Annotated in this window: 52 protein-coding genes (1 of these 52 running past the window's edge); 26 read left to right on the top strand and 26 right to left on the bottom strand. The window is 57.1% G+C overall.

From position 1 onward, the window contains the following. On the bottom strand, positions 1–26 hold the 5' end (the start) of the coding sequence (locus I6F20_RS33325; protein WP_225130054.1) for a hypothetical protein. 172 nt of this gene lie to the left of the window's left edge; only the first 26 of its 198 coding nucleotides appear in the window; its start codon is at positions 24–26; its stop codon lies off the left edge, out of view. Positions 27–442: 416 nt separating this feature from the next. Continuing rightward, entirely contained in the window at positions 443–565 is a 123-nt protein-coding gene (locus tag I6F20_RS33320; RefSeq protein WP_346277073.1) for a hypothetical protein, read from the bottom strand. 279 nt (positions 566–844) lie between these two features. On the opposite strand from I6F20_RS33320, the gene I6F20_RS33315 reads away from it, so the two are divergent. Beyond that, positions 845–1150: a hypothetical protein gene (locus I6F20_RS33315; protein WP_225130052.1), complete on the top strand. Its 306-nt coding sequence runs from the start codon at positions 845–847 to the stop codon at positions 1148–1150. A gap of 83 nt (positions 1151–1233) precedes the next feature. Here I6F20_RS33315 and I6F20_RS33310 read toward each other — a convergent pair whose 3' ends face one another. From I6F20_RS33310 to I6F20_RS33300, 3 genes are all read right to left on the bottom strand, one after another. Next, entirely contained in the window at positions 1234–1656 is a 423-nt protein-coding gene (locus tag I6F20_RS33310) for a hypothetical protein (protein WP_225130050.1), read from the bottom strand. Between the two features lie 14 nt (positions 1657–1670). Then, a complete protein-coding gene (locus I6F20_RS33305) occupies positions 1671–1892 on the bottom strand; it encodes a hypothetical protein (protein ID WP_225130048.1) in 222 nt (73 codons plus the stop codon). Positions 1893–1954: 62 nt separating this feature from the next. Continuing rightward, positions 1955–2200, bottom strand: a complete 246-nt coding sequence (locus tag I6F20_RS33300; RefSeq protein ID WP_225130046.1) for a hypothetical protein — start codon at positions 2198–2200, stop codon at positions 1955–1957. Positions 2201–2686: 486 nt separating this feature from the next. On the opposite strand from I6F20_RS33300, the gene I6F20_RS33295 reads away from it, so the two are divergent. Together I6F20_RS33295 and I6F20_RS33290 are read left to right on the top strand one after the other, a co-directional pair. Beyond that, complete coding sequence (locus I6F20_RS33295) at positions 2687–3163, top strand: DUF3833 family protein (RefSeq protein ID WP_225130044.1); 477 nt, start codon at positions 2687–2689, stop codon at positions 3161–3163. A 97-nt stretch (positions 3164–3260) separates the two neighbouring features. Next, on the top strand, positions 3261–3563 hold the full coding sequence (locus I6F20_RS33290; protein ID WP_225130043.1) for a hypothetical protein: 303 nt from the start codon (positions 3261–3263) through the stop codon (positions 3561–3563). Positions 3564–5140: 1577 nt separating this feature from the next. Here I6F20_RS33290 and I6F20_RS33285 read toward each other — a convergent pair. From I6F20_RS33285 to I6F20_RS33260, 6 genes are all read right to left on the bottom strand, one after another. Beyond that, positions 5141–5932, bottom strand: coding sequence for a hypothetical protein (locus tag I6F20_RS33285; protein WP_225130041.1), 792 nt, complete (start codon positions 5930–5932; stop codon positions 5141–5143). Positions 5933–5937: 5 nt separating this feature from the next. After that, positions 5938–7026, bottom strand: a complete 1089-nt coding sequence (locus I6F20_RS33280) for an ABC transporter substrate-binding protein (RefSeq protein WP_225130039.1) — start codon at positions 7024–7026, stop codon at positions 5938–5940. Between the two features lie 709 nt (positions 7027–7735). Then, positions 7736–8734, bottom strand: coding sequence for a hypothetical protein (locus I6F20_RS33275; RefSeq protein ID WP_225130037.1), 999 nt, complete (start codon positions 8732–8734; stop codon positions 7736–7738). Positions 8735–8971: 237 nt separating this feature from the next. After that, complete coding sequence (locus I6F20_RS33270; protein ID WP_225130035.1) at positions 8972–9208, bottom strand: hypothetical protein; 237 nt, start codon at positions 9206–9208, stop codon at positions 8972–8974. Between the two features lie 79 nt (positions 9209–9287). Then, positions 9288–10295, bottom strand: a complete 1008-nt coding sequence (locus I6F20_RS33265) for a M12 family metallopeptidase (protein WP_225130033.1) — start codon at positions 10293–10295, stop codon at positions 9288–9290. Continuing rightward, positions 10285–12246, bottom strand: coding sequence for a gluzincin family metallopeptidase (locus I6F20_RS33260; RefSeq protein ID WP_225130031.1), 1962 nt, complete (start codon positions 12244–12246; stop codon positions 10285–10287). Before I6F20_RS33260 ends, I6F20_RS33265 begins: the two co-directional genes overlap by 11 nt. A 750-nt stretch (positions 12247–12996) precedes the next feature. On the opposite strand from I6F20_RS33260, the gene I6F20_RS33255 reads away from it, so the two are divergent. From I6F20_RS33255 to I6F20_RS33235, 5 genes are all read left to right on the top strand, one after another. Further along, positions 12997–13287 carry a hypothetical protein gene (locus I6F20_RS33255; protein WP_225130029.1) on the top strand — a complete coding sequence of 97 codons (291 nt, stop codon included), beginning with the start codon at positions 12997–12999 and terminating at the stop codon, positions 13285–13287. A 3-nt stretch (positions 13288–13290) separates the two neighbouring features. Next, positions 13291–13797: a helicase HerA domain-containing protein gene (locus I6F20_RS38530; protein ID WP_225130124.1), complete on the top strand. Its 507-nt coding sequence runs from the start codon at positions 13291–13293 to the stop codon at positions 13795–13797. Between the two features lie 548 nt (positions 13798–14345). Continuing rightward, entirely contained in the window at positions 14346–16412 is a 2067-nt protein-coding gene (locus I6F20_RS33245) for a tellurite resistance TerB family protein (RefSeq protein ID WP_225130027.1), read from the top strand. Continuing rightward, positions 16409–17731: an ATP-binding protein gene (locus I6F20_RS33240; protein ID WP_225130025.1), complete on the top strand. Its 1323-nt coding sequence runs from the start codon at positions 16409–16411 to the stop codon at positions 17729–17731. The genes I6F20_RS33245 and I6F20_RS33240 overlap by 4 nt, the downstream gene beginning before the upstream one ends. Further along, positions 17700–19940, top strand: coding sequence for a DEAD/DEAH box helicase (locus I6F20_RS33235; RefSeq protein ID WP_225130023.1), 2241 nt, complete (start codon positions 17700–17702; stop codon positions 19938–19940). The genes I6F20_RS33240 and I6F20_RS33235 overlap by 32 nt, the downstream gene beginning before the upstream one ends. Positions 19941–20419: 479 nt before the next feature. On the opposite strand, the gene I6F20_RS33230 is transcribed toward I6F20_RS33235, so the two are convergent. Continuing rightward, entirely contained in the window at positions 20420–20665 is a 246-nt protein-coding gene (locus I6F20_RS33230) for a hypothetical protein (RefSeq protein WP_225130133.1), read from the bottom strand. Between I6F20_RS33230 and I6F20_RS38525 the strand changes: the two genes are divergently transcribed. Continuing rightward, complete coding sequence (locus tag I6F20_RS38525) at positions 20621–20752, top strand: LuxR C-terminal-related transcriptional regulator (protein WP_463671683.1); 132 nt, start codon at positions 20621–20623, stop codon at positions 20750–20752. The two genes, I6F20_RS33230 and I6F20_RS38525, sit on opposite strands and share 45 nt — an antisense overlap. 279 nt (positions 20753–21031) lie before the next feature. Here the strand turns inward: I6F20_RS38525 and I6F20_RS33220 are convergent, their stop codons facing one another. Genes I6F20_RS33220 through I6F20_RS33210 form a run of 3 tightly spaced genes read right to left on the bottom strand, consistent with a single transcriptional unit; the run spans position 21032 to position 25126 of the window. Further along, positions 21032–22408, bottom strand: a complete 1377-nt coding sequence (locus I6F20_RS33220; protein WP_225130021.1) for a hypothetical protein — start codon at positions 22406–22408, stop codon at positions 21032–21034. After that, positions 22405–23790, bottom strand: coding sequence for a caspase family protein (locus tag I6F20_RS33215; RefSeq protein WP_225130019.1), 1386 nt, complete (start codon positions 23788–23790; stop codon positions 22405–22407). The genes I6F20_RS33220 and I6F20_RS33215 overlap by 4 nt, the downstream gene beginning before the upstream one ends. A 13-nt stretch (positions 23791–23803) precedes the next feature. Next, positions 23804–25126 (bottom strand): hypothetical protein, encoded by a 1323-nt coding sequence (locus tag I6F20_RS33210; protein ID WP_225130017.1) that lies wholly within the window; start codon positions 25124–25126, stop codon positions 23804–23806. Positions 25127–25565: 439 nt separating this feature from the next. Between I6F20_RS33210 and I6F20_RS33205 the strand changes: the two genes are divergently transcribed. The 7 genes from I6F20_RS33205 (at position 25566) to I6F20_RS33175 (ending at position 32991) form a co-directional block, all read left to right on the top strand. Continuing rightward, positions 25566–27467 carry a phospholipase D-like domain-containing protein gene (locus I6F20_RS33205; RefSeq protein ID WP_225130015.1) on the top strand — a complete coding sequence of 634 codons (1902 nt, stop codon included), beginning with the start codon at positions 25566–25568 and terminating at the stop codon, positions 27465–27467. Positions 27468–27538: 71 nt separating this feature from the next. Beyond that, positions 27539–27727 carry a hypothetical protein gene (locus tag I6F20_RS33200; protein WP_225130013.1) on the top strand — a complete coding sequence of 63 codons (189 nt, stop codon included), beginning with the start codon at positions 27539–27541 and terminating at the stop codon, positions 27725–27727. A 43-nt stretch (positions 27728–27770) separates the two neighbouring features. Then, on the top strand, positions 27771–28763 hold the full coding sequence (locus I6F20_RS33195) for a DUF3616 domain-containing protein (protein ID WP_225130011.1): 993 nt from the start codon (positions 27771–27773) through the stop codon (positions 28761–28763). An 18-nt stretch (positions 28764–28781) separates the two neighbouring features. Continuing rightward, positions 28782–29594, top strand: a complete 813-nt coding sequence (locus I6F20_RS33190; protein ID WP_225130010.1) for a S1/P1 nuclease — start codon at positions 28782–28784, stop codon at positions 29592–29594. 804 nt (positions 29595–30398) lie between these two features. Beyond that, entirely contained in the window at positions 30399–31682 is a 1284-nt protein-coding gene (locus tag I6F20_RS33185; protein ID WP_225130008.1) for a carbon-nitrogen hydrolase family protein, read from the top strand. An 81-nt stretch (positions 31683–31763) separates the two neighbouring features. Continuing rightward, entirely contained in the window at positions 31764–32477 is a 714-nt protein-coding gene (locus I6F20_RS33180; RefSeq protein WP_225130006.1) for a hypothetical protein, read from the top strand. A 31-nt stretch (positions 32478–32508) separates the two neighbouring features. Next, positions 32509–32991 (top strand): hypothetical protein, encoded by a 483-nt coding sequence (locus tag I6F20_RS33175; RefSeq protein ID WP_225130004.1) that lies wholly within the window; start codon positions 32509–32511, stop codon positions 32989–32991. A gap of 340 nt (positions 32992–33331) precedes the next feature. Here I6F20_RS33175 and I6F20_RS33170 read toward each other — a convergent pair whose 3' ends face one another. Next, positions 33332–34177, bottom strand: a complete 846-nt coding sequence (locus I6F20_RS33170; protein ID WP_225130002.1) for a DUF3616 domain-containing protein — start codon at positions 34175–34177, stop codon at positions 33332–33334. 337 nt (positions 34178–34514) lie between these two features. On the opposite strand from I6F20_RS33170, the gene I6F20_RS38520 reads away from it, so the two are divergent. From I6F20_RS38520 to I6F20_RS33155, 3 genes are all read left to right on the top strand, one after another. Continuing rightward, a complete protein-coding gene (locus I6F20_RS38520; protein ID WP_225130000.1) occupies positions 34515–34781 on the top strand; it encodes a DUF4160 domain-containing protein in 267 nt (88 codons plus the stop codon). Next, positions 34778–35305, top strand: a complete 528-nt coding sequence (locus I6F20_RS33160) for a hypothetical protein (RefSeq protein WP_225129998.1) — start codon at positions 34778–34780, stop codon at positions 35303–35305. The genes I6F20_RS38520 and I6F20_RS33160 overlap by 4 nt, the downstream gene beginning before the upstream one ends. 668 nt (positions 35306–35973) lie before the next feature. Continuing rightward, a complete protein-coding gene (locus I6F20_RS33155; RefSeq protein WP_225129996.1) occupies positions 35974–36381 on the top strand; it encodes a hypothetical protein in 408 nt (135 codons plus the stop codon). Between the two features lie 890 nt (positions 36382–37271). On the opposite strand, the gene I6F20_RS33150 is transcribed toward I6F20_RS33155, so the two are convergent. From I6F20_RS33150 to I6F20_RS33120, 7 genes are all read right to left on the bottom strand, one after another. Beyond that, positions 37272–37616, bottom strand: coding sequence for a hypothetical protein (locus I6F20_RS33150; RefSeq protein ID WP_225129995.1), 345 nt, complete (start codon positions 37614–37616; stop codon positions 37272–37274). Then, a complete protein-coding gene (locus I6F20_RS33145) occupies positions 37600–38079 on the bottom strand; it encodes a DUF5681 domain-containing protein (protein ID WP_225129993.1) in 480 nt (159 codons plus the stop codon). Before I6F20_RS33145 ends, I6F20_RS33150 begins: the two co-directional genes overlap by 17 nt. Positions 38080–38220: 141 nt before the next feature. Then, positions 38221–38520, bottom strand: a complete 300-nt coding sequence (locus I6F20_RS33140) for a hypothetical protein (protein WP_225129992.1) — start codon at positions 38518–38520, stop codon at positions 38221–38223. Between the two features lie 19 nt (positions 38521–38539). Then, complete coding sequence (locus I6F20_RS33135; RefSeq protein WP_225129990.1) at positions 38540–38767, bottom strand: hypothetical protein; 228 nt, start codon at positions 38765–38767, stop codon at positions 38540–38542. A 304-nt stretch (positions 38768–39071) separates the two neighbouring features. Beyond that, positions 39072–39323: a hypothetical protein gene (locus tag I6F20_RS33130; RefSeq protein ID WP_225129988.1), complete on the bottom strand. Its 252-nt coding sequence runs from the start codon at positions 39321–39323 to the stop codon at positions 39072–39074. Positions 39324–39543: 220 nt separating this feature from the next. Next, entirely contained in the window at positions 39544–40095 is a 552-nt protein-coding gene (locus I6F20_RS33125) for a hypothetical protein (protein WP_225129986.1), read from the bottom strand. Positions 40096–40338: 243 nt separating this feature from the next. Continuing rightward, positions 40339–40710, bottom strand: coding sequence for a hypothetical protein (locus tag I6F20_RS33120; RefSeq protein ID WP_225129984.1), 372 nt, complete (start codon positions 40708–40710; stop codon positions 40339–40341). A gap of 306 nt (positions 40711–41016) precedes the next feature. Between I6F20_RS33120 and I6F20_RS33115 the strand changes: the two genes are divergently transcribed. From I6F20_RS33115 to I6F20_RS33095, 4 genes are all read left to right on the top strand, one after another. Further along, entirely contained in the window at positions 41017–44238 is a 3222-nt protein-coding gene (locus I6F20_RS33115; protein WP_225129982.1) for a hypothetical protein, read from the top strand. Positions 44239–44329: 91 nt separating this feature from the next. Further along, on the top strand, positions 44330–45700 hold the full coding sequence (locus tag I6F20_RS33110) for a hypothetical protein (protein ID WP_225129980.1): 1371 nt from the start codon (positions 44330–44332) through the stop codon (positions 45698–45700). Positions 45701–45768: 68 nt separating this feature from the next. Continuing rightward, complete coding sequence (locus I6F20_RS33105; protein WP_225129978.1) at positions 45769–48015, top strand: di-heme-cytochrome C peroxidase; 2247 nt, start codon at positions 45769–45771, stop codon at positions 48013–48015. A 2937-nt stretch (positions 48016–50952) separates the two neighbouring features. Then, positions 50953–51840 (top strand): TauD/TfdA dioxygenase family protein, encoded by an 888-nt coding sequence (locus tag I6F20_RS33095; RefSeq protein WP_225129976.1) that lies wholly within the window; start codon positions 50953–50955, stop codon positions 51838–51840. Positions 51841–52760: 920 nt separating this feature from the next. Here the strand turns inward: I6F20_RS33095 and I6F20_RS33090 are convergent. Next, positions 52761–53042, bottom strand: a complete 282-nt coding sequence (locus I6F20_RS33090; RefSeq protein WP_225129974.1) for a helix-turn-helix domain-containing protein — start codon at positions 53040–53042, stop codon at positions 52761–52763. Between the two features lie 645 nt (positions 53043–53687). Here I6F20_RS33090 and I6F20_RS33085 point away from each other — a divergent pair. From I6F20_RS33085 to I6F20_RS33075, 3 genes are all read left to right on the top strand, one after another. Then, complete coding sequence (locus I6F20_RS33085) at positions 53688–53921, top strand: DNA -binding domain-containing protein (protein WP_345944132.1); 234 nt, start codon at positions 53688–53690, stop codon at positions 53919–53921. Between the two features lie 162 nt (positions 53922–54083). Continuing rightward, positions 54084–54278, top strand: coding sequence for a transcriptional regulator domain-containing protein (locus I6F20_RS33080; RefSeq protein WP_225129970.1), 195 nt, complete (start codon positions 54084–54086; stop codon positions 54276–54278). Further along, positions 54196–54864 (top strand): DUF2285 domain-containing protein, encoded by a 669-nt coding sequence (locus tag I6F20_RS33075; protein ID WP_225129968.1) that lies wholly within the window; start codon positions 54196–54198, stop codon positions 54862–54864. Before I6F20_RS33080 ends, I6F20_RS33075 begins: the two co-directional genes overlap by 83 nt. Positions 54865–55125: 261 nt before the next feature. Here I6F20_RS33075 and I6F20_RS33070 read toward each other — a convergent pair whose 3' ends face one another. Further along, positions 55126–56061, bottom strand: a complete 936-nt coding sequence (locus I6F20_RS33070; RefSeq protein ID WP_225129966.1) for a LysR family transcriptional regulator — start codon at positions 56059–56061, stop codon at positions 55126–55128. Between the two features lie 135 nt (positions 56062–56196). After that, positions 56197–56478 (bottom strand): helix-turn-helix domain-containing protein, encoded by a 282-nt coding sequence (locus I6F20_RS33065; RefSeq protein WP_225129964.1) that lies wholly within the window; start codon positions 56476–56478, stop codon positions 56197–56199. Positions 56479–57671 lie beyond the last annotated feature (1193 nt).

Here is a 57671-nt window from a genome sequence, read left to right as displayed (position 1 = left end):
AACCGGCGGAAGGTAGCGGCGCTCATCGCGCCGCCTCGTTCTTGGCATGGGCCTTGGCGGTGCGCACCACCAGGCGCCCGTTAAGCGGCAGGGCCGCCGTGAGCGAGATGTTGTAGCCGTCGCCGTCCTCGTGCGCCCAGGCGGCGCCGACCTTGGTCGTGAATCACCTTCGCCTTCGACCACGTAGACTGTGTGGGTCGGACGGCTTTGACTTCTGAAATGGCTCAAAAAATCAGGATGCTGCTGTCCTGAAAAGGCGGAGCTCGCGCGCATGCGCGAACGCGTCGCAGCCTTTTCGGCCGTGAGTTCGGATCTCCTAAAAAGAGATCGAGCGACGAACGAAGGAAGTCGCGTCTTGAGCAGCTGTCGATAGGGGCCTAGTAGGTGACCAGGTCGCTGATAACCACGGCGAGAGGTCCTTCGTCCCCCTTAAAACTAGCAATCATCGCATCCAGAAAGTATCCGGCTCAAGATCTTCGAGGTCGATGGGATGACCGGCATGATCGGCCAGAAGGAGGAAGAACGAAAGCTGCGTGCGACCATTGCCTTCGCGGAACGCGTGAATGACGTTGAGTTCGGAGAGGAAGTGGGCCAGCGGCCCCGCCCCGGCGGTGCACTTGAAGGGAGGAGGGTGAAGAGCCGGGGCCGCGTTCCGCTAAAGCGCGGACGGGCAGTGTGCCCAAGCTGCGCGCGGCTCGCATTAAAGCAGGTAAATGGAGGTTCGCTGCGCTGCAGAGCTCGAAGCTCACTCCGAGCGGCATTTAATTTTCTTGGTATTCGACACCCGGAGAAATGTATTATCCGTATTTGATTCGCTGATGATTATTTTCACAAGAGCATGTTCATGGCCCAGCGAGCAGTATCCCGTGAGGATGTCCAAAGCTTATTCGCCTTCTATGCATTTGTTGCCCGACACCACAACAAGCATGACGGCGCATCTCGGTGGCTGAAATTATTCACGTCGAGCCAAAACCTTTCCGATGAACGTCTGAACCAGTGGTCAGAGCGTGTTGATGCAGTCGGTCCGGAAATGGTCGGTCGCGTGCTCGATCCGCGCGCTCGCGCGGTCGTGGACGGTGATGCAAATTATGACCATGCGAGCGCGTTTCTCCACGCGCGACTCAAGGCATTGGATGAACCCCAGCACTAAACTCCGCCGGCCAGCTTCAGCAGCGAACCAACTTAGCAGGACGCCTGCGCCGCCACTCGCAAGCGCAATGATGCGACCGCCAGTCAGCCGAGCAGTCGGGCTTGCCTAAAATGAAAACGACTTGGAGTGAACCCCTTCGCCACGGCGCGCACGTGGGCTTCGCATGTCTCCAACGCAATCTTCTGGGCGAGCATCACGTCTCCTATCGGCAGAGAGCCCACCGGCATGAAACACAATCCCTCTTGCGGATGATCGCGCTCGTCCACCACGCAAACATTACCGGAAGTTCCGGCGTAGACCCTGTATTGGCTCCCACTCTCGTTTCCGATCACCTCGAAGTAACCTTTGCGGGCTAGCTGCTCGCGTTGCGCCTGCGAAAGCCACTCCCGCAAGCGCCGGAGCGAGCGGCCTTCCGGCGTGCTCTCGGCGCCGTGCTTGATGAAAAGGGCTCGTGTCGCTCTCATGCGAGAACGGCTGCCCATGGCCAACGATCGGAAGGCCAACATGGCTGGGGCTCCCACTAACCTCCAACGAGCCTCGGAAAAAAGATGGTCTCTTCCGCATTCCGGTCGAATGATTTGATTTGTGATAGCTGGTCCGTTCCGGTACGGACCGCAGCGGTGAAGCCAACCTTCGTCAGCTCATTGAAGCGCTGTTCGGCCCTGACCAATTCCTGTGCGTCGTGAAGATTGAAGAGATGACGGCTGTCGCCGGTGCGGTCCATGACGATCTGGATTGCCATAATTGCTCTCCTCGAGTTGCGGGTTTTATGGGCTGAACGCACGGATATTCAGAAGACGAACTTCAATCAGAACTTACCCGTGTTCTGCTGATGGTAGACGGCGGTACGCCCGGATCGGGAGGTGGCGCTTGCTTGCGATCGGCGGCATCGCCGAGGCTCAAAGTGAACTCGTGAACCGGCGCTGCTCGCCCCTTAGGTTGATACCGCTCCACCAGTTTCAGGAGGCGCCTTTTAACAAATGGGTCAGCCTGCTCTGCGAGTTCACGCAGTAACTTAGCGCGCTGTTCATTGAATTCGTGATCCAACATGTCTATCCCCTACACAACGCGCATGCGGTCATGCTCTGTAAGAAGACACTCAAAGCGGCTCATCACGTGAGCCAAACAATTTCGCGATCAAAAGGTCTGGATGCAGAAGATAGCGCCTGAGCGGATCAGTTGGCTACAAATTCGATCTCAGATTTGAAATAAACTGAAATCTAGTTGCCGAATGCCACTAACCAAAAGCTTCCAGGGCATCCTTTCTGTGACCGAGATGCAACGGGGCTCCACCTTCGGCTCGGAACTTTGCACGCCGGGCTGTTCACCCGCAGAGCTTAAATTATCACAGATGCCGCCGGAGCTGGGGTCAGCCGCCCTGGTTTTTAGCCCCGGTGGCCTCGGAATGTCCGAGCGGCCCTTTCCTTATTCGCGGGCCGCAATAACTTGAAGTACGGCGCTGCAAGGCGCGGCTAATCGGAACCCAATGGGTAACAAGGGACTTAGTACGGAGATTCCCTTGATTGGGTGCTACCGATGGCGATCGAGGATTTCAGAGAAACAAGGCCGATCTTTCTCCCGGAGCAATTCTTTGTGGGGCGGATCGAAGGCTGGGCGGTGCTGGAAAGCCTCGTTGGCGGATTGCTAAAGCGCGCGACGATTGCGGCGCACGGCGAATTCGAGACAGATACCCAAATCGTGATCTTCACCGAGACGTACACATTCGATGATGGCCATTGCGACACGATGCACTGGACCATACGAAAAGGTAACGAAGGCAAATACACCGGATTGGAAAACCGGCTGGAAGGTGAGGCTCTTGGAGAGCAAGCCGGCTGCGCCTTTCATTGGAAGTACACTCGCGACACGCCGCAACCAGGCGGTAAATCGATCAAATTGAATTTCGATGATTGGTTCTACGCAATAGATGATCGCGCCTGCATCGTGCGTGGGAGCGCCGGACGTGCGGGCATCCCGTTTGCGACGGCACACATTACCTATCGGAAGCTGTGATCCCAATGCCCGCGGATGTCGAGCGCTCTGGCGCAGCATTAAGATGAGATTGTAGGCGCAGGAACCGATCCTTCGACAAGGCGCGCCAAGCTCTTGCATGCCAAAGCCACCTGCAACCACCTCATCCGTTCGGCCGGACAGGTCGCTGCGATCGCCTTCTTCATTGCCAGCACGGCTTCAGCTTGATGGTCATGTTCTCGGTCTGGATGACGCGCACTCCTACTCCGCCGCCGAGCACGAAGGGTTCCGCAACGCTGTTCTCTCACTTTACGATTACATCTTCAGCGCGCTGTTGTCCGCCGAGATGACGAGCCGCCAAAATACGCTCTTTCACTTCACGATTGAGCTGTTGCTGACTATTCCATCTGCAACACTCGATACCCTGATTACTGGACAATGAGGTGTCGGTAGAGCGATCTGGCGCGAGCTTCCTAGAAAGCGGAAGTGCCGAGTTCTTTCATCGCACTGAACGGCTCTACGAGCTCGCGACAGCTATGTCCGCCGAAGCGCTCTCCGTCTACGACTGGCTTTGGGGATACGGCTAGTCCTGACAATCGTTCTCGCCTGAGCGGCTCGTAGGCGACGGCGGAGAGTCTGCAGTTCTCGAAATAGTGCGACCAGTCCCTCGACCCGCTCGCCCAGAATAGTCGAATAGTGAACCCGACCTCGATTACTCATTACTGGAAACCATAATTGTTAAAGGCAACAGGCGGTCGACAACGGAAAAAATATGCAATCCAAGGTAGGAAAATACAACCCATAAACTGCGGCGGTTAAAAAGGGCCACGCAAAAGCCCCGATACCAATGTCACAGCGCACTCCTTTCGCTTGTCTTTCGGGTCAGTTTCGTTCTGAAAGTTCGCCCAGTTCGGCAAAGCTAAGCCTGGTATCGCGGCATTCACGTGCGCCCGGTCTCTCGAGCTGGTAGTCCCATTCTGCCCTTTACTCGCGCAACGGCTGCCTAGCCCGGCGCGCTCCTTCTCGCGAAGGCAGCCCCTTCGCGCTCTACGACTTCTCTTTAGTCGTGCCGAGCGCACCGGCAGTTAAGAGTTAGTTTAGCTTCCGGCACGATCATTGGCGACCGCAGGGAGCCAAGCATGCAATTGCACCATGCGAATACCTTGGAAAGGATCACGATCGCCCCAGATCACGGCAGTGGCGAGCTCACGTGGCCCATCACTCGCGATCAATCGGATTTCTCGACCCCCAATCGAGCTCTTGGCGCTATTGGCGCCGGGCCGGCCTCCAAAACTGACTATTTGTCTCGTCGCGGCGGCCGCATTGGGGGCGGGCTTTGCGTTGGGTTGGGCTGGCGCTTGGTACGGTCCTGCAGCTATCTCGGCTCTCGACCCGACTGCTCAGGTAGAAACGGCTTCGCGCCGCATGCCAGACACAAGGGCAGGCGGTAAAGCCGAAGGCGTCCGAAAGATTGCATCGGGTTCGCGAACAGCGCCTGCTTTGGGGCAGCCCTCCACATTCATCGCGAGCGTTGCTCCGAAGCCTGGGACCAAAGCGCCAAATGCGGCGCAATCGGCGGATGCTCTCGAAGTGGACATGTCTGTGACGGGCTCGATCCAGCCTGCGGGGCCGCTCCTGTCGGTTCCCGAGACAAGACCAACGACCCTGGCAGGTTGGGCAGTGCTGGACGTTCGCGGCGGAACAGCGGTGCTCGAAGGGCCCGATGGGATTCGAATGGCAGCACGAGGTGATGTGGTCCCCGGCGTCGGGCGAATCGAATCTATCGTGCGCTGGGGCAACCGCTGGATAGTTGCAACGGCTCGTGGATTGATCTCGACGCCCTAGGCGTGAACGCTGGCGACGCAATCAATTTTCATCGTCAATGCTCAGTTGAGCACGTTTGAGTTTCATATAACGATGAAACCGTACAAATATACGTAAGAACACAGGCCGCTTGGTCGTCTTGAGAGACCTTGACGGCTCGTGCGAAAATGCTGCCAGCCGGCTGCCGAAGTCAGGCTATTTATCCGCCGTGCAGAGCTGGTACTTGTCTTGTTGTTCATGCTTTTCCACGTTCATTCGCGCCATGTATTTGTCTTTGACCTCCTCCGAAGGACAAAGACACGGCGGCTTGCTGCCGTAGTGGATCTTCCAACACTCGCTTGCGGTCGCATCAATGAGCTCCCAAGCAATGACATTTTCTGTCTGCACGAGAACGCCAGGGCCAGGAATTGCTGTCGTCTTTTTTCCGTCTACCTTGCACGCAGGAGATAGAAAGACCTGAGCGGGATCAAGTTCGGTCGGGTAAACGCGGATAAATCCCTCGACGGTCGCATAATCCTTTACGATCGCTCGTACCATCGCCTTCGTATAGACCAGCGTGTTGTTCTCACGAGCATCGATAGGACGCACAGCCACACAGGTGAAGCTCTTCTTTAGTACGTATAAAAGCGGGTGGTCTTGAGTTGTTTTGGTAAGCGACACGAAAGGTATCTTGTTCACCGCCGTGATTACCCAATCATCATCGTAGGCAACCGACACGAAAATTCCGAGAACCAGCGCGACTACATATGCCAGCACTATCTCCGCCGTTGCGACTGCTTGCGCTGGTTTCCGCTTCTTTGCGCGCCATTGCCGCATCGCGAGCGAGGCAATCCCAAAGGATGCGATGCTGATCGCAATCGAAATAAAGGCGTATGCAAGTTCACCGAACCGCAGATCGACCAAATAACTTGCGAGGCCCAGACCAATGAAGCCTGGCAGGAACGCGGCTACAAACTTGATAGCCTTCTTGGGATCATCGGAAATCATTGCCACTATTTGTTACAGCAGTCGTTGTTGCAAGAGCCGTCCTTGCACTTGCACGCGGAGCCATTACAGCCATCGTGAACGCCGCCACAGTCGGGACACAGCTGGAATGAGCCATTGTCGTTCATGACGTACACGGCGAGCTTAGGCTGACGACATTCGCCGCCGGCCATAAAGTTGAGTTGTCCAAGGACGGTATCGAACGAGTCGGCACGCATGCTCGCAGCAACTCGGTCAGGAGCAGGATCATTCCGCGCGGCGCGTGACAGGATTTGAAAGGCTGCGTAGCCATAGTAGGCATCCGCTCCCTTCATGTCCCTCAAGGAGTTGGGCAAGCTACGTGGCTCTCGAAGGCTGGGATCGTGCGGCGCGATAACCGCCACTTTGATCTGGTTTCCGAGGCGGCCGATCTCCAGGAGGCTGATGCCACCGATGAGAAGGCTGTTTGATGGGAGTTCGTCCAAACGAATGTTACGAGTATCCCCGCCAAACATGAACACAATCGCCGGCGAGCCAGCTGTGCCATTCCAATTTTGCAACGGCAGCTGGCTGACTTGGGCTTCACGGCTGAGCGCTTCGGCGAAAAACTGGCTTTCAAAAATGTAGCTCGTACGACGATCTTGATTGTCTTTCGCATACCGAACGGCGAGCTTTGCAAGCTGCTCGGCGCTATCGCCGATGTGGAATGAGTACTTTAGTCGCTGGTCCGAAAATGGCCCCTTAGATAGCCCGACCAAGACGGTTGGCGTCTGTTGCTGTTCGCTCACCCCGGACACGGCCAGCATTACAGATGCGCCGCCTTTTGCAATCAGGAAGTTGACGCGATCGACTTCAATAAGCTGGCGGGCCTTGTTGGCCGCGATGTCCGGCTTATTCTGATGATCATGGAAAATGACCTCCACCGGTCGGTTGGCTATTTGCCTCAGATCATTCTGAGCGGCGGATACTCCCGCCCGAAACTGCTGGCCTTCATTTGCCCCGAAACCGGTGAAGGTCGCCACTACACCGATACGAATTACTGGGTCTTGCGCCTCTGCCGGAAGGTGCATGACGAGTAAAGTTAAGACTACTGCAAAGATCGTTTTCCAGCGACCCATGTGAGCCTCCTATGGATACAGTATGGCAAGTACTGTCCAGATAGTTCTGGACGAGCAATAAAACGCGCGAAATGATTCAATTCCAAACTCTACCTTTGGTAGCTTTGAGGAACAAGAGGGCACCAGCTGGGACGTGCAAATTTGTGGTCGGCCGACTCGAACCGCTCGGTAATCCCCGTTTCCCTGCGGAGCACTTGCCACGATCTTGATCTTATCGGTGAAGTCAGTGAACAGAGATAACTCTGTGCCAATGGCATCACGGCATCTCTTGGCCGATAGCCCCCAATCGTAGAGCCATTTTTGAAAGAAGCGAATAAGCTCGTCTACGTGCGCTTGATCAAGCGATACTTCGGTAGTTCACGTGAATTTTGGATCTTGCAAGCCTGTTCTGCCCAGCCATTTATGGTGCCACAATAGGTAAAGGCATCATGATCAGGACAACTCCGCTCATACTCTCCTTCGCGAACCGAGAAACTAGTTGGTTGAGAAGAGGTTGGTGGTGTTCCGGAGCCGGCGAAACAACAAATGGGGCGATGATGCAGATTGAGGGGATAAGCTTTCCGAACATAACGTCTGGCTCCTTTCTTAGAGACGCCGCGATCGCTGTCAGGTAGCACCAACCGTAGAATATCAGGTTGCTGTCCACAAATCAGCGACGTGCCCGGATCTAAACGTAGAAACGACCGAGCAGGCGTGGGCGGAGCAGGAGTCAGGCCGGAAAAGCATCCGCCGCGTATTTCCCCGCCGTCATCGCAGGTGGCAACTTGGGGTTCGTACTGTGCCAAGTCGGTGGCCATTGGTTCGGCCTGTGTCCCCACATGTTGAGCTGTCCCAGGGCGTCGAAAAGCCCAAGGTATTGATAATAGCTGACGCCCTCGACATCCGTCGAAATCGGGCAGCCGAGCGTTACGACCCGGAGTTCGTGTGATCGGTCCGGTGGAAGGGATCTGATTGCATTGCCGATCTGCAGGGCGCCCTTGCTGTGTCCAACCAGAAGCTTGAATGCCGCGTCACGATGAAGGAGGAGTGCGTGAAGAACGTCTGAGGAGCCGGAGCCGTGGCGAAAGACTGGCGCGCCGTGCAGGGACTTTGCATCCGGCGTAGACGCGGGCAGTTGGCGGCCTATGCTCGCTGTCCTGGGCGCGGCATTGGCAAGAGCGTTCTGGATCAAGCTCTTTGCATGCAGATAGTCGTAAAGGCCGAAGCCGAACCAGCCCCCTAGCGCCTGCAGAATGACGTCGGCCATGCCGTATCCCGGGACGATGGCAAGCACAGGTTTTCCGAGTGCTATCGAGATGTCCCACGCCAGCGCGGCGCTGCCAAGGGCCGAACTACCGACCCCCGTGATTGTTACGATCTCGACAGCCCGCGTTTCCGGGTGAGGCGAAGTCAAGAAGACCTCCACATTGGTGTATCTGTGCACATATGGTGCGGTATTAGCGTCGATGAGCAGAAGCGAGCCTTCAGGGTCACTGAGTGCATCGAGCTGGACGATCCGGGAGGGAGGTTTCTCCTCCCGAGCTCGCACGGACGCGTCTTTTTCGGCCAGCTGCGCGGCCAACGTCGCTACATCGTAAAAGACGATATCCAGCGCCGTGTTGAATAGGCGGCAGGCGCGGACGGCGGGTTCAATTAACTGTGGCGGCGGCTCAAACAGATTGAGAAAGGATCGCTCAGATTGGGTCGGCAGATTGTCTCCGATTGGCATGTGAAATTCTCCTCGAGGCTCAATTGAGCATGCCACACTTCTGTGATGGCGTTGGAAGCATGCAATGCGCGCGGGTCGACGGGACGGGGCGAGTGTGGGGAGTAGAGAGGGACAATGACGCCCCCGGTTCATTTTTAAGTTCTTCAAGCCGCCGATTGCCCGGCCGTTTTTTAGTCGTGCTAACGGTCGACGAGACGTTCCGCTCAGACTTTCTAGGGGGCGGTCTTCGGTGCGCCGTCAGACGACGACAACAATCGCGATCTCGTGCCGTTGCGGGATAGCTTGCCATGGATCTCCCCTTATCACCTCGATGCGGGCCTGCCCCGATCGAAGCGCACGAAACAAGATGTTGGTTGGCGGTCCGAGTGGGCTTAGCACCCGGCCATCGTCCGAGAGTACGCCGGTCGAGAAGACACCTAACAGCTCGATCGCCGTCTCGCCTTCCAGAAGACGACCGCCGCTTGCTCCAAACATCAGTACGTCTCCCACCCGCACGTGCAGCACGGGTGGAAGGTCCTGGGAGGCCTGAATCTCGACGAGGCGCGGCAAAGCGTTACGGTACCAGTTCCTCGTCCACCTCCACATCTTCCGATGGCGACCATTCGTCGGCGAGGCCCATTTGAGCTTGGATCGACGGTGCACCCTCTGACGAAACCTTCGGGTAGATCTGTCCCGCGAAGGCATAGTCGGTGGCGTTGATGTCCGAACCTCCCCGGATCGGCTGACCGTCTTTGGTAATCGATCCCGGAAGTTGATAGCACATGATCGAATCTTGGTCAGGTGGGGTGGCCATTATCGAGTCCTGGCTGAGCGGTGTCAGCACCTGTTGGTCCACCATCTCACGAGACCATCCCTGTGTGCGCAGGAAGAACTCATAGGCCTTTTGTGGGTCTATGAGGTCAACCAGCTCCTCACGCATGTGTTCATGCGGGAAGCCGAGCGTGTGCCCAGCTTCATGACGCACGACGCGATGGAATTCGCTGTCCGCTGTGTTCATGGTGAAACCCTGGAGGTTCAACGTCGGCCGATTACTGGGAATGTGCAGGATGTCGGTCCCGAGATAAGACCAGTATCCTGCTTGATTTCGCGAGATGCGCACCTTACCCACACCACGGGTCTCCACGAATGAGATCCCTGCGGTTTGGTTCCAGGCATTCATGTGCTGAATGATCCGGCGGCGCAGATCACTTGGCCCGCCATCCAGGAAGCTGACCGTGAGCCGGCGCTGTTGCGGGCCCCAATACTTACCAACCAAAACTGCAATCGCTGCTGGCGAGAGTACCAGGCCGCGTGCCACGGAGCCAATGGCACCGAAGTTAACTCGGTTCATGGGATTGATGGTCGTTGCAGTCTTTGCCGCTTTTTCGGCTAGACGGCCGGGCAGTTGCTTAATTGAACAATGCGCGTTTTTTCCACCCGCGTGGTTATGGGGGCGCCGCGCAGCTTCGCCGCCATTCGGCTTATCGTCCTCGTCCACATACCGTCCGGTATCCGACGCTGCCTGAGCCACCTCTGCGATTCTCATTAATGCTTGGCGGAGTTTCTGTTCGCTATCGCTCATGTCGTTCTCCTCTTGCTGGTTGCTGGACACCGACTGTTCCACCAAAGAGATGGCATATACCGGATCGCGACAGTTGGTGGCGGCTGCCGCGCTTCGTCCATCTCTTCGAACCGCCTTTACCGTCAAGATGGTCTGCTTGCGCTCGTATTCGGCGTTGATCCGTCACGGACTTTCGGATTGCATAGCGAACTCGGCCGTCCGGGCCGAGGATGACGGTTGAGCCGCCGATGACTTCAGTGAACGTTCCCGATATCTGCTTGCACCAACGCCGCTGGGTGATCTCGGCGACCGTATCGAAGGTGACCTGCCGGTCCGGGCCGATGCGGCGAAGGGAGCGAATAGAACCAACAACTGCAGGATCGACGTGATCTCCGTTCAGTTGCACGTCGCCCGGTAAAGCGCAGCCGAACGCGCGTGCGTACCCCGGCCGCATGACGTAGGATCCGAGTGCTTCGGCCTGCCGGCGCAGTTCGGTCTCGTCGGCTGCTCGTCCCGGGTCGCCCGCGAAACGTAACCTCTTGAAGTGCAGGTCTTCGATCGGCTCCATTTGCTTGTCAGGTGGTCGCCATAGCAGAGTGTCCTCCGCGAGATCGGGCACGTCATCCGGGTAGATGCGCCGACGGGCGAAGGAATCGATGATGGCCTCGCGATAGCCGAAGGGGTCGTCCTGAACGAGATCGAAATCCGCAGTGATAACTGCTCGCAGATACTCGCCAAAACACAGGTCGAACGGCGGGCAGTAGTCGATGGCACGTATGCAAACCGAAAGGAACTGTGATGCCAGTGTGCTTGCTTGGTCGGCGAGAATTTCGCAAAGCTCAGAACCTGGAGCCTCACCGGGAGTTAGACGTGCCAGGCGAATGAATCGCTTTGTCTTCCGGCGAAGTATCGTCGCGAATGCTTCGAAAATGGCCGTTACTAGAAGCGAGCCACGCTCGTGCGGTTCGTCGCCAGCTTGATCATATCGTCGGACGCTGCGCTCCTCGTCTTGTCCAAGCCCCGCTGCATCGATGGCCGATCGCAACGGCCCGCCCGAACCCGTGGTATGTCCGAATTGGTTAGCGAGTGACAGAAGCAGCGCATCGGTCTCGAGTTTGCCGCCTGACCTCTCAATTGCGGCACGAACGACATCCGAATACGAGAAGTGCATGAGCATCGCCACGAGGTCGGCAAAACCCTCGTGAAAGGCCGCGACATCCGGGTGGGTCGGCAGCCGAAAGCGCGGCCGAAGACCGTCCAGCAACGCATGGGTCATCTCATGCACGATGATGTCGTGTGAGAGACTCGTGAACACCCGACCTCCGGGTCGATTTCGTCCCTGAACGCTACCATCGGCAGTGTAGTAGCCGAACTTGAGTTCCCCTGCTGATGAATCGTAATAGGCATTGCGGCCGCAGAAGGCCTGTGGACGAATTCTGAGCTTTGCATAAGCTTGACCAGGACGAGAGTGAAAGCCCCAGCACGGATCGCGTCCGAGCGCGCGTCTGAAGACATCGTACGTGGCCGCGCAGACCGCGTAGACCATCTGCTGCCGGAACATAGGGTCGGACGGCGAGGGGGGCCGTCCATTTTCTATCAGGATGCGAGGATCATCCAACTCGACCGGCTTGTTGAGCCGCCCCGTCGTCTCGTCCCAATCGACCACCTCCAGGATGCTGCCCGCGGGCCCCGAGCGCAATCGCTCGAATGGGACATTTAACACGGCCACAGCGCCATCCTGCCGACTCGCCGCTGGATCAAGCGTGTAGATCCTGAGCGGCCGATGGATCGGGTCCTGATGCGTTCGTTGATACGGTTGCAAAGAGGCGGTAGCTAGAAAGACCGGGTCCACTACAAAATAGTTGGCCGATGCAGTCGGCTCACGCTGTACCTTGCCGATCTTCGGGAAAGGTACACTCGATGCCCTTTCAGGCTTCACGTAAGGAAGGGGCGGGTGCGCCTGAATATCCATAAAACGACTCCCCAGCACAATTCAGCCAGCAGAGCGCGATCCTTTTGGCGTAGATTTCACCCGGGTCACCGAAACACTTTTTGTACGATGGCGACCCAAGTTTATCGACATCCCACGTCAAAAGCGGCACGCAGATATTGCAACGTCCTTGGCCGCCGGCGTGTGAGCTGGTTCACTCTACAAGCTTGAAAAAGCCACCCGGCATTTAGCGGTCTAACTTAGTTCAATTCTTGCCAAGAATGGCGGGTCCGCCAATGTGCCCGCGAAGAGTATTGCTAAAGGTAAAGTAACTCGCGCAGTCGACGCTTGCCGCGGCCACGGTTGTCGCGTTGCCTGCTGGGGTCTCGAAGGTCATGTATGCTGCCCGACGACAGATTCCGTAGTTTAGTCCAAATCTCAACCGTCAGGTAGTTTTTGTCTCTGGGACAACTTGTCGCGCAACCGCCGGCGCACTCATGAGACTCTCGCGGCTTCGAATCTAGAAGGTTCGATGCTGATGGCATCTTGTCTCGCGGCAGGGCCGTTTGGCACCGGGCATTGGCTTTCGGGAATTCGCATCGCGCGGACGGGCGGTTCGAACATTAGCCGACCCCTTCAAGCACACCGCGATCTTCTTGGATCTTATTAGACATTTCATCGTTCGGTGATGATGCGGCAGTCGATGGACTCGCGCACCACGCGACCTGCGCATAATCGGCCCTGGAGCTCTAAAACTATGTCCCGCATCTCTCGTATATCGGAAACCCGTTTGTGCCGTTGGTTGCCAGTTTTCCCGAGGATCGTTTTGAACGCACCGAAGCGATCCACGGTGCCGTTCGCGTCACGCATGATCTGAATATCAGCCTCAATCTCTTCAGATCTCTGACTTTCGCCGAAAATCCATTAATGTCTTGCACGACGATGAAATGCAACAATACGCATCACACCAAGTCACCTTCCTTGTCTCAAATTCGTGCACCACTTGGTGAAGGTAGCCGTCAGAATATTCAATTTCTTCAAGTATTCGTTTCCTTCGCGTTTCATCGAAGAGATCGCGCTTAGCAGATCTATGCTCCCAGCGGGTCAGCTCCAGTAGCCATCGGTAGCCATTCCGCTTCAGAGAGCTTGGAAGCCACGCTAGATCTGGATAAACTTGTTACGCGACATGCTGCAATCGTTGGATCGACCGGCGCAGGAAAATCGAACACCGTCGCAGCAATTTTGAAGGCCCTCAAAACACGATCCTTTCGCATAGCGAATACGGCGCCGCACGGTCAGACGAGTAGTCGGTGCGACGGTCTACGCTACGCTCTCGCCAGATCTGCCGTCAACGAGCCCCATTGTTCACGGTCGCGTTTATTGGGTCAGATAGGAAGCTTTGTACGAATTCCTCTCGGTTTTCTCAACGCATACGGGATCGTTTCGATGGTCGGCACGGTGGCAGTGCCAGGAGAGGATCCGCTCATGACGGCGCGATCAGCCGAGTATACCTTGGAGATTAAGCTCATAGGTGAGGCCTACCGCAATTCACCGTTTCAACGGGGACTAAGCGTTTATGCGATATCGCCTTAGGTGCCCGACAGGGCTTTTGCGATCCCATAGTGTGCTGCTCGCGCCTAGGGAAATCCCTAGGGTGTAGGGGCGCTGATGCGGCTACGCCGATTTCTTATGACGGCACGGAACCAGCTCTGTGGTCGAATAAGGGTGGCACAGAGCCTCGTTGAACGGCACTTTCCCTTCTTGTGACCGACTATCGCCACGCTGTTGCCGCGAGTGGTGCATCGTGCAAGAGTCGCGCGAAGGAAGGCTACAGGGCGCGGGCTAGAGACTACAATTCCATGGGGCGACGACGGGGTAAATCATCTGACGCCGGAACCATCTTTCTGATCCTGATCGGCGGATTGGTGGCAGCCGCTATGGCTATCTACCGGTTCGTTGTGGAACACGCAGCCGCAATAGGAGCGTTTGTCTTGGCGGCCGGGGTCGTTTGGCTCCTCTATCTCGCTCTGAGGGGCAGGTCGCAGAGCGTTTCTCCTTCCGACGGGCATTCCGAGCTTCCGAGTTCTGGTCAAAGCCCGCCACCAGCGATAAGCAAGCTTCGTTCGAGTGAGTCGCCGGCAGTGTGGTTGGCGGCGGGCGAAAGGGCAGTCTTCGGCAAGGCAGAAATTTCTGGGGGCATGTTCTACTACGGCGCCTTGATAGCTGGGCCGAACGGTGAGACCAGGCAGTATGCCATAAATCCCGCTCTGCCGGCGTACTCGCGGCAGCCCGATGTCGATGGTCAGTCGATGCCTTATTGGCCATCGTACGAGCAAATCTCGCCGGCCGCCCGACGTTCTTTTTTGGACTGGATGCGTACTGGACGGCGAGATCCCAGCTACGGCATTGGATATGTGTTTCTCTTCTTCTATGGCCTTGAGCACCGCGTGTTCATAGATCAAGGGTCAGATGTTCCCGCGGTTATTCAAGAAGTCGAAAGATTGCTTTCGATCTACGGTGCGAACAATTCCTTCCAGAACTACGCCACGAAATTCCTCAACGTTGTTCGGATATCGCGCGGCATCCGCTTGGCGTTGCCACCCCTTTCTGCCGAACGCAGCGTCGGTTCGGAGATGGAGCTCGCCACGCGTCTGTATCTGGCCGAGCGGCTCGCAGCGTCCCCGAGCGTTTCGGCTGACGACGCGCTCTATTGGGTTATGGCGATGCCGGACACCTATCTTAGAACCCCGGCCGTGAGGTGCTTCGAAGAATTTGTCGCATTGTGGAAGCTGCGTTTCGGCACACGCTTTCCCAAGGGTTTTGCCGTGAATTCCAAGGGCAACGTCTGGCTGCGGTATCGTGCTGCGAGCGGTGCGTTCGAAATCGACGTTCCAGGACAACATCAGCGCCAGCCTGATGCGAGCCTCCTCGTGCGAGACTTAGAGATTTTGAGGACTTTGCTAGACGATTGCACAAACGAGCTCGACAGCTTCAGCCGTCTGGTCGGTCGGAAACCGGCAGCAAGGCATTCGATGGCCGCGGCGGCGCTTCTTCCTATCGATCTTCAACGGGCGGCCAAAGTCGGTCCCGTGGAAGACTTCAGGCGCCAGATCGATTCCCTGGTAGGAAGCCAAGGCCGCGGCAGTACGACCGCACAGGTGCTCCTAGAGATGGCTGGGATCGAAATACCGGAAGGAGGCAAAATACCAAGTGCCGCTCTGGATACGCTGAGCGGCGCCTTGGATGTCGTTGGGATCGCAATAGAGCCCGATCGCCGATACGGGAGCGGCGCGCCTCGGGCGGACGACCAAGTGTTCGTGTTCCGGGCGGCTGACGGCGGCCCGGTGGATCCAGCCAGGGCGCCGTTTCGAGCGATGCGAGCGCAGATCGAAGTCGCTGTCCTGGCCGCTGCGGCCGACGGGGATGCATCGTACGAGGAATTACAGCGCACCATCGCAAGGATTAGGGCGGAAGGCGATCTATCGGGGGTAGAACAAGCCCGACTGATCGCGTTCGCCGTCATCACATTCAACAATCCGCCCAAGCGCGACAGGGTCATGCGCAAACTTGCAGAAACCAGTCAAAGCGAGCGGCAAGCAATAGCCGAGGCTGCGGTCGCGGTGATCGGCGCAAATCAGAATATCGATGCCGGAGAGGTCAAGTTCCTTGAGCGACTGCACAAGTCGCTAGGTCTGCCGACGGAGCGTGTGTATGCCGGTCTGCACCGCGCTGCCGCCGAGAAGGATGAGCCGGTAGCATTGACGGAGGAGGCTCGGGCGGCAGGCATCCCCATTCCAAAGCAGGCGCCCCCGGCTCCTCCCTCGGCGGGCATCAGAATCGATGCGGTCCGCTTGGAGAAGACCCGAAAGGATACGGAAGCTGTGTCCGCCTTGCTCGCCAACATCTTTACCGACGAAGGCCCGCCTCCTGTCCAAGCCTCTCCACTCCCAGCCGATCAATCCTTGGAAGGATTGGACGGTCCTCACGGCGAATTGGTCGAGTTACTTGAGCTTCGTGGATCAATGTCGCGTACGGAATTTGAGCGACATGCCAAGGAGGTCCGCCTGTTGCCGGACGGCGCAATTGAGCGCATCAATGACTGGTCGTTCGACCACTTCGACGAGCCGCTGATCGAAGAGGGAGACGAAATCGTGATAGCGGCGCACTTGAGAGAACGCATCGCCGAGATGAAGGCCAAGGCCGCATGAGCAAGCAAGTCAAGACGATCCGTCCACGCGAACGCGATACTATTATCCAGGCTCTTTCCGCCGGCGTTGTCCCACGCATCGGATTGCCTCACATCCAGGTCGGGCGGGCCAAGGAGATCGCCGCGATGCTTCGGGACATCGATCGCATTGCCGACGCGGGCGCCGCGATCAGGTTCGTTATCGGCGAATACGGGGCAGGGAAGACCTTCTTTGCCAGTGTAGTCAGGCTAATCGCGCTCGAGCGAAAATGCGTGACTATGCATGCCGACCTCTCGCCCAATCGGCGTATTCAGGCAAGTGGGGGGCAGGCCCGGGCACTCTATTCCGAGGCCGTCAACAATATGGCAACGCGCAACAAGCCTGAAGGGGGAGCTCTCCAAAGTGTCGTCGAGCGCCTGGTGACTGACGCCGCAAAGGAGGCGGCGGAGAAGAGCGTATCTGTCGAGAAGGTGATCGACGAAAAGCTCGGAGCGATTGCGCAATTAGCCGGTGGGTACGATTTTGCGACCGTGCTGAAGGCATTCTGGCGGGGCAGCGAGGAATCGAACGAGCTTCTCAAGCAAAACGCTATCCGATGGCTTCGTGGTGAGTATTCGACCCGTACCGATGCGAAGAGAGATCTCGGTGTGCGGACCATCATCGATGACGAGAACCTCTACGACAGCTTTAAATCGCTCGCATGCCTGGTAAGAGTCGCGGGCTACGCGGGACTGATCGTTATGATCGACGAGATGGCCAACATCTACAAGCTCCAGAGCGCTCAAGCGCGAAAGCAGAACTACGAGCAAGTACTCAACATTGTAAACGATGCGCTTCAGGGAAATACGTCAGGCATCGGTTTCGTCATGTGTGGTACGCCAGAGTTTCTTCTGGACACGCGCAGGGGCATGTTCAGTTACGAAGCTCTTCAGTCGCGGCTAGCCGAGAATTCCTTCGCTGCGGGCGGTCTCGTTGACATGTCGGGCCCCGTGATCAGGCTGCAGAGCCTGACGCCTGAGGATCTGCTTGTGCTCCTCGGAAACATCAGGATGGTCTTTGCGGGCGGGGATCCTACGAAGTATCTGGTTCCCGACGATGCGCTTACCGCCTTCATGGAGCACTGTGACCGAAAGATCGGGGCCGCATACTTCCGTACGCCGCGCTCGACGATAAGATCGTTCGTTCAAATGCTGTCGGTACTGGAGCAGAACCCGGACAGCCGGTGGCAGGATCTTCTTGAACGAGTGCCGATCGCTCCAGACGCACCCGACGACGTAGCGGAAGCGACGCCTAACAACGGGGACGACGATGAGCTCACCAGCCTCCGCCTCAAATCTTGAGGGGGCCTACGACAAGCTGCATCCGACGATCCGCCGGTGGATCTGGGATCAGGGATGGGACGAGCTCAGGGAAATACAGGCCCGTACCATCATCTCAGTCCTGGACGGCGACCGCGACATCTTGATCGCCGCCTCCACGGCAGCAGGGAAGACTGAAGCCGCGTTTCTGCCAGTTCTCACGAGCGTTGCCGATCGGGCGCTCGCTGGGTTCTCGGTCCTCTATATCAGCCCGTTGAAGGCATTAATCAACGATCAGTTCAAGCGGCTGGATGAACTCTGCGAAAACATGGCCATTCCGGTCGTGAAGTGGCATGGAGATGCCCCACAGACCGCGAAGAAACGGGCAATGGCCGACCCGCGAGGGATCTCGCTGATCACTCCCGAATCCATCGAGGCGATGTTCGTCCGCCGTCCGGGCGACGCGAAGCGGTTATTGTGCTCGGCGGACTTCATCGTCGTGGACGAGCTGCATTCCTTTCTTCAGGGGCCTCGCGGTCTCCATGTCGCTAGTCTGTTGCGGCGCATCGATGCCGTGTCGTCGCGGCCGGCGCGACGTATCGGGCTTTCCGCGACGATAGGCGACCTCGGTCAGGCCGCCGCTTGGCTTCGACCCACGATGCCTCAGCTTGTCGAAATCCTGGAAGCCAAGTCGGATTCACCCGAACTCAGACTTCAGGTTCGCGGCTATGTTGAGCCTCCGCAGCTGGACGACCCAGATCACGCTGAAGGCGCGAGCGGCATTCCCGAAGAGGCGGTAGTCCGGCGCGTAGCTCTGGACGATATTGCGGACCATCTCTATTCGACACTCAGAGGAACCAACAATCTTGTTTTCGGCGGTTCGCGTCGGACAGTGGAATCGACCGCGGATCGGCTCAGGAGGCGCTCTGAAAAGGCGAAAGTGCCCAACGAATTTTACCCCCATCACGGGAGTCTTTCAAAAACCATCCGCGAGGAGCTGGAGAACCGCCTCAAAGACGGAAAGTTACCGACGACCGGTATCTGTACGTCTACCCTCGAACTGGGGGTCGACATCGGATCGGTGAAGTCGGTTGCCCAAATAGGTGCGCCGAGATCACTCTCCTCTCTACGTCAACGCCTTGGGCGAACGGGACGCAGGAGGGGTACTCCGTCGGTCCTAAGAATCTACATTCGTGAACCAAACACCGATCAGGATACGGGTGTCATCGACCGACTACGCTCGAACACAATACGATCGGTGGCCGTCATCCGACTCCTGCTCGAGAAATTCGTCGAGCCGGCGGGGCAGGTACCCGAGGTTGCCTCCACGCTAGTCCACCAGATACTTTCGGTGATCGCCGAGCGCGGCGGAATACGGGCCCGCCCACTGTACGAGTTGCTGTGCGGTTCTGGTCCCTTCGCGATGATTTCTGCTGCAGAGTTCGCGCTTCTGTTGAAGCACTTGGGATCTGACGAGATCCGGTTTATAGAGCAATCACCCGACGGCACGATCATGCTGGCCAACGAAGGAGAGGCAGTCGTTCAATCGCGCAACTTCTTTGCCGTATTCGAGTCAGCGGAGGAGTGGCGGCTTACTGTGTCCGGGAGGACACTGGGGACATTGCCGATATCGTTCCCGGTCCATAAGGATAGCCTTGTCGTTTTTGCCGGGCAACGATGGATTGTGCAAGATCTCGACGAAAAGACCAACACACTTTTCGTGGCGCCTCACCCCGGCGGCGTCGTGCCACGGTTCGAGCGAGCGGATGGCGAGCGATTACACGATCGCTTAGCCGCAGAAATGAAGGCTGTCTATCTCGCGTCGGACGAACCCACTTATCTGGACCAAAGAGCGCGCGATTTGCTGGCGGAGGGCCGGGAGGCTTTCAGCGGTTTAGGTCTTGACACCACGAACGTGCTTCAGGAGGAGAAGGACGTTCACGTCTTTCTGTGGCGTGGATCGCAGGTGACGGCGGTTTTTGGAGCTGCCGCCGCTATGGTGGGTCTTCCCGGCCACGTGCATGATCTGGGATTGACCCTATCCGAAACGACCGTCGCGATGGCAAGATCTAAACTCGCAAGTCTGGCGGACTTCACTGCTGCAGACGTAGTTCGGGTTTCTTCGGCGGTCCAGAATATCACGGCTGGGAAGTTCAAAGATCAGGTCCCTGTCGAACTTGCAAGAACGCTGTGGGGCCGACAGAATACCTGCGAAATTGGTGCGATACCGGGCATAGCTCGGAGTATCTGATCCACAACGAGGCGTAGCGGAGGGGAAAAATGTATAAGCTCGCTGATTTAGCGCGCTCCCGCGATCGGCTCCGGTCCTGATCTGGGGAGCGATCTTCGAATTTCGTTAGCTAGCTCAATCTCCCGCTCAGCTTGACTCCCTCGGCCTCGGTCCCCGGCGCAAGCCATTCGGGCCGGCGGCTTCGCAATCGGCCGCCGACCAGCGCGGCGTGGTCGTTAGGGTTGGAGCTCGCCTTGAACCGGCCGAGACGCCGAGGCCTGCTTTTGGCTCACGGCAGCAGAAATTCATTGCGCCCGAAGGCGAACTCAATCTAAGCTTGCGCGCATATTTGACGCTTACATGGATTCCGAAGTTCTTTTGACCTATCGGCGGCATCGCCGAAAGAACGTGTGTCTTGCCGAATGTCCTCCAATCGATCTCACATATTGACCTCCGACGCTATCGAGTACCAAGGTCAGCGCTGCGTTGCGTCCCACCAATCAAACTTCGAAAAACATCGTATACATGCCGATGCGTTTGCCGCGCAGCTTGATGGAGAGTTGCTGCCCTGCGGCGACGGTGCAGATCCAGTCCCGACGCAGTCGTTCACTTGTGAAGTGCCCGGCGCCGACAATCCGCTCCTGACGCCGCAGGAAGTCGCCTGCCTCGAATGGTGCAAAGAGGGGAAAACGAACTGGGAGATCGGTGGGATTCTCCGGATTTCCGAGAAAACCGTCGAGTTTCATCTCGGCAACGTAAAGAGAAAGCTTGGGGCGACGAACAGGATCAGCGCGGTCGTTATCGGCCTCCGGTATGGGCTCATCTCGCTCTAAAAACTTCCGTCCCCCAACGGCAGTTGGGCTGCTCTGTGGGTCCGCGAGAGGTAGTGTCGGCAAACTGAGACACTGCCCGCGAGGGGGATGGGGGAGGCAGACTGCACTCGCCTATTCCAGCTCCGAATAGACCGGTGCGTGTTGCCGTTCATGGCTGCATTGCTATCGCGGCTGAAGGTGGCGCTGGCGCCTCTCTCCACATTGTCTGGTTGGGCTTTGGTTTGTCACCGAACGTGGTTCTCGCGGCATTGCGCGAGCTTATCAGGCCAAACCACATTTCTAGACAAACTCCGCCATAACGTCCGCGCCAAGCCGCAAGCAGGTCAACATGGATTCGAAATTGGCCGCCGAGGCCGCACTATGAGCTTTCCGCACATGATCGCCGAACCTTTTATCATCAGGGAAGAGGTCACGGCATAAGTTGGAGCTGTCGCGAAGCAGCCTGACCCCTTCAGTGTAGATCGGAATACCGCACTTGATTGCAGTTACGAGCTCGTCTGGCACACTATCTTGCTTACCGGTAGCTATCCATTGCGCACATTGCAGGACATGCACGTCGGGCAGGTCAGGATTCATTTCCCTCAGCCGCGGGATAAGTTCATCAGCGTAGGGGTGCCTTAGCTTGTAGAGAACGTAAGCTGCCAAAATGCTGGTGTTCGAACTCGGCATGTCTTGAGGATTTCGCAATCGCTCAATGAGATCATCAAGGAACAGGCGGGCACGCTCCATGGCGCCTTGACGTACGTATTCGTACAACGTCGTTGCAAGGGCATCTTCAGGAGAGGCCGGATATGCGGATAAAACGGATCCACTCCGATAGGCGGCGAGCTCGGAACTTGCCGCGAGCTTAACCGCCTCTCCTTTGGGCCCGGGCAGCCAAACGACTAGAGCAGCGTTGTGGCTAGATGGTTCGGAAATCTCAACATAGAAGCAGTTGGTCGGCGCGATCCCAGAAGGAACGGATATTTCTCCTTGAGCATCTACTTTACCGTCTCCACCTTTCCTCAAGACCAATGTTGAGTGCGTCCGGCCGGGGGTCCACTCAACGAACGTTCCCCAGCGGTAGGACAACTCAATCGGAGAGCCAGCATGCGCGTCGTGTGCAGTGCGGCGGTGTTCAGAGTTTTGAATGCGCGGCGATCCCGGATCTGCCGAACTGACGTCAGTAATGACGACCTGTCCGCGGAATCTGTCCAAGAGGCGGGTAAGCGCATTCCTGCCAAGTTCTGCGATGTTCTCAAGTGCGCGGTTTCCGAGCTCGCGGAGGCGCTCACCCAGCCAAGGCGGCATGGTCTCGCCGGGCTTACGGCTCGCTTGTATTGCGGTTGCGATTTTCATCAAGGACTCGGCTTCGCGCCAGAAGTCTGCAATCGCGTCAGTTTCCTTCATGTCCAGCACAGCTTCGCCGATAGCTAGTCCGTTGGTACCTGTTTCTGGGGTTGCGACGGTGATCGAAATAATGCGCCCGGAAGGAAGAGCGGTTCTCACCAGGTAGGAGCCTGGACCCGGCACGCCGACGTCTGTAGGACGGCCGGCAAGACGCAACGCCGCGCGCTCGGCCTTTCCGGCCTCGGAAAACACTTCCACGGCTATGGGCGCGCCGGCCAGGTCCGGTGGCACATTTTCAGCTGTGATCCGGACGATGTAGCTGGTCACGGCTTCGCCCCATCCGGTTTGCCTGTGTCGCGCCGCTTGATGTCTATGATGACTTCAGAAGCCGGAAGCTTCGGCTCGAACGGTTTAAGGCCGGTTTCATATTTATCGGTGTCAAAAGCCGCATTCGCCGTCCACTTTCCGATGGGGACGGGCGTGCACCACGGCCCGTCCCTCCGTTTTGCTCGGCTTAGGCGTCTTTCACCTGGCGCCTCTTCGGCGACGAACAGATCTGCGGCTGACATCGCTGTGCCAAGGCTACACCTTACCTTGACCAGGACTTCAGGGGGGCCGACAAGATCGCAGAGAACGCCTGTCGTGTTGACGACACCCGGCTTGCTTTCGGAGAAGATGATCCCGCTGTTATCTTCCGTCTCAGCGCGATGCAACGCCGCCGACTTTAGAGCAATTGCCAGTGATGACATAGTCACCGGGCATCCATCGACCGTTGGGTCACCAGCACGCTGCGTCAAGCAATGTATGAGTTCCTGCGTGAAAAAGGGCGCGTCTTTCGCGTCTCCGTAGGCCTTACCGCCTGCGTATGAGCCAAAGTAGATTGAGGCATCTCTTTCCGAGATGGCGGCACCGCTTACAGGCGTGCAGAGCGGGCGACCTATCACTTCGAGCTGGTTTGCGATCGCCTCGAAGTTATACTCGGAGCAAGCGTCGATGAAGAAGCATTGCACGCTGGGCTTCCGGTTTTGTAGGTAGGTCGCGCTCGCGATCGTCGCGATCAGGTTGCCTCCCTCTTTGTCGTTGGTAGGAAGCCGCGCGTCTTGGGCGAACAACGTCGGCTCGGACTTGAATATGCCGTGGCCGGCAAAGTACCAGATCGCGGCATTTTCCAGCATTGTACCGGAACGGTCCAACCATTCACCGAACCGCTTGCGGATATTCTCGAATGTAGCTGGTTCGGCTGGCATCGCAGGACAGGTAGTTGCAAACCCGAGCTTCGTGGCCGCGTCACCTTCCAGTTTCCACTCGCCCTGCTCTGGTGTTGCCGAACATAGGAATTCGACCGAGCCTAACGGGCGGTCAACCTTGGAGAATTTCGTCAGTGCCCACTCGGCGAATTTCCTGGCTCCGTTCACCGATGTAGTGACCGTCGGAATGATGTCCTTTGAATCGTATTCGCCGACGCCAACGATCATTACGTGAGTTCTAGGCTTGCCGTCACTCGCAGCCTTCTTCAGAGCTTCTTCTGCTTGTTTGACAAGCGTCGTATATCTTTCGACGGCATCCTCTTCGGCCTTGCTCGCGTCGAGAAATGGAATGCCGTCTGCGGCCTTTAGTTTACGGCGTCTAACTATGGCCTCGCTCATTTTCAGCCAAGCCGGAGCGAGGGCGTTTTCGCCTGTAAACCCTTCGGCCCAGATCAGGGCCATAAGCGCCTCCAAATCAAACTTGCGCTCCCTTTTCTTCAAACAACTCCTTTACTCTTTCACGCAGGCGGGCAAAGAAGCGGGGAGTGTCAAAATATGCGGCATGGGAAATGATTGGCAAAGCATCCGTCTCGAACTCAAAATCGAGTACGTCTTTGAAGACGCCCTTGGTCGCGAAACCAACGTAGTCGGTCAAATCATAGACGTTAATCCAGCGCGATACTGCGGCAGGAAGATCAGCAGGCTCGCCCTTTGCGAAAGGCTCCGCCAACTCGCTAGCCGCTGCTAGGCGCCCCATCTCCGCGAACAGTGCGACCTGAGAACCTACGGTCACAAAAAGGTCGCACCGCAGGTCCTTCGCAAAGTGGGTTAGAATGTCGTAGAGAATGATGCCACCGAAGCTATGGCCGACAAGATAGAGTTCTTCGTCGCCAGGGCGACGGGCCGCGTTTGCTTCCTTGATCGCGGCAATGACTCGTTCGACAATTGGTTGTCGGTTGTCCATGTAGGTGAACACGTCGCCCACGAAACGTCCGGCGAATGTGGAAGCGGAAGGACGGACGTATTCGGAGAGGCCGAGGAACGCTGCACGAGTTGCATCGACTGCAGCACCTCCCACGGCGTCTTTTACGTTCTTAGTCACTTCACTCACTGCATCCTTGATCGCGGTGGCGCCGGTCTTAAGCCAATTCAGAACAGAGTTTCCAATCGCCAACGTTTGGATTGTTCCATTGGCTCCTGTGGCCGCTTCGCTCGAAGTTGCAGAAAGTGCCGTTACCGAACGAAATAGCTCTTCCACAAACTCGCTGTCGTTCTTGACGGTCTGCAGCCAGGACGGATTGCGGTTGGCAGCCGCGTATGCCTCGGCTACCAGAGAGAACCGCGCCACGTCCGGCAACGCATTTGTCAGTGCCTGTGCTAATGGACCAGCCTTTGGAGCGTTCGAGGAGCCAGCGAATAGCAAGTCCACCGCCGCGGGCAACGATCGGGCCCTCGCAACGGTTAACAGTGGATCGCTGTTCAAGGTGGGTTTGTTGACGAGTTCGCCGTCCAACTTTGCTGCGGTAGAGGTCACCAAGTCCACACGCGCCGGCTGGCCAACCGCTAATGTTTGTGCGCCGGACGTGGGCAAGCTGGCGAAGTTGCGGGCAAACTTGACTCCGAGGTCTCCCCAGTAGGGCGCAAATGTTTTCAGTCCGTCGGCGGTCTTTACCCGATCGATAAAAGCAACATGCGCCAGCTGTTGCTGGAGCAATGTGCTTCGGTCATCGAAGACCCGCTGCTCTTGTGGGGTGTTGCCTCTGCGCGTATTCACGCCATGCACGAAAACAAGCGGCATTGTCGGGCCCTCGTATAGCTGGTCCATCTTAAATGGCTAGCGTAGCAATAGACAATCTGAAATGTAGCCCGGAAATTTGCTCAGCGGCGTATGCCTCGCCTGCGACCTAGGGAAATCCCTAGGATGCCACTGGCAACTAGAGGTTGGTTCGCTGGTATTGGAGGCGCCAGTTCGTTTGTCCCGCCCGGGGCGCTGCCTGCCCAGTATCCCGCCGACGCACAAGAGTAGTGTGCGTAAACGGCGCAGTTTCCAACGTCCGAACAACAAACGACGTTCGCATTGCGATGCTTCGATATTCAACAGCGCTCCACTCTCGACAAGTCAGCCAGTCGCGATAAGGTTGCACATTGGACAAACGGGGCAGGACGGCATGAGCAGAGAGCGAGCTACCGATGGTCCGCTGCGGGTACGGGCTATAGCCGGTACACACGTCGTACTGATGGCAATCGATATCGATCCCGAGCGACTGGAGGGCCTCAGGGGCTTCGCATTCCAGGCTAGGCACGGTCAGGAGACCCGGTGGTTGCAAGGAACCAAATATTTCGAAAAGCTGGTGCCCAAACCAGAAAAGAGTGCGAAGTATTCGACTTTGCAGCACCCGATCCAGAGCTTCCTTTGGTCAGACTACGAAGCTCGCCCTGACACAGAATATGAGTACACGATCGTTGCGATGTACGGTGAAATCGACGGGCTTGAGCGGAGGTATAGCGCAGCCGTCAGAATCAGGACAGAGAAGGAGAACGACGGAGAACACGGCGTTTGGTTCAATCGAGGGGTAGTCGCTAGCCGGGCGTACTCTGTGACTTTCCAAAACCGCACGCTGACGGAGGAGATGTACAACGCCGTTGATGATAAGAATCGCGTCTCTGAGGAAACCTCAGTCTGGCTTTCGCGGGGGCTTGAAGAAGCCTGTGTGACCTTCATCAACGAAGTCCCAGAAGGCGACAAGCTCCGTGTTTGTGCCTACGAATTTACGTACCTTCCGCTGCTGAAGGCCCTCAAGGCGGCGATCGCTCGGGGTGTCGACGTCAAGATCATCTACCACAAGACGAAGGCGAACGAAGATGCCATCGATGAGGTGAAACTTCCTGCGGGGAGGCTGATCGAGCGAACCCGCCCGCAAACGCCGCACAACAAATTCATCATTTGGCTCGATGACCAAGCAAGTCCGAAGGCAGTTTGGACCGGATCAGTCAACTTCACTCCGTCTGGTTTCCTGGGGCAGACCAATGTTGGTCATGTGGTGACTGACGCGAGCAACAAACCAACCGCGATCCCACGGAAGTACCACGAATATTGGAAGGTTCTTTCCAAGAACCCTACCGGAAAGCCGGCGCGCGAAGCGGCCATCGAACTCTCGCCGAACCCGCCGAATCTCATCCCGGAGCAACCAATCACAGCATTCTTTTCGCCCAGGATCGCGGATAACCTGCTCGACTGGTACGGAAAGAGGATCGAGAACGCGCAAACGTCTTGCATGTTTACGGCCGCCTTCACCGTCGACCCAATACTGCTGAGGTCCTTGGGCAAACAACAGAACTCAATGCGCTTCGTTCTCCTCGAGAAGCCCGCTACTGCGGATGCCCGCAAGGCGGAACGCAGTAGCCGCGGCCGCTTGGTCATGTCGAATGGCTCAGTGCTCGGAAAGGTGACGAAGCAGTCCTTCGAAAAGCAGGAAGGGGAGGGCGGTACAAAGCTGGTGCCAATCCCCAATTTCCCGCTCGAGAAGTGGTTCGTTGACGAAGAATTGGCTCGAAAGGACGGAAAAGGCTTCGTCTTTTTCGTGCACACAAAATTTCTCTTAATTGACCCGCTTTCGGACGACCCATTCGTTTGCACCGGTTCAGCGAACTTCTCGGGTAATTCCCTTACGGCCAATGACGAGAACATGCTTTTCATCCGGGGCAACACCCGTGTCGCTGACATCTACCTCACAGAGTTCGATCGTATTTTCCGTCACTTCTTCTTTCGAATGAGCGCCAACCGTGCGGCCATGGCTGATGAAGAAGAGGACGAAGCTGCTAAAAAGGCGGTGTTGCTGGATACAACGCCGACTTGGATGACGCCGTATTTTGAGGATGGCGACTACAAGTGCAGTCGTCGAATTATGTTTTTCGCTGACCCGCGGGCGAATTGGTCGACGGAAGCGGCGGAGGATACGAAAGACATATTTGCTGACGAAGTCGAGCGGGCCAAAGCCAAACGAACTAAGGCAAAAGAAGCAAGGGAAGCGAAAGCGGCTGCCGGACAAAAGTCTGCGGCGGCTGCAAAAAAGAAGCCCACTAAAACGGCTAAGGCAAAAGCGGGTAAAAAGAAGAAAGCAGCAAGACGGGGCGCGTGAAGAAGACCAAAGCGTCGAAATCGAAGCGAGCTAAGACACGCAAACAGAAGCCCCGGACAAGGATTAGGGTCGTGGCGAGCTATGTTCTCTACGTTCAGGATGACAGGGACAGCGCCTTCAAGCATTTCGGCGTTGTGATCCATGATGAGGCGGAAGCCATCGCCAATGCCACTGGACACCAGACCCTAATCTTCAAGGACGGAGAGCCATGGAAGCTCTTTGACGGATTTGGGACGTCCTACTCGATCGTGTTAGATTGAGGGATTCTCGGAGGGTATGAACGCCGTACGTCGGAGAAGTCCAATGAGTTTCATTGGAAGAGCGGGATTGCTCGCGCTACTTCTTGCCGCTTCTACCGGGCCTGCGCTGGCGGAGAAGCGCGACGCTTGGCACGTTGACGGCAGATTGCTCGGGAAGGACGGTGAGAAAGCCGAGGATGTAAGTGGGATGGCCTGCGCCACTGACCAGGGCTTTCCTCGTTTATGCGTCGTCATCGACGACAACGTACAGCATGCGCAGTTCGTGGAGGTTCACGATGGAGAGATCATTGTTGGCAAACCGGTCGACTTAATTGCTAACAGTTTTGAGGGGAAAGCGCTCGAGCTAGACGGCGAGGCCGTCGCATTCGCAGATGGTTTCTACTATGTGATCGGTTCGCACGGCCATCCGCGCGATAAGAAGGGAAAGCTGAAATCCAAGGCAAATGCTGCGGAGATCCGAGCGAGGATCGCTGCGAGCAGCCAAATCGTCAGATTTCGGGAGGATGGCGCGGGCGTCGATAGGTCCGCAAGGTTCCGGGATATTATCGCGGCCGATCGGACACTTCGCCCATTCATGGATAAGCGTCTGGAGAAGAACGGCCTCACCATCGAGGGCCTAGCGTTTGGGCCAGGTGGCAAGTTGTTCGTCGGCTTTCGAGGGCCCGTCCTAAGCGGGAATCGGGCGGTCGTGCTGTCGGTGGGGGCGAAAGCTTTATTTGAAGGGGGAGACGATCGGCATGAAACGTTTCGGCTTCGATTGGGGCCCGGCCGCGGTGTTCGCGACCTGACGAGCTTCGCTGGCAGCTTGCTGATCTTGGCAGGCCCGGCCGCGGACGAGCCTGGGTCTTATGCGCTCTATCTCTGGAACGGAAGAAGCGAAAAGGTTCGCCTCCTCGCCGAATTGCCGTTCAAAGGTAAGCGCAAACCGGAAGCCGTGCTTCCCCTAGATGTAACGAAGTCCAAATTGAGAGCCCTCGTCCTCTTCGACAGCGAGAAGGAAGGCTCGCCAACTCCTGTTGAAGTTCCCTTACCGTGAGCGTTGGGAGATTTAGTGATGCGCCGCATACCTTTAGCAATTATCGCTCTTCTTGCGTTTTGCACCAGCGCTTCGGCGTGGGGCGACGAGGGACACAAAATCGTCTGCGAGATCGCCTATCGACTGGCGCTGCCCGATACGCGTGCCGCGGTTCGCAAACTCATCCGAGCAGACACGGAGTTCGACACCTTTTCCGAGTCTTGTGTATTTCCCGACCATCCGCGCATTCGTACTCAAGACCACTTCGTCAACCTTCCACGAGACTCGCGTGGGCTCACGTCGGATGACTGCCCGTTGGCGCCAAGCTGCGTACTGAAAGCCATCCTGAACGATTCGAAATTAGTCAACTCGAGACACGAGAAAACGGTGGATAGGCTCATTGCGCTGAAGTCACTCGGTCACTGGGTGGGAGACATTCATCAGCCATTGCATGTGTCATTCGAGGACGATCGCGGCGGAAACAACATTCGTGTGCGAGGAGAATGTTCGGGTAATTTGCACAGTGCGTGGGATAATTGTCTAGTCGTGCAGGCAGTTGGATCCGATGTGTTCGACGCTGCATCGGAGCTCATCGACGAAATCACCCCGGAGATGAAACTGAAGTGGAGCTCGTCCGAACCTCGCGACTGGGCGAACGAGTCATTTGCCATCTCTGAGTCAGTCAAGACTGGTTATTGCGTTATGCATAGCTCGTCTTGCGACCTTCCGGAGGGTACGGTCGCCGTCAGTGAGGATTACCTTGCCGTCAATGTTCCTATTGTAAAGCAACAGCTTCAGAAGGCGGGATTCAGACTTAGTCGGCTCCTCGACAGCGTTTTTGCTGACCGGTAGGGCACCCGTCCCCGTACCTCGGGATTTCCCTAGGGCCGACGTGGCCCAGGCCTCGCTCGGGCGGGTGATCGGGCTTCCAAGTGCTGCACAGCCTGCAATGAATCGGGTACCCTTTTCATGCCGAAGAACTCCAAGTCGCGGTCAACGATCCCCAAACGCTTCCAGGCGCGCGAAAGGTGGAGATTCTCCGCTCGCTGTCTGACGATCGAGATGTAGAGGAGCTTCTCCGCAGGCGCTTATTGATATTTGCTGCGCGATACGGCGATCGTGATGCAATGTCCAGCTTGATCGACACGGCCGATGAAATGGAGGTCCAGGAATTAAGCGCTACACCTTGCAGGACCGGCAACATTTGCTCGACCTTTCGTTCCTGCAATTGGTCGTCTCTCGCTGCTCCTATAATGGGGCGTCCGGTTCGGTTGCGCATGATCGCGGCTCACGGGTCTCAACCGGCCCTAGATTCGCTACTGCTCATCTATGAAAATGCCGCGCATCGGGACCTCAGGGAGGTGGTTTTGGGTGTGCTTGAGCCCCTGGCAGGGAGGCTAGGAGTGCGGATTCGCGAAGTCGACGACCGATTGGGCGCGGTCGCGATTGGCTAAGCTCTGGCTCCGATAACGGCTTGCAGTCATATCGGGGCAGCGTTGACCGTCTTCGGCCTAACGCTCGACTCGAACTTAGCCTCCGAAGCGAGCCCCCGTCACGTTCAGGTTGTCCACCGCCTAGGGAAATTACTAGGGCGGCGGAGCTTGCGCGAAGCGAAAAGCCCTAGCATTGTCGCAAGGGGGGGTGACCAGTCGGCGCATGAATTTTCAGGAATGGATTGATAAGGCACGCAATCTCGAGGCGGAAATTGCTGCTGCACCTTCGATAGAAAAGAAGCCGCTTACCACGGTATTGTGCCGACTGCATTTGCTTGCGTGTGAGGCGCCAATCCCTGTTCTCGCGGCCTACGAGCGACTTTCAGAAGCGACCCTAAAACATTTGACTGGCCGGCGGATCGAGACGATGACGCGCGGCACTCATCGCTGGACGCCGCGCTCGCTATCCCCAGAGGACTGGATGCTTTCTCTGGGGAGCCAGATTAGAGCAGTCGATGAATACCTGTACACGACCTCCGGGACGGATTTTGGGGACCCTGATTCGGAGCTAGATGAGTGGCGTTGTCCTTCGACCAACATGCTCGTCGTGCCTCGCCCGCGAAACTTGCAGGACTCTCGGCTCGCTGGGCGACCTTATCTCAAACGCGGAATACTGAGGCATCGCCTACTTCCCTCCGAGGTAGGTGGTCTCGAAGTCGTCCCCATCCGCATAGACCTACGGGAAGCTGGCGAGAAGTCGGGAGTTGCGGCCTCGCTGTTCTCCAACCTTCAGCTTTTCACTCGCGAAACTCGCGAAGGCAACTTCATCGCCGAAAACGTCACGTTCGACGATATCGATGAAACCCTGGACAATCAGATCGACCAATCGATGTCGAATGGGTGTGCAGGCATCGTCTGGCCGGAATTGACAATCGATCAATCCACGCGACTTAAGATCTGCGACCTCTTACGGAAGCGCACCATTGCCAGTGATGATGAATTCCCTCTTCACTGGCTGCTCGCCGGAAGCTGGCATGAAGAGACTGATGTAGGCTATTTCAACCGAGCGACGGTCTTGGACGGATACGGACGTGTGATCCGCTCATTCGATAAAATTGTTCCGGCTCGGGATGAAAAGGGCCGTCTGGAGGATATCAGATCGGGGGAATGTATCCCCGTCCTTATTACCGACAGCCAACTGATCGGCTTGGCCATCTGCCGAGATTTCTGCGATCGGGCCTCGATGACATCGCCTTACCTTACCTTGCCCGTAGATTTTTTCGCTGTGCCATCTATGGGGGAGGAGTCCACTATGGTCGCTCACCTCAACGTCGCGGCGGAGGTGCAGGCAAAAACGGGTGCCCGCGCTCTCGTGGTGCAGCAAACGGACGCCCGCTTGGCGTCACAGAAGGAGCTTGGCTACGTCCTGCCCCTGCCGCCGTCTCCCGCCTCCATTTCCGTCAATTCCTTGAAATCACTTACGAAATGGCAGTTTGTTTCAGAATGAAACATGGGGTTACTTCGGGACCAAATCGGGTGTAAAACGTTGTAAAACGATCTCTTAAACCTTAGATGGGATAACGGTTCCATGTTGGCTTTCGACGATATCGCTTTAGGCGATGCCTCTCCCGAGGAAGCGCGGCACATCATTCGTGCTGCCCTAACCGACGGCGGCGCCCGTGCGGCTGAAAGCATCTACCGAGCCCTCCGCGCCTGGACTTGGAAGTGCTTGTCCGACGGCCGGCGAGACGAAGAATTGCGGCGCTGGCACGAGATTATGGCGCGAACTGGGGCTTATCTGGAGGTCGATCACAAGACCTTTGCAGACAAGATCAGTGTGCTGAAGGAGTTGGTCTCTGAATCCATTACTGCGGGCGAGCGTCTGTCATCCGCGGATGTGTTACAGCGTGAGCATGTCCGCGACATCCTCATGGAGATTTTCCGTGAGCCGCATCGTCGAATCTACAGGGCAGCACTGCTGCGCCATTTTGGTCTTGGACAGGCAAATCTCTCACGAGTGCTGAATATGATGACGGTTGCCGGTCTTATCCGGCGTACCAGTTTCGGTAAGCACGCGGCTTTCAGTCTAACCTCGGTCGGCTTGCGAGCCGCCAAGCTAATCGCCGAAAGAGAAACACCAGCACACAATCACAAGCGAGTCGGAGTGCCGACGACAGTGACCTCGCATCCAATCAAACACGGGGGAGCGAAGCAGGTCCAAAACGCCAAGGAGCTGCTTCATCCAACCAGAAGCGCAAACCAATACGAACCCGCTGCATTCAGCAAGGCCGTGGCTGTTTGAGGGGATGTAAGTTCGGATCGGAGAATTTCAGATGGCGAGTAGCCGGGCCGTAGACGCCGCTTCGGAAAGCGAAGAGCGGACTCCTGACGCAATCCGCATGTACGGGGATTTCCTCGACAATGTGAGCGTCGTGAAAAATTCGCTTATGTCCTTGCTCCTTTCGGTCGGTGATATCGAGGCCGCAGGAGACGAGAGCAAAGTCGCTTCCGGTGAGGAAACTGCGCCGGGTCGGACAGTACTCGTGCCGTTCGTCGAGATGAAGCTGGAGGGCGAGCAAGAGCCGTATTTCGCCAATGTGCTTACCCTGGATAACGTCGCCTATCTGATCTACGATCTCGCGCAGGACTTTGAGGTGGTCTGCCAACAGCTTTTGACTGTCTCGAACGGAGGAGTGCCGCCCGAGGCCCGGCGCATTGAACAATCCGCAGAATGGATGAAGCGGGCCCGTGAACACGCTGGCCGCGCATTTCAGTATCTGGAAAAGATTTCGGACCGCATAGAGTCGGTCGGTTAGGATGAGCCTATAATGGGTTGAGGGCTCTTGAACATGCCAAGCTTAACGGCTCGCGACAGCGCCTGAATGGCTAACTATTTCAGCTTGCCGTTCGGCAAACATGCGATAGGCACTTTCTGCACTGAAACGCGGGTGACTGGAATAAATTGTGCCACGCCAGTCACAGCCGCGTCCTCCAGGTGATGCTAACTGGCATTTTCGTCGCGTCGGCCTTGGACGGATTGCCAAATCTGATGCCGCGACCCCGCGGCGTCCTCTCGATAGGACAACGTGATCAAAGCGTCGGAATCTTGGCGTCGATCCCAGCTCTTGGCATTTCCCTTACAGTCGAGAACGGAGTTTAGTGCGGCTTTCGTGGGATCACGAATTTCAAAGGTCCGCCGTCGCACATACCATCCGCCAAGATTACCAGCTCATATTCGTCGCTGACGTCTCGCAACACCGCCAACGCCTCCGGCTTGAGCTCATCGTCGCACTTGCGGAGCTTGACATCATCGAGTCCAAGGCCGGTAACGTTTTTCAGTTTCGCCACGTCGGCGTGAACGCCATCCCACAGGCCCAGGATCCAACCGGCCTTCTCATTGGCGACATCGTCGTCGGGGCCAGCGAGGACCAGTACGCCGTCATTCACTTGAACCAGATCCCTTATACCGCGGCCTTCGCCGACTTCGACCAACGTGGCGTCCGCCTTCGGTGTGTCGGATTCGAATAGTGCGACGGCATCTACCGAGAGGATCGGCGCTCTTGCATCTTTCGCCGGTCCGCGAAAGCCGAAGTGCAAAGTCCCGTTCCGTATTGCGACGCCTTCGATGTTGACGCCTCGTTGCCCTTTGAGGTTGGGAGCCTTCTCGGGCGGCTCGGTTCTCAGGCATTTCTGCTCGCCGATGCTGTCCGACAATGCGGGTAGGGAGCTCATTAAACGCCAGAGGGCGTCGGTATCCTTGTAGTCGGCGAAGTGCTGCGAGGTATCCAGTTTTGCCCTTCCGCTCGTGGGGTCGATAGCGAACCGGATAACATGCCGGCTCCCCGGATTGCTCTCGCAGGTCTTGCGTTTTGCCGAATGGGAGCCCGTAACGTAGAAATATTTGCCGTCGGTGGTCGCCCCTTCTGCGTCCAGTTCCTCGTCCGAGGATCGGAGCGGTACAGCCGCATTGTCGATCACATAGCCCGAGGACGAGACGACCACGTAGTGCGCCAGCGTACCCTCGTCGAAAACGACTAGGCAGGGGCTGCCGGCCCCTGTATTGCAGGCTATTCCGCTGAGCGACTTCCGTGCTTTGTTGGCATGCGACGGGAAGATGAATTGTCCGGCTTCCCACGGGCCCGCGACAGGCTTTACTGTCGGGACGGTTTGAGCGTGGACGTCTGCGGCAATGCTTGAGTGAAGTCTAATGAGGAAACGGAGTTCCCAATGAAAGCCTCGAGCACGTTGCTCGCATATTGGCACCATTTGACCATTTCACTGGGAATCAGCCCTTTCTGTCGAACGATGTGACAACAGATGTAATTCCGTTCTTCTCATAGTGAGCCACTTGACCACGAAAGAGGGCGTTGCCAGGCAGGTCGGCCAAAGCTCGACGAAGTTCAGCGGTAAGATATACATTTATCCGGGAGACCATAACCCGCCTCATTTCCACATCAAAGGGCCGAATTCGAACGCACTTATCGATTTGGTGACGCTAAGTGTCATTAGGGAAGGCATCGAAGAAGGATCTAGACGAAGTAATCGCCTGCGCAAAGAAGGCGGAAAATCGAGCGTTTCTGGCAGCAGAGTGGAGAAGGCTAAATGAGCGAGAATGAGACTATCGATAGCGGAATTCCGCTTCCTCGCATGGCATCGATTAAGCCCTTCGCTCCCTACACCATCGCCGTGAAGTCGGCGGATGGTCCACGCGCCGGGCGGGAGGATGCTATTGATATCAGTCCAATAATCTTCAGTTACAAAATCTACAAACCGCTTCGTGAGGAAGGCCGGTTTTTGACGGCGCGCCTTGTCGACAACGATGGGGACGCGGTCATTTGGGATGGTGGCGATGATCTCACGATGTCGGCGGATATGATCTATGCGCTAGCTGAGCAGATCATTACGCCCAAGGAGTTTGCAACTTTTCTCGCGCGCAACAACCTGACTCAAGAGGCGGCTGCGGCCCATCTTGGACGCAGTCGACGCCAGATTGCGACCTACGCAACAACCGGCCCTATCCCCCGGATCGTGGCTTGGGCTTGCTATGGTTTCGACGCGTATCGACGGGCCAAAGCTATGGCTGAGAAGGTTGAAAAGGATGAGCATGCTAAAAACAACAAGACGGCTTAAATTCTATTGATCTGCCACAGCATGTGCTGCTCCGGACTTGTTCGTATCCGAGCCCGTTTTTCGTAGGAAGCAGCGCCAGGATTATTGGAAGAATCGCGTTCGCCCGTTCTGGCAAGAGGTCTGGCCCAAGTCCCGAAACCTTGCTTCAAATAGCATCGCGGACTCGCTGGCTGTCCTGAGCATCGCGGGTTTGCTTCAACCTTAGGCGCGGTTCTGGACTGGCTGCAGCCCCTGGAGCATCCCCACCATGTTGTGCACGAGCTGGATGAGTCAGGACTGTGCGCCCGATTTCCCAAAGCCGCATTGCGTTTGCTCGACGCTATCATCAGTGATCAGCCTTGGGCTCCCAGAGAACTTGTGAAGTGCCTGGAGGCTATCGTGCAAGCGATACCGGGGTTGCGAAAAGACAATCGATATCAGCGCTTGGCTGAGTATGCGCGAAAACACAGGGTCTGACGTTGACACTTAAATCCGCAAAAAATTGAGATGGTGCATGAATACGCAAGGCATCTCGCAGGGAGTCTGCCCGCCAAGGATCGGACGATGCACCTCAACCAGTGCGACGGTCTCGTTTCGGTTCTTTGGCGTCACGGACGACGGTCACAATCTCAAAATATGAAACACTCGCAAGCCGGAATACCGCGCGACAGATCCTGCTGAGGTCCTGAATGCCGCTTTTGACGAACGATCCCCTTACGCAACTCGCGTTCTCCATCTACGAGAGCAAGGGCGTGTTTGCGCTCCTGTTGGGGGCCGGCCTCTCCCGTGCCGCCGACATTCCGACCGGATGGGAAATCACGCTCGACGGAGACTATAACGACGCCCGAATCTTAAACACGGAATCCGAGCTGAGCGGCTACCCGGCGCAATACGACACCTGTGCGGTTGGTCTGGAGAATGGGATCATGCCCTTCGTGCGGCGTTTCTTCGCGCGCCGAACCCCGGCGATACTCGATGTTCTGGGCTGCGCGCGGTACACTTGGCGACGGCCGCAGCAGTTGATCGAACATCGGAAGGCTCGGACAATTCCGATCATCGATGCGAATAAACGCATGATGGGACGGGTGCGCTGGTAAGTCGTGGCACGCGTTTGTTGCAATAGAGAAGGAGCTGCCAGATGAAACGGCCGACCCCAGGAACCCAGCGTGCGAATTTCAATGCTCTGGCGAATTTCAGGCGTTTTTGGCGAGACTGCGATGGTTGGCAATCGAACCAAGCGGCCGGGTTCGCCTCATTTCCCGCGTCGATAGAGTACCGATGGAGGGGTAACACACGGCTATTTCGCTCTGACGTAACAATCATATCTCACAGCGGCCCGGACGATGGGAGAGTCGATATTGAGGAAGCACATAGGGTACATGTTGACGACTTCCACCTTCGCTTCGAAGCGCGTTGGCAACAGTACACATTCGACGAAGATTCTGGCTCGCTCACCATTACGGGATCGTCAGACAAAATGGGAGGACCGTATATTGTGAACGTCATGCCGATCTTGGTGAGAGAGGACCAAGGCGAACCTCGCGAAGGCGATTGAGCGCAACATTCAGTACGGCTGATGGTGGGGCTTTGTTGTACTCGGTGCCTTTTGACCTTTCCGGGGTAACCTAACTGGCAACCACCTATCGCTTCGACCACCACGCGCGTTCTTGGGCCAGCGCGTCCGGAGGCGTCGCAGGATGAACCCGGCCGGGAAAGTAGGGCGCCGAATGACTGTAAGCGTCAGCCCGCTGGTGCCGCTAATCCGGACGCCCGTCGGCCCGCCAACCACCGAGCCGCCGTAATCTCGCCCGAGCCGGGCGAAGATCAGAGCGAGGATCTGCTCCGGATCCTTCTGAAGGGTTACCGGCTGGTAATCGGCCTCGACGATTGGGGGGCCGGATCCTTGAAGGTGCGACTGTAGGCATAACCCGCCTTCGCGAGCCGGCGTTCGTTCACCGGCCGACTCCAAATTGCGATTGCCGCGGCGCTAACCGCGGCGCCTCTTGCGGTGGCACGTCGCTGTAGTGCGGAGCAATCGTCTGCCACCAATCATCGAAGCTTCCGAAGTCCGCTCGTCACCTCTCGGTAGTCCGCCCACGGTCAAGGCCGTCTCTCCGGCGACATAGGCCGCATCAGCGGCCCGCTTGGCGAATTCCTCCAGATTCTCGTTCGCTTCGCGCTTCCACCTCAGAGTGCCGGCGTAGGCCCAACTGATCGGCCCTGGTGGACCGCCTTCTACGAACAAGATCCGGAAAGCCTTGTCGGTCGGGTGGCGCTTCGCGTTGAGCTTGCGCTCGATCGCGGCGAGCCGAGCTTCAATCTTCTTCGTCATTGGTTCCGGTCCTTTGTTCGAGTTGCGCGAGGCGCGCTTCGATGTCGGCGGTCTCGATCGCGCGGCGTTGCATCTCGATGGCGGCAGAAACCTCCATGGCCTCGGCCGGCGATAGCTCACCGTCCGCCTTGGCTGCCGTGACAGCATCCAAAGCGGCCACAACGTCGCCCGTAGTTTTCATCCGCGGCAGCGGAAACCGCACGGGGCGGCCCCGGCGCCGCGGCATGACCCGGTCCAAGATCAATCGAGCTGCGCCCATGTCGCCGCCCTTCGCTTTTCTGACGACCCTAGCGACCACGGCTTCGAGGTCAGCCGACATCAGCGCCTCGGCCAGGACTGTCGTCGCGTGACGAGTCCCTGGCCGTTTGCCTGCCGGATTTCCAGAACGACCCTTCGGAAAGGGCCGGCCGCGGACTCGCTGCTTTGGCGCTGCATTTGCTGCAGCTGAACGTTCCGTCGTCACGGCTTCAGTTGCGGGTTCCGATGAAGGCGACGTGCCGAACCGGACGCGACATCTGCTTGAAGATGGTACCGTTGCCGAGGAAGCGCGTCGCCTGGTGACCACCCGGCAGCGTCTCGCGGATCATGCGGTGCTCGAACGGTTTCAGGTCTGGCGGGTTGAGACCATACTCAACCGCTCGGCGCGCATCTGGTCGCACACCGTGTTGAGCGTGGAGCTATCCCGCGCGATCACTGCAAGCTCCGTGTCTTTCCACTTTTGGAATGCCGCTGCAGCGCGGTTAAGCCTGACCTGATAATCGAGAATGCTTCCGTTCATCATCGGAAGCGAAGCGCGCTCGCCGAGCGCGACGTACGCGACGTCGGCCCTGGCCCGCAAATCGGCAAATGCATTGCGGGTAGCCGGCGTCTGATGGACTGGTTGGCGAAGCTGCAGCTCGCGCACGTGCGAGAAGAGTTCGATTTCAGAGCGCGAGACGGAGCCGGCCGCAGTGCGCTGTGCTTTCGTCCGGATCGTTGCCCATCGGATCGCCGTCGTCCTCGTCCTTCTTCTTAGCGTCGGACTTGAACTGCTTCAGCTCACCATCGAGCGCGTCGTATTTCGCGTTCATCTGCTCGCCGACCTTCGCTACGTCGGCGCGCGAGCTTTCGGCGATCGCATTACTCGCAGGAAGAAGTGCTTCGGGATTCACTCGTGGATCTCCTGGGAGTGCGTGTGTGAGTGCGTCCCTGCGTCGATTGAACCTACTGCAAATCCCGCGCGCTCGCGAATAAGGGTAACAAGCGCGCAAGTTGATCTGTCAGCACACATCCTGCATGATCATTCGCGCTGATCCGGATCTCCTCTTTCCAGCCCAACCGCTCCGTCGTGCTGACGTGCCGGCAACGGCGGGGCGGTTTTTTAGAGACCCGACTTAGCGCGGACGTCCCGCCGATCGTTCTCGTTGGCCCCGGCGTGAGTGGTCGCGCGCCGGGGCCATTAAATCCGCGAGAGTCTTACGCTCTTCCCGGAGCTCCGCCGCCGCTCAATTGTTTGAGCTGTTGGCTAATCTCAGCGAGGAAGTAATTGCGCAGCTTTTCCAAAGCCAATGTCGATACCTCCGGCGAGCCATCGCGCACCACTTGCTCGAATGCGCTCACGATCCGCTCGAGCTGAACGATTATCCGATCATCGGGCAGGCCCGCGAGCCTTATGACGGCGGCGTCGACCATCTGCTTGAATGTCGCGGCATCTTTCTCGTCTGGCATGTACTAGTGCCTCTAAGAGTTGCTTCCCTTCCGGGCAGCCCCGCCGCGCTCCCTGTGCTGTCGGCGCCTGGGATTTTCGGACAACTGAGCGACCGATGTACTCGATCAGCCGCGGCCGGTGCGTCATGTGTCCATGCGTCGCGGAGTGCGTAACGACAAACAGCGGCCGCGCAGCACTTCGACGAGAAGACGATGCTCTCATTTGAGGCAGCGATGACCGTCATCGACGCGCGGCTTGAAGGGGTTTGGCACTCAGTTGAGATTCAAGTTCTCGGATCGCTTCATCGGCCTTGGTCACAATGTCTGTGAGCGTGTTTATAAGGTCATTTCTCGTGTGGGCTTCAGCCTTCGTGAAATCAAACTCGATATGTCTGCCGATTGCTGGCTTGTCGGGCTGATCTTTGGCGATCCGGGCGACATATCCCGCGCTCTCCTGGTACTGATAATATGCTTCTGTAATTTTCTGAACCTCGATTGGTGTAAGCAATCCTAAGTTCTGGATGTTGGCAATATATACCTTGAAGCTGTCGACCAGAGGAATCCAGGTGAAGTCGTTGCGCTCAACATAAGCGATCTCTGATCTCATCAAGTTCGCCAGACTGGTGAGTTCGGCCTTGAGCGAGGTGCGTAGTACGGTCCGTGTGTTCTCGCGCAAGCGACGCTCCGTTCTTGGCGTTTGAAGCGCATTCCATCCAAGGCCCGCCAATACTCCGACGAAACCAAACACGCCGGATACGATAGAAGGCAAGATGCTGATGCTTTCTGCTGCCATCGCGGATCCTCAAGTGATCCTACACATTCTACACGCCAAGGCTTTACCGAAAAAGGTTGCATTTTGGCGCACTCCGACTCCTTACTCCCAGAGATAGGTGCGCCGCCATGCTCATGGCTCCCGGATGATAGGGAGCACCTTGGTTGGTGCCCTTGCGGCTTCCGCGCATTTTGATGCTTTCAATCGCGAGCGCTATGTGCTCTGCGCTGTTTTCGGGAAGGCGTTGAACTTGGTCACCCAGCTCTAACCGTCCAGCTGCCTATCATTGCCCAAGTGGTGCATCGACGACAAAAGGAAGGTGCCTTGCTGCGCAGCACTCTGGTAGATCAACGACGACATGGTCTGCTGCGAGTTCGTAATCAGCGTCTTTGGCATCCGGATTTCATCGCCGATTTTCAAGTCCGCGCGCATCACGGTTTTGAAGGCGATCGACGGTGCCTGAATCCATGTGGGCTGACCGATCAGATCATTGGAAGCGATCTGCTTTGCGCCGGACTGGGCGCCGCCGAGTAAGTAGCGGATTGCCTGACGCGGTCCGCGCGTCCGTAAGCATTGAAGCCCACGTCCGGTAATGACGACCTGCCATCGACCGATCACGGGAGTGAGGTGGGGCATGCGGCTTTATTGCGTTCTAAACAAACGAGTGAAGAAAAAATGCGCAAGGTGGCGGATCGACAGCGCGAAACATCGACATCACGGGTTTTGATCCTCAGCATCGAAAATCTCTTGACGATTCAAGAGAATATTCGATAAATCGCGCCACTACTGTAGGTTATGTTCTCAATTTTCGGGTCGGTGTCCGATAGGAGATCTCCGCTCAATTTGTTGCGGGCCGCCCGCTATCTACCGCGCAGGCCCTCGACGAGGGCTGGTACGAATTTCTAAAATCCAAGCCTATTTGCTCGCTCAGGACTATCTCCGATGACAGTATGGGAAATTGACGGGATGACTGTGCGCGAGCAGCTCTTTACATTACTGCGCAACCTGCGGTGGATTGCTGTCTTCTCGGTCCTCATTTCAATATTGCTGTACTTGCCAGATCAGATTCAAGAGCTCTACCGGATAGCCGCTGACGATATTGGGTGGGTAACGCTCAAGGAGTTCGTCGCCGTGGGCGTGATTGCGCTTACGATCTGGGCGGCCGCTTTTCAGCTTAGCGCCGCAACCCTGCCTCATATCCCGCCCGCTAGGGGGACCGTGGCGCTTTGTATCAAAGTTGCACCCATTGTACTCGGAGCGTTGCCGATCATCGCCGCGACGGCAGGTCAACTCGCCTCGCGGCCAGCTGAAAAGATCGGAGAGGTCGAGGAGGTCGGGAGTATCTTCCGCATTCAGGACCAAGCGCTCGCCTTCGAGCGGAACATGCTACTCATCCTTGCGCTTGCCATGTTGATCCTGCTCGCCTCGTTTGTCGTATTCGCTTGGCAGATGGGATCAAAACATCGCTCGGCGGCACTCGCGAACCGGGCGAACATCGCCTATTTCATCCGCTATAGATTTCTCGCGCTCACGATCGGCGGCATCGCCCTGTTGACGACCGGGTTCGTTTTGTTTCCGGACAGACTTGCACAATTCGTCGGATCGTTCGGCGTAATCGCTCTCTTTGCGATGTGCGTGGCCGGTCTCACCACCCACTTTGCACTACTGACGATCAGGTTCAATTTTCCTTTTATACCGGTTGTGTTTGGCGGCTTGTTCGTGGTTGCCTCATTGTTCGGAGGCGATGACCACGGGCTACGCAGCGTGGCCGGAGCAACCGGCCCATCAGAAGACATGCGCACTTCTGCAGTCGAAGCATTTCGGGATTGGCTTCGGCAAAAACCGCGCCTGGCCGAGGCCGAGAGGCTCGGAGAATATCCGGTGTTCATTGTGGCTGCCCAGGGCGGAGGCATCTACGCAGCCAACAATGCGGCGCGCTTTCTTGCCAGGATGCAGGATCTCAGTCCGGCATTTCGGCAGCATCTGTTTGCGATAAGCGGCGTCTCCGGGGGGAGTGTCGGCTCGGCAATCTTTGCAGCTGCGCTTCATGCCGACAAGGCGCCACTTGATACGGTCGCTCCCGACGCAAAGACATGCCCGAAGATCGCCGACTTTCTGGCCGGCGTCGGCCGGGCCGAGGATGTCGATGCCCCCGGGCAGGTGGAACAGCGCGTTGCAAGCATCTTGGAGACTGATTTTCTCTCGCCCTTGGTTGCCGGTTTTCTATTTACCGACTTCACCCAGCTGTTTTCTCCGTTCGCTATCCCAAGTTTTGATCGCGCGCGTTTTCTGGAGTACACGCTGGAGAATGCTGCAGACAGAATGCTCAAGAACCAAAAGGGTGTTGGCGACCAATCCAATCTGCTAAAGGCCGATTTTCAGTCACATTGGACACCTTCCAACAATATGCCGGCGCTGTTGTTGAACACGACGGATGCCGGTAGCGGCAAGCGCGTTGTGATCTCGCCATTCGATATCGACCCGCTCCACGTGAAAGACAAAGACCTCTGTATTCTCTCGATGCTTGATCGTGCCGGCACAGGAGCCGATCAAAGTGTCAAGAGCCACTCGCTGCGGATTCCGCTTAGTGCCGCGGCCTTTACCAGCGCTCGGTTTCCATGGGTGACGCCGGCAGCGACGGTCTCCTTGCGGAACGATTGTATTACCGCCAATCCGCAGGCCCGCCTCGTGGACGGCGGATATGTCGAGAATTCCGGAATAGAGACCGCGCTCGATTTGATTGAGCGGCTCAAGAGCATCAAGGGCACCTCTGACGCGCCAAAATTCCGGATTTATCTGCTGTCGCTGGTGAGCGGTCAGTTTGGAGACCACGGCTCTTTCAAGTTCGGTGAGCTCATGGAGCCGGTGCGCGCGCTCTTGAGCACGCGAACCTCTCGAACCTATGTTGCGCTCGACCACGCGAACAATATCGATCGTCGGCCAACGAGCGATGTAACGCCTAGCGTGCAACGCTTTCCAACGTTCGGTCGAATAGACATCACAGGCTCGTTTTACAACCTGCCGCTTGGTTGGACGCTATCTGAGAAAACCGAAGATATCATTTCGCTAAGCAGCGGCCGCTTTTGGGATTGTGTGCCGAAGGATGACTTCGATCAATCCCGCAAGAAGCAGAGCAACGCGGATTGCTTGCAAGTGAAATTATTTCATCTCTTGAACGGATCCGTCGCATCTGCATTTGAGGCACTTAGGGATGCCAAGCTTGCAAAGGCTGCTTACGCCGATGAGTTGGAGAAGGAATACAGGCCCGCTTCAAAGATCAAGCCGCAGCCGTTACTTGCTTGCTATGAGAGCAAGTGGTTGCAGGAGCGTGGCTATCAGAAATACCAGGATAAAGTCTCTGCGTACGAGCATGAACTGGCGGAATCGATCAAGAATCATGCGCCAGTTCCTGCACCCGTGCCGCCATATCGAAAGAGCTATATGGCGTATTTCCAGGCCGAGCAGGTTAAGGCTTTGCTGCAGGAATGGGACCGCATCGACGAGCGCGATCCACGGATCCTGGCCTATATCCTGGGGGCAATCTCCTACGACAGCGCCGATTTTACACGAAGCAGCGAAGACTTCTCTTACAGCGCGGTCTCTCAACTGCCGCGTAAATGGCGCGACCGAATAGAAAAGAACAATGCCGAGCTTGCGGCCGCGAACAAATCGCCCGTCGGCATGGAGGCGTTGCTCAACCATCCGAAGGAATTGGCCAACTTTGTTCTTGGTTACGAGGGCAACCCGTTCGGAAACCAGGTGGGGACGGACGACGGTTGGCTGTTTCGTCCACGAGGAATGTATCAATTGGTGGGACGCGAGCAATATCAGGAAGCGCAGAACCAAATGCAAGAGATCGGAGAACTGGCCGGGCTTGATCTCCTCACGCTTCCCGATGCACTGCGCGATGCGAAGATCTCAGCCAAGGTCGCCTTCGCTCACTTTCGGCTTCATCCCTATCGGAACCGAACGTTGTTTGAGTTGCTCAAGGATCCCTCGAAGGACTGGATCGCCGTGCGCGCGCTGCAAACCGACATGGAGCATGGCCCAACCGATAGGGAGCGTGTCTATGCAAGAAGCCAGATGTTTCTCGGCTGCATTGAAGAGGCGTTACATCCTACCCAACTCAAGACATTGCAGAGTAAATTTTACGGCAGCGAGTAAACATCCTGATACCGGGCCGCGGGCGGGATGTGACTGAAAGCGTTGTAGATCGGACTTTCGATTGTTTAGTCTTACAGGGGAATTGCTGACGATGGCAAAGGGTGAAATCCGCCGGTCAAAACTTGGTCGGCTGTTTACAAGTCTGTCCGCAGCGGGGCTGATCGTCGCCGTTGCCTTGGGAGCAGGAACAGCCAGGGCCGAGACGCCATCGAAGCCGCTTTCGGCCAACGACGTGTCCATCCTGTTTCCTCCACCGAAAGCGCCAGCAGACCTCGTCAATCTGATCGCGATGTCCGACCTCGCCGGCCCCACTGGGGCTCCGCAGCGGCTTTTGTCCGATGAGGATTTTTCGCGTTTCATTGCAAACGCCGAAAATCCAGAACGCGAAGGCGTGCCGGACTCGGGCACACGCCGCATTCAGCTGCCTGATATCGTGAAAAAGATCGATGCCTGGTTCGTTGCGGGCATCCGGATCGATCCGGGAGCCCCGGGATTATCTACTGATGTCATCGCCCAGTTTGGCCGGCAACCGCAAATCCGCCTGATCATTCAGCCGGTGACCAATGGACCCCAGGGATTGAAGGTCCATGACACTGCCGGTCATCTTATCTTCAGTTTCAACCTCGAGCCTGATTCACCTCTTGATGGTTGTGGGCCATTCCCGCGATTTAAACCTGACGATCAAGCTTTCAAGGCAATCGTTCGTGACGTTGCATCATTGCGTGATCAACTTGCGGCGGGAAAGTTCGGCAATGTCAAGGTCTCGACTACCGGTGACATGAACGTGCACCCGGGCCTTATCGGTGCATCCGCAAAACCGTTTCGTGATGCCCTCAAAGCTTTGCTGGAAAAGCATCTCTCGCCGCAGCGCCTCAACACCATGGCTGTCATGGGGATTTCGCCGCCCGAACCCTGGGTTTTCGTCTCGATGCTGAGGGTCCCGCAGGCCGGGTTGATACCAGTGCCTGGCCCGACGCTCGACGGCCTTCATGCCGCGCAGATGTTTAGCATCGTAGGCCAGACGCACGTGGTCCCGCGGCCTGTCACGAATAACCAGAATCCAACGACGTGTCGCCACGCGGCGCTACAGAATCCTCCTCTGCCGCTTGCCAATCGTAAGGGTGTTTCGACAGCCGATTTCATCGATGCCAAGGTGCCAAATAGCCGCGTACTCGAGATCGTCAATGTCATTGCCGACACGAAGAAGAGTCATTTCTTCAATACGGACTGCGTGAGCTGTCACACCGAAACCGCCCAGTCGCTGGCCAGGAACGTGCAAGGCTTCGCGGTGTCAGGCGTGAACCGAGCCGTTCTACCGAAAGAAGACTGGAATGTTCGCAATTTCGGTTGGTTCCCCTCATTCCTGCATGGTGGCCCAGCGGCCGCGACCATAACGCGACGCGCGGCAGCCGAGACCACCGACGTCGTCACCTTCATCAATAGCCAATTGCTGAACAAGTAATAAGCGCCATCGCTGGCCGGCGCGCTCGCGCGGCGGCAGGCGCATCTGAGATTAAGGAGAATTTTGGGATGGGGGCACGTTCGTTCAACCTTTGGGTGGGTGGCGTGGTGAGGCGGTGGCCTCATGTCGTCGGTCTCTTGTTCGCGATTGTGTTCGTCGTGGCGGCGTCAATAGGGATGGCGTATTTCGTACCGGAGAAGCTTCGCGATGCGGCGCTCAAGGTCAAGAATGACGCAAATCTGGTTGCCCAATTGCTGCCCGCGACGCTGCCCGCCCCATCGAAGATCGATAGCGCATACTGGCTGCCGCAGAACTGGAGTGCGCGGCAGCGTTACTGGTTCCACCACACGTCCCAAGGCACGGCGACTATTCCTGTGCCCTATAGATGGTTCCTGGCTCTAGAACGTCCTGAGTTGTCGGTCCGCTACACGAGCCTGACGGACAACGAGTATCTGCGTCGCCTTGGTTTCATCCCAAGTCCGAGCTCAAAGGACTTTGACGCTAGCTCACCCGCGTACGGCTACCAGGAGGACGCCAAGGGCGCTAGCTCCACTTGGACAGCGAGCATGCCTGACAATGCAAATGGTTTGCCTGTGGGGTTCGCGATCCTGAAAGGGGGCGTCGACCCGACAACGGGAGATTTCTACGAAGATCAGATCGGACTAACCTGCGCCGCCTGTCATACAGGTCATCTCGAGTACAAGAATGTCAGCATTCGCTACGATGGTGGGCCCGCGATGGTCAATCTTGGCGAGGTTGAACGGGTCATTGGGTTATCGATCGGCTATACGCTGATGTTGCCGTGGCGGTTTGAGCGCTTCGCCGACCGGCTGGAAAGCATTGAAGCTCGAAGCGTCGACCGCAAGAAGCTTCGAGGTGATCTGGAGCGCGCACTTCAAAAGATCAAGAAGCAAAAGGCCGCAAACGATAGCCTTTTGACGAGGCAGGGAGTGACGAACCTCGACGAGGGTTTCGGTCGGCTTGATGCCTTGAACCGGATCGGCAACCAGGTCTTCTACACGAATTTTCTCGATCCAGCGAGCGGAGAACTCCCAGATCCGCTCCTGAAGGGCAACTTCGCGCGCAACGACGCTCCTGTGAGTTTTCCGCCAATCTGGGACACGCCGTACTTCCTTTGGGCGCAGTATGACGCCTCTGTTCTCAACGAGCTTGTTCGCAATTCAGGCGAAGCGCTCGGCGTCAGCGCGAAAATCAATATGAGGGCGCCGGCGCCGGGACGGCCGCTATTTGAATCATCCATCCATCTAGCGGACATTGCGCGTTTTGAGGAGCTTTTGCGCGGTACCGATCCCTTCTCGTCGGCTGAGGCAAGCGGCAGGAAATTTAACGGGCTTGTCGCGCCACGATGGAAGGATGCGCAGGACAGGTTCCGAGGCGACCCGGCCTGGGCCATTGACGAGAAACTCGTTGAGAAAGGTCGCGATCTTTATCGCTCGCACTGCTTTGAATGCCACCGAGGGCCCGTCAACGATCCCGCATTCGAAGCAAAGTGGCCGGAAGATTCGTTCTGGAAGCCGGAGAACCCAGATCGCTCTGTCAAGGGCGAGAAGAATTGGGTGGAGATCGGCGGACGCCACTATTTCAACGTCGCTCAGCTGCCGGTGAACGCGATCGGCACTGATCGCCAACAATCCAATGTCCTGACAACTCGGCGTGTTCACTTACCTGCCTCACTCGGCCTCAATCCGATCGATGACCTGAACAAAGCCTGGGGATGCGGCCTTCCGGCCGATGCGGCGCCAAACCCCTTATTTGTGCTCGCGCTGATGGATGTCGTGGGCAAGACGATCGATCAATGGAACCTCGCGAACAACTCCTCCGAAAACACCAAGCAGCAGATGTGGGGGCCGAGGAAGAATTGCCAAAACCCGCGAGCATACGTTGGGGCGCGGGTGCGCCGTAACAGCAAGGACGAAGATGTCCTTGCCCTTGAACCTCAATACCGGGCGCGTCCGTTGGACGGCGTCTGGGCAACGGCTCCGTATCTGCACAACGGATCCGTGCCGACGCTGAAGGACATGTTATTGCCGCAGGGTCGGCGGCCGAGCTCTTTCTGCGTGGGCAGCCGCAAATTCGATCCTGTTGACGTCGGGCTCGTTGCGAAAGTACGAGCGAACGACGCCTGCGCGGCCGGGCTGACGGACTTCAACGTATCTTTGCTTGGGAATAGCAATCGCGGGCATTCTTTTGAGGGCAAGGAAACGGACGTAACGAAGCTGCCGCCTGGGGTCATCGGGCCAGAATTAACCGACGCCGAACGGCGGGCGCTTCTAGAGTATTTGAAGACGCTATAAGGAGGCCGTCACGCTGGAAGCTCGGCGCTCGTCGCCCTACGGCAGAACCAAGTCGATTTTCTTGGGAACGCTTCGTAAACTTATCCTTGAGGACATGTCACTCAAGGTCCTGCGGGGGAGTTGCCGGAATTCCCTTCGAGGATCGGATGACGGCGGCGGTCCTTGATTCGATTGCGCGTCATGCCGGGGCGCGCCGGGCTTGGCTGATCAATTCGATCAGAAGGCTGAACTCTGGCCAGGATTAGAGCCTTAATCAGGAGTAGAGCCGTGATCTTCTTCGGTGCTGCTAACTGAGGAGGCGCTCCCGCGCTCGAGCTGGGTGCAGAGTGCGCAGAAATCTACTCAGAACGTGAACTGGATGGCGCGCGCGGACTAGTCTAGCGTCATCGACAGAGCTTGTCGGGTTCACGGCATCGAATAAGTCGCCGATCATTGATGATGCGCCACGAGCTGACATGTTCAACCACGAGGCCCAGCTTAGCGCGGACAAGACCATCAGGCTATCGAACGACTTACCCGAGTATGTCGGTAATCTTCGCTAAAGACACCGGACTTGATGACGCGCGACGTTCTTCATTGTATGATCATGCAACCTTAAGTGAAGATGTTTAAGAGCCATTTCCATCGCCGTTCACATTGGCAGTTGATAGTATTTATGTCGTGAAATTCGCCGTGCTGTGCAGTCATTGCACCGCTCCATTGGAGGAGACCTTCTATGCTCAACTCCGAAACCACCGCCTGTCTCCGTCGAATTCTGGATGAAGTGTGCAAGGGGCTGTCGCGTGAGGAGACCGGCATCCGAGCGCACGTCGCTTCCAAAATTCTAGAAGCCGCCTCTCGCGGCGAGACGTCCGTCGAAGTTCTCAGGCAAGTTGGGCAGAACGCCTTGACCAGTGCTCCCTCGATGTGGCTACAGCAAGGCTCTCGTCGATCTTCATCCGAAAGTAGCGGTGCCGGCGAACCTACCGGCCCAACCAAACAGGATTAAGCACGCCGATCCGAATCCATCAGCAAAGCGCCCGCGAACTGAAACCATTCAGGGAGCGCGCTGTCGTGGAAGCTGACCCGGAACGGCTAAGCGCGCGAAACGGCATTTGTCGTAAACGGAATCAATTCAGGGTTGGCCAGCGGATCTCGCGAAGCGGGATCATAGTGGCATCCGGCGATTGACCAAGCACCCGCAAAGAACCTGGGCGATTTGGTGGGCAGAGACGGCGACCAGCGCAAGTTCGAGTAAACTATTCTAGCTGGTGGGACGAAAGCGCGCCGGAGGCTCAAGGAAAAAATATCAAGCCTTGCGATGTCGCGTTGACGGATTAGAACCATTGAGCAACTGTCGCGAACTGTCACTCCGGCCGGTCGAGATCCTCCGGCTGCTACATGCCGCGCGGTGCTGACTTCGGATCGGATCGCGCGGAGAGTGCTGGAAACTCGCTGGATCTTCGGGAGCGGGCCCTGCACGAAGGCTCGTTGTGATCGGGCGCAAGGGGGCGACGTGATAAAACACGTTGCGCCTGACCTGATCGGCGAGCCAACCCGGAGCAAGCGAACGGAAAGGGCGAGAAGACCGGCAAAGCGTCGGCTGCTTGCATCGCAGATCCTGCTGGGCGCCGGCGATCAAGTTCAGACTTCGCTCTTCGTTTGTCGCATAGCTTGCGCCATCTAGCAGCTCTTACAAGCGGCTTCTCTACACAAGCAAGCAAGCTTAACGGAGTTTACTGCGGCCTGTGACGAATCTCAGGTTCTTGAAAAGTATCTTTGTTGCGGCGATGCGCATCTTGCATGATGGCTCGTTCGCGTTGGCGCGTTGTTGCGCAGCTGGTGCATTCTTTCATCGTCTTCTCTGAAATCCCGCATTTTTGGTGCGTGTGTGATCATGTTCACGCGCCTTAAGGCCATTAGACGAAAGCAGGGCGATCTTAGGAAGTTGGATCCTGGCTCATGATCTTAGATCAGGCGCTGCCTTCAGCCTCGTGCTGCCGATAGGGGCAAAAATAGCCTGACAGTACTTGCGGCTGGCAATGTGAGAGCGCGAAGTCGCTGCATTGTCTCGGCGGCGCACGGTATTCCTCCGGGGGCCGCGCTCTGTCTCTATTTTGTGCGGTCAACTGCCAGGAAGCTAAAACAAGCTGCGCGCCGTAAGGAAAATCTACGCCTCCGGACAGAGCCAGGTACGTAGGTCACAGCCCTGACGACCTGCATTCGGTGACACGCGCAGATTTCGCAAATCGAGGGATTGAGTCCGTTGTTTAGCTGCAATGGGAGTTGCAGCGTTCACATTTTGCGCGACTTTCCTGCTCGGCAAGAAGAACAACCCAATCAACCAGCCGATGAAAAGACGACGCGCATTGGACAACTCCAAGTCGCGAGGAAGTGATTGCGGACTCGTTGGGGTTGTTGTAGATATAATATACGCCTTAAGATAGAATTAGCTTACCGAGGCGAGGCGTCCTGTCGTATCCGCTTCGCGAGCGCAGGCCGCGAACGAGTTCAATTCTTGGCGGATGAGGCCATGCCGGTCGCGTGAGGTGACGACGCAATTGTCCTTCGCAGATTTTTCAAGCACGAGTTCTGAGACGAGGCGAACGTTACGCAAGCTCGAAAAGAAAGCTGGTTTCGTTTCATGGACTGGACATGGATTGCGTCTATGATCTGCACTGTTGATCAGGCAGCAAATCGATCTGGTGGCCCGATATGCGAGTGTCCTTCGATGGGAACGGCACTGGACGCATCGGCGCGCAGAGGGAGTGAGATCCTAAGATGCTGGTGGTGTGTATCAAAAATCAGCCGCCTAATTGTGGGGAGTGATGACCCACGCTCAGACAATTCGGATCCGTGTCCTCAAGACCGCCTTGGCGGGATTGTCGCCAGGCACGACCACCAAACACGGGGCTTGTTTAGACATCCACGGAGAGAGGCGCCGACATGTGTGGCACAATGACTGTTGATAACGTCATCCCGCGAGCAGACATCGTCAAGCACGCGGACCGGCTTGGTGCCGAAATCAAGAATAGTACGCTGTCGGAGGATTTGCCAGACGAGGTCATCGTAGCCTTCTACCGGCTGCTGCTAGAGCATAAGGTCATCTTCTTCCGTGATCAGGGAGATTTCGATGATGCCCAGCAACAGCGTTTTTTGCTTCGGCTCGGCTCACTGATACCGAATCCCGCCATGGTGGACACAAGGGGAGGTTTAATAGTTGGGAAGACGGTGCCTGATCGCGCCCGCAGTCATATCGACCAGGTGAAGGATGAGGTCGTCTTCAGTGCCGGCCGCGCAACAACTTCAGTGCTGCGGGATGCATCGATCCTGCCTTTTCGCGGGGACATCGCTTGGTCGAGCACGGCGGCAGCTTATCTTGATCTTCCCGATCCCCTGCGGATGCTTGCAGATAACCTCTGGGCTGTGAGCTTCGTCGCATCCGATCTCACTCCGACAGAGGGGGCCACCGAATCCAACAAGCGGCCATGGGGCGGCGTATCCACCGGAACGATCTACGAAACGACACATCCGGTCGTTCGTGTTCATCCCGAGACCGGCGAACGTATGCTCTGGCTCGGACGCTCCGTGCAGAACTTCGTCGGTCTGCAGCGCTATCCTAGTCAAAGACTGTTTGAGCGGCTGCAGTCGTATCTTGTCGCGCCGCGGAATACGGTGCGCTGGAACGGGAAATCAGGCGACATCGTAATCTGGGACAATCGCGCGACTGAGCCGTACCTCGCCAACAAAATCGGCAGTCCTCATTGGGCGATGGAGCAGCGTGCGATTGACGCCGGCGTACCGCACGTGAAGCGGCCGAAATCAAGGGCTGCAAAGGCTGCCTGAGATTGTCTGCACCTCCGGATGTCGTAAGACGCCTGGTGACCCAAGACCAAGTTGCGGCGCTGCGACGTCGAGCGGAGCCCCGCTTCTTATTTCCCCGGGACCGGCTAACGGGCGCAGCTGCCGCCTCCTCGACTTCTTCCAGGCCCAACTGCATTTCATCTTCAGGCATCGCTCTCTCTCCGGCCAAACCGATGCCGCTGCATTTTTGATGATCTGATACAGCCGTTGGCTCTTGCTTACCGAGCGGCATCGCCCTCATCGTCTCGGAAAGTAAGTCCGGGTGTTGCTCACTACCAATTCAGCATATTCGCCCATCCGGCGACGCATCCGATGATTTTGATTCACATCGCGCAGGGCCGGCAGAAACTATCCCGGTCGCGTTCGTGCCGGCGTCTTACGTGTCTCCAAGAACAAGCTGCCAGTCGAGATTCTCAGCAGCGTCTACAATTACCTCTCGGCAAGCGCATCGCACCATGCTCGACCTTCGGCCAGCGGAAGATACCATCCTCGAGCACCAGCTTGATCCTCCGCCCGACAGCTCTGGAGAACGGGTCTGCTCCCATGCTCTTGCGCAACAGGCCAGGGTAGCAAGTCCTTCATTGCGGAAGTCTCTTTGTTGGGCCTTGCGATCCCGAACCGCACCCGACACTCCGACCACAATTCCAAACAGACTCTTCGGAAACCTCAGGCTTGAGCGGTTGTCCGTAGGTTTACGCGAGCGGCGCAAGCGTTCATTTTTCGAGGATACTCACATTATATAATACGCCGCTCCGGGGGGAGCGGGGCGCTAAGCGGAACCGTGCTGGCGCGGCATCGGCTGGGGCGGGCGATGGCAATTGGCGGCCCTAGATCGAAGGGAGCACGTGGCCGCTCCGTTTCGCCTGCTCCCGTCTTTAGCTGAAACATGGCTCTCTCGACAATTACGTCCTGTTCCGGCGAAGCCGTGCCGGCTTGCGTCCTCTGGACATCGGCTTGGGGGGCATTGCACCCTTGGGCGGCTCAGTGAACAATTCGGACAAGTGAATACCCAACGTCGCGGCGATACGGTCCAGGAGATCAACAGTCGGGTTCTCTTTTTTCTGCTCAATGCGCCCCATATATGAGCGGTCGATGCCGGCATCATAGGCCAACTGCTCCTGCGGAATGCCGCGCTCTACGCGGATCCGGCGCACATTCCAAGCCACAAGCGCACGAGCGTTCATGCGCAAAGGCAGCCATTCCGATGATTATGAAACCACTGGTTATAGCCAGACTATTACGATAAGCTCGCACCCAAACGGTGGCGGTTCTCCCGAATCGCTTCGAGGAATCAGGTAACGGTGAGATGCAGACGCCGTTAGCGCGTGCGTCTTCTCGTCGACCATCAAAAGCGTTCTCGAGGGCCAATAGCTTGCCAGAGGAGGAAGTCGGGCTCAGAGGTTACCTGCGGCGTTTTCCCCAGGACCGCGACTAGACAGGACGAGCGTTCAGCCGGGGCACGAAAAGGTAACAGATATTCTCCAGTTGACACGTTCTGGCCATGCCTTTCACGAGTGCGAGCGGGCCACTCACCATGGGCCGCCAAGCCATTCCGCCAGGAGCAGCAAGGACAACCTAGTTACAGGGCAAAACTGCAGTCACTTCGAGTATGGACTGCGATGAGGGAAAGCGCAGGATGGAGCCACCAGGTCACTGTGGGCCGATATGCGATTGCCATCTTGGCGCGAAAGGGAGGTTGGCGTGCGACAATTGGGTAGGTATCAAAACAACCTCAAACTAGTTATCGTTGCTCTGATTTCGATTTTTCAGCTTGGTAGGAGTTTTAGGTAGTGCCAGGCGAGCCGAAGATCGCAGAATTGGCGCCCAGCGTGGACGAGCTCACGTCATATGACAAGGAGCACGCTGTTGCCTACATGCGACTTCTTGATGCGGACGCTGACAAGGCAGATTGGCGCGAAATCGCGCGCATTGTGCTTGGGCTCGACCCGACCGTTGAACCGGATCGCACGCGACGCACGTTCGAAAGTCATCTGGCTCGGGCCAAGTGGCTTGCGGGCCACGGTTATCGCGATCTGCTAGGTGGCGGTTGGCCAAAACAATGAACAGAGCGGATATGAGGATCGCCGGAATTCCTAGCAATCGCAAAAGTTGATAATTCCATCGATTAAGTACGTGCGCGATGCGCACACGTACGCAAGCAGCCGGAAAGCGCCACAATCATCGGCTGCATTTCACCGCGGTGAAGATTTTGCGGGAAAGATGCGATGCCGGACACTGACTGGAGATCTGAGGAAGCGTACAGCGGCCTCGAGAAGGCAGATGTTGCTGACCTGGCATGGGAGTGGCTGCGCCGGGATCGCGACTACCAAGAGGAATATGAGCGGTTATCTCGCCGCGAACGTTCAAGCGCAGCGGCGGGCGAGTTCCGACGCAAGTGGGGGCTCTCGTTTTCCTGCTGATCCGCAAAAGACCTTCGACAAGCAAGCGGTCTTCTGGGCACCCGAGGTGCTGTCGACCGTGCTGAGTGTGCGGGCGGCCAGCTACATTGCGTCCGAAAGCTGCCAGCTCGATTTCGAGAATCTGCCAGGCAGCGAGCTTCGTCGTGCGCCGGATGGATGGCATGCGATCGTGCCACTCGGGGGCACGAGGCATCGCCTTTGGCTACGCGAGCTTCCGGCGAGTGGATCTGTTGTCCTCGTTGATCTGCCGCTCGACGTGAATTTCGAGCTTCGCTTGGGGGCCGCGCGTCGGCTTTGGCTCGCCCTCGAGCGTCGGCCGCTCGGAATGCCTCCTCTTGCTCTCCCTACTTTGAAGCAGCGTCGGCTGATTCTTGCGCTACGCGCAGTGGATGGATGGCAGCAAGGAAATAGCTATCGCCAAATCGCGCAAGGTCTTTTTGGAAGTCATCGTATCGCCGAGCGCGGCTGGAAGACAGACGATCTGCGCAGCCGAACCATTCGGCTTGTTAAGCTGGGGCGGCGACTCATGCGCCTTCGCTGCCGAGCATTGTTCGAAAAAGGCATCGGCAGGGATGACAGTTCATGAGTTGAGGCGCGACAAATGGCATCGTCTCTGTCTGTGCAACGAATTCTACTTCTGGCATCGCTCGATTGGCTGTAGGATGAGGTGTTTGCGTTCCGATCTATCACTCCGTCCTCTGTCGTCGGGGTCAGTGCAACAGAGACATTATCTTCGCCGGAAGACTCTGACCGTTTTGCTCGGATAGTCCCTCAGGTTGAGTGCTCTTCTGGATTGAGGCGGTACAACGAACTCTGGCAGACTGATTGAGACATCCAGAGAGACATTTCAGGTATGCTGCGCTAACGCCGCCTTCTTGCAAAGGCGGGCAACCCACCGGCAAAAAGAACGAGCGATCTCGGGATTCTCGCTGCGATCCACCGCATACGCCCGATACTGCATGCCACTTTGAGCGCGCGAGCCGGGTATGATTTGCAAAGCGCCACCTCGCACCAGATCACTGACGATGATTTCAGGTGCGACAAGAAGGCATTTTCCTGTCATGACTGCCGGCAGAGCAAGATAATTGTGATCGTAACGCGCGCCCGGTCGTATATCGTTTGAGGACATGTTCATCGCCCTCAGCCACGTCGGCAAGATGTCAGGACGTGATGTGATGTTCAGTATCGGCGTTGACCGAACAATCGAAAACTCTCTGCCTGCGACTAGATTTGGCGGGCCCACGCACACCAGCTCCTCATTGTAGATCTCCCAACTGTCGGCGGGTTCGACGATGGAAAGATCGCGTGTAATCAAAATATCGAAATCATCCGAAGATGCCGGCGGCGAGAGCGAGCTCACGACGTCCACGATAACGTCGCCCACTTCAGAAGAGAACGTCTGCAGATTTGGAATCAGAAATGAGGAAGCAAAGGTCGATAGTGACGTACGGACGACAATCCGATTGGTTCCTGCGTCCGCGCGGCGTCGCATTCTCTTCGCGGTGAAGCCGACCGTTTCGAGTGGTTCAGAGACTGCGTTTGCGAATAGCCTCCCGAACTCGGTTAGATCACTGCGCCGTCCACGCCGCTCGATCAGGTCAGCACCAAGATAGTCCCGCAGGACGGACAAATAGCGGCTGACTGAGCTCTGTGTTGTTCTCAAAGTGGTGGCGGCGCGCGTGACGCTGCCTTCGCGGGCGACGGTCACAAAAGCGCGGATGGCGTTTAAAGGAACTTCGTCGTCTTGAGCCGCCACTGTCTGCTCCGGCGCCAGAATGAACATCCATCACATTACTCGATGTCCATAGGGGGATTCCCGCGTATAAAGGGTAGGCTGTGCATAAAATCCACGTCGCGCCATTGATACTGGGTCAGTACCGCAGAAGATCTGCGCCGACAGCTCGGTGCTGTAATGGGGCTATGTCCTTTTGCGGCGTGCCGGCTTCGGCTTGCGACCTTTAGGTAAGGTAGCGGGTGGCGGCGCCCCCTTGGTTGGCCGAACAAACAGCTCAGAGACAGCAACGCCGAGCGTCTCGGCAAGCCGATCGAGAAGATCGATTGTAGGGTTCGCCTGTTGGCGCTCTAGTCCGCTCATGTAGGAGCGATCAACACCTGCATCGTAGGCCAATTGCTCCTGCGGAATACCGCGCTGGACGCGGATCCGGCGCACATTGTAGGCCACAAGCGCACGAGCTCTCATGCGCGAAAGCAGCCATTTCGATGGTCATCAAACCACTGGCTATAACCTACATAAAAACATCATCGGACTGGAAAAGAGTTGTTGCAGAACGCGGAGAGCAGCGCAGACGCGACTGGCGCCATGGAAAGAATCCGATGCTGCTCCTGCTAGCCGCCATGCTAGCCAAACTAGGGGATGGCTCGGCGATCGGGTAGTGAAACCCTGAAAGCGCTGTTCCTGGCAGATGCCGCAAGCCTCTGTGTCGCTGGCCACCTCTGCTCCCGTGAGGGCCAAGCCGCTCGCGGTGCTACTAAGTGGTATTGCCGAGAGGGACCGCAGGGCACCTACTGTACTAGTGGGCAAGCCTTCAAAGACGCTGTCCCTACCGCGCCATTACCGCGCCAGGGACGTCAAGGGTTAACGGCGACGTGACTCGGCGCTCAATCCCTGGAAAGCGCTGTCCTGCCACGCGCCGCTAACCTTGGCACCAGCCTTGCCCCATTCGGTATGAATGCTGACACTTCGCCCCTCTAGGGTGCCGCCAAGTTGTAGGCTTAGTACGACTGCCAATCACCTACCTGAATTGGTTGGATCGTCCGCTACTTTCTACCCTGGTTCGTTACCTTCGCGGAGAAATTGGAGATGCCCAGCATACTAGTCTAAACCGATCCGCTGCATGAAAAAGGCTTATACGCTGCCGCTCATGACGGAGCCCGAGAATGTTGCCGGTAAGACGGGAGGCATGGAAGCGATCGCTTGAAAGACCACACGCGTCCCTAAATTAAAGGTCGTCAATCTCCCCCGGCACAAGCGGACCGGGTGTCCGTGCCCGAAAAAGCATGACAGTGCGGCTACCAGGGTCGGTTCTCCGACGCCGGAAGCAGCGCGGGCGCGACTCGGCGCCGGTCGGTTGGGACTGGATCGGCGCTGTCCCTGCCGCGCCAGCGCTGCAGATTGACGCTCTCGATGGGTTGGTGGTGCCGGCTCAAGTGCCGCGAAATCGGACAATTACGCTAATCACAAGCCGTAACGAGCCTGTGGGCGCGTCGATCGCGAGTGCCATGCAGACGATGGCAGGTCCACTACAAGAGTAGGTAGGTGCCAAAGTGGACGCGGGGTCCTAGCGTCCTCCTGTTCCTCTGCCGATCATCGAGCCAGAAGCGAACAGCGAGAAGGTCATATGGACAAAACCTTACGACGTGCGGAATCAGGGT

Source organism: Bradyrhizobium sp. IC3123 (assembly GCF_020193625.1).
Taxonomy (GTDB): domain Bacteria; phylum Pseudomonadota; class Alphaproteobacteria; order Rhizobiales; family Xanthobacteraceae; genus Bradyrhizobium; species Bradyrhizobium yuanmingense.
The sequence above is the reverse complement of the archived record's forward strand: the minus strand, read 5'-3'. Positions and strand labels throughout refer to the sequence as shown.

Coding starts and splice junctions, on each gene's coding strand:
- I6F20_RS33315 (WP_225130052.1), top strand. CDS start 845: ATGGCCCAGCGAGCAGTATCCCGTGAGGATGTCCAAAGCTTATTCGCC.
- I6F20_RS33310 (WP_225130050.1), bottom strand. CDS start 1,656: ATGTTGGCCTTCCGATCGTTGGCCATGGGCAGCCGTTCTCGCATGAGA.
- I6F20_RS33305 (WP_225130048.1), bottom strand. CDS start 1,892: ATGGCAATCCAGATCGTCATGGACCGCACCGGCGACAGCCGTCATCTC.
- I6F20_RS33300 (WP_225130046.1), bottom strand. CDS start 2,200: ATGTTGGATCACGAATTCAATGAACAGCGCGCTAAGTTACTGCGTGAA.
- I6F20_RS33295 (WP_225130044.1), top strand. CDS start 2,687: ATGGCGATCGAGGATTTCAGAGAAACAAGGCCGATCTTTCTCCCGGAG.
- I6F20_RS33290 (WP_225130043.1), top strand. CDS start 3,261: ATGCCAAAGCCACCTGCAACCACCTCATCCGTTCGGCCGGACAGGTCG.
- I6F20_RS33285 (WP_225130041.1), bottom strand. CDS start 5,932: ATGATTTCCGATGATCCCAAGAAGGCTATCAAGTTTGTAGCCGCGTTC.
- I6F20_RS33280 (WP_225130039.1), bottom strand. CDS start 7,026: ATGGGTCGCTGGAAAACGATCTTTGCAGTAGTCTTAACTTTACTCGTC.
- I6F20_RS33275 (WP_225130037.1), bottom strand. CDS start 8,734: ATGCCAATCGGAGACAATCTGCCGACCCAATCTGAGCGATCCTTTCTC.
- I6F20_RS33270 (WP_225130035.1), bottom strand. CDS start 9,208: ATGTTTGGAGCAAGCGGCGGTCGTCTTCTGGAAGGCGAGACGGCGATC.
- I6F20_RS33265 (WP_225130033.1), bottom strand. CDS start 10,295: ATGAGCGATAGCGAACAGAAACTCCGCCAAGCATTAATGAGAATCGCA.
- I6F20_RS33260 (WP_225130031.1), bottom strand. CDS start 12,246: ATGGATATTCAGGCGCACCCGCCCCTTCCTTACGTGAAGCCTGAAAGG.
- I6F20_RS33240 (WP_225130025.1), top strand. CDS start 16,409: ATGAGCAAGCAAGTCAAGACGATCCGTCCACGCGAACGCGATACTATT.
- I6F20_RS33235 (WP_225130023.1), top strand. CDS start 17,700: ATGAGCTCACCAGCCTCCGCCTCAAATCTTGAGGGGGCCTACGACAAG.
- I6F20_RS33230 (WP_225130133.1), bottom strand. CDS start 20,665: ATGAAACTCGACGGTTTTCTCGGAAATCCGGAGAATCCCACCGATCTC.
- I6F20_RS33215 (WP_225130019.1), bottom strand. CDS start 23,790: ATGGCCCTGATCTGGGCCGAAGGGTTTACAGGCGAAAACGCCCTCGCT.
- I6F20_RS33210 (WP_225130017.1), bottom strand. CDS start 25,126: ATGCCGCTTGTTTTCGTGCATGGCGTGAATACGCGCAGAGGCAACACC.
- I6F20_RS33205 (WP_225130015.1), top strand. CDS start 25,566: ATGGCAATCGATATCGATCCCGAGCGACTGGAGGGCCTCAGGGGCTTC.
- I6F20_RS33195 (WP_225130011.1), top strand. CDS start 27,771: ATGAGTTTCATTGGAAGAGCGGGATTGCTCGCGCTACTTCTTGCCGCT.
- I6F20_RS33190 (WP_225130010.1), top strand. CDS start 28,782: ATGCGCCGCATACCTTTAGCAATTATCGCTCTTCTTGCGTTTTGCACC.
- I6F20_RS33185 (WP_225130008.1), top strand. CDS start 30,399: ATGAATTTTCAGGAATGGATTGATAAGGCACGCAATCTCGAGGCGGAA.
- I6F20_RS33180 (WP_225130006.1), top strand. CDS start 31,764: ATGTTGGCTTTCGACGATATCGCTTTAGGCGATGCCTCTCCCGAGGAA.
- I6F20_RS33175 (WP_225130004.1), top strand. CDS start 32,509: ATGGCGAGTAGCCGGGCCGTAGACGCCGCTTCGGAAAGCGAAGAGCGG.
- I6F20_RS33160 (WP_225129998.1), top strand. CDS start 34,778: ATGAGCGAGAATGAGACTATCGATAGCGGAATTCCGCTTCCTCGCATG.
- I6F20_RS33155 (WP_225129996.1), top strand. CDS start 35,974: ATGCCGCTTTTGACGAACGATCCCCTTACGCAACTCGCGTTCTCCATC.
- I6F20_RS33150 (WP_225129995.1), bottom strand. CDS start 37,616: ATGACGAAGAAGATTGAAGCTCGGCTCGCCGCGATCGAGCGCAAGCTC.
- I6F20_RS33130 (WP_225129988.1), bottom strand. CDS start 39,323: ATGCCAGACGAGAAAGATGCCGCGACATTCAAGCAGATGGTCGACGCC.
- I6F20_RS33125 (WP_225129986.1), bottom strand. CDS start 40,095: ATGGCAGCAGAAAGCATCAGCATCTTGCCTTCTATCGTATCCGGCGTG.
- I6F20_RS33120 (WP_225129984.1), bottom strand. CDS start 40,710: ATGCCCCACCTCACTCCCGTGATCGGTCGATGGCAGGTCGTCATTACC.
- I6F20_RS33115 (WP_225129982.1), top strand. CDS start 41,017: ATGACAGTATGGGAAATTGACGGGATGACTGTGCGCGAGCAGCTCTTT.
- I6F20_RS33110 (WP_225129980.1), top strand. CDS start 44,330: ATGGCAAAGGGTGAAATCCGCCGGTCAAAACTTGGTCGGCTGTTTACA.
- I6F20_RS33105 (WP_225129978.1), top strand. CDS start 45,769: ATGGGGGCACGTTCGTTCAACCTTTGGGTGGGTGGCGTGGTGAGGCGG.
- I6F20_RS33095 (WP_225129976.1), top strand. CDS start 50,953: ATGACTGTTGATAACGTCATCCCGCGAGCAGACATCGTCAAGCACGCG.
- I6F20_RS33090 (WP_225129974.1), bottom strand. CDS start 53,042: ATGAACGCTCGTGCGCTTGTGGCTTGGAATGTGCGCCGGATCCGCGTA.
- I6F20_RS33080 (WP_225129970.1), top strand. CDS start 54,084: ATGCCGGACACTGACTGGAGATCTGAGGAAGCGTACAGCGGCCTCGAG.
- I6F20_RS33075 (WP_225129968.1), top strand. CDS start 54,196: ATGAGCGGTTATCTCGCCGCGAACGTTCAAGCGCAGCGGCGGGCGAGT.
- I6F20_RS33070 (WP_225129966.1), bottom strand. CDS start 56,061: ATGTTCATTCTGGCGCCGGAGCAGACAGTGGCGGCTCAAGACGACGAA.
- I6F20_RS33065 (WP_225129964.1), bottom strand. CDS start 56,478: ATGAGAGCTCGTGCGCTTGTGGCCTACAATGTGCGCCGGATCCGCGTC.